This window comes from Vibrio proteolyticus NBRC 13287 (assembly GCF_000467125.1).
Taxonomy (GTDB): Bacteria; Pseudomonadota; Gammaproteobacteria; order Enterobacterales; family Vibrionaceae; genus Vibrio; species Vibrio proteolyticus.
Window position 1 is genome coordinate 1 of the sequence record NZ_BATJ01000015.1, and the last position, 57,671, is coordinate 57,671.

Sequence of the window (57,671 nt, forward strand, 5' to 3'; positions counted from 1 at the left end):
CACTCTTAAATTGTTTGTTAGTACGCTGTTCCAAAACCTTTTGGTTTGCACCAAGATATTGAAATATAGCACGAAATTTGTGGCTAAAAACGAGAAAGCTAAACTGACCACTGCCAAACTAGAACTCAATCTCAAAACGCAAATTGGCGAGAAGAAAAACACGCTAAACTGCCCTATTTTGACCAGTTTAAAATTAGCAAAGGATTCGGTCGCCGAACTTTGACAACCACACCAATATACTAAATTTGAGACTGAAGAACTGGCCACGCAAAAGAAGCCGCGCCAGAGAAATAGCCAAAACGTTAGCAACCGTAAACGGTGAAATCGACGCTAACACTCCGCACATAGTGCCACCGGAAAGAACATGAAAGGCACATTTGAGCCAGTGTAAAGCTAGGAAACGAAACTGATAAACACCGAAATTTTTACCGTTGATGCCAACCCCGTACTAACGCCCAATTAAGGTGTGAAGCACGCAACCACGACACTCAATTTAACCACCGTAATCACCAAACTTAACCCAAACTAAAAATGCCAAGCGTGCTGAATCACTCTTAAATTGATTGTTAGCCCTATGCCCAAAGGTTGCGCGCCTCTACCGCTTCGATTTTGACACCGAAACTAGAAATACTAGATAACGTGGCATTGTGATGCTCTCGAATTTGAGCCCCACTGGCGTGCTCCTTATCATGAGTTGTGTGAGCATCCGAAACCAAAGTTACGGGATAGCCTAAACCTGCAGCTCTGCGAATGGTAGTATCAACGCAAAACTCTGATGCGTAACCACACACAATTAAGCTATCTACATCAAGTTCATTCAAAACACTTTGAAGATTAGTATTCAAGAACGAGTCTGGTGTTGTTTTGCGGACGAAATGGTCACCAGTTTGTGTAATTAAGCTGGATTGCAATGCCCAACCAGCACTTTCGTATTCAATAACAGATTTAGTTTGCTCGTGCTGGACAAAGATAACTGGGACAGACTTAGCACGCGCCAATTTCGTAACCTCATTAATTTTGGTGAGTACGATTTGTGATTCAAATGGTTGAGGTTCCGGGTCGAACAGAATCGACTGAACATCAATAACTAATACTGCAGATTTCATTATTTTCCTCTGATAGGGCTAACGCCGCGTTAAGTGGTGAGCAACGCAGACCACTGAACTTAATGTATTGTGCCGTAAACACTAAATTCAAAGCAAACCGAAAGCGCCAAGCGTTGGGAATCCGTCTTAAACGCCTTGTTAGAGCACTTAACCCTTTCACTCATTAAAGAAAGACAACCCGAACAAATCAAAAATGATTTATTCTCAATCTTTTTTTTGATTTCTTCCCAATCCTTGGGTTGAATCAATCTGGATTCGATCGTAGACTAGGTGCAAATCAAAGAAGGAGGTAGTTATGTCAAACTTGGACTACTCAGTAGACAATTACAAAAACTTTATTGATCACGTTGAAAAGAACAAGATCGCAGAAGGTTCTAAGCTTGCTAACTGGAAGAGCGTCTTAAATGTGCTTTCTGTTTTAACAGCAGAAGAGGCTAAAGACATTACAAAGTTCGAAATCCAAGAACTTCTAGAGATGTTTAAAGCTCGTAAAACAGAATCAGGGAAAGAACCTTCCGCAGGAAGCCTAGGTACATATAAAAGTCGCCTGAATAGAGGTATTTCAGAGTTCAAAAAATACGTGAAGAATGCTTCTAAAAGCCAAACTAACGACATGGTTGAAAAGACCGAAACTAACCACGAGGATAAAGCTAGCGTGATGCAAGATAAGGTAGAAACATACACACTCCCCTTTCCATTACGAGCAGGAGTAATGGTTAAAATTTCTGACTTACCTACTAACTTAACAGCAGAAGAGGCTGAACGTATTGCCTCGATGGTGAAGGCTTTAGTAAACGAGAAATAAAAACAGGACTTCCTTTCGAAAGTCCTGTCGATTCGAACAATAGGAATGGTTACCTGCTATCCGAACATTGGCGTAATTAAGATAGCAAATTCCTTTCTAAAAAGCTATATCCGTAACACGGTAACCGTTACGGAGGAAGGAGTTATCATGAAAGATATCCAAACAGGTGAAGCCCCCATTGGTTACAAGTGGGTAAAATGTCGCTATCGTCGTAAGAAAAACAGTGAGGAGCTACTTGATGCAAATGACTACGGTTATAAATGCTGGTGCTTCCTCGTACGTAGTTCGACGAAATAACGCAATAACCTGAAAGATATAGCCTCTCCAAGTTCCGGAGAGGCTAATTTGTGGCAGTGCTCTAACGCTACCTATACCGCCCAATGCGGCTTTTTGCTCCACGCTACCGCCTTCTTTCGTTAACCAAAAGCATCTGCACGGTAACACATAACAATATGAAATACTGTTAGTTAGTACATTATTCGGTGATATCGGTATCGCAATTATGTCGCCAATATCCCTTTAATTCTTCGCTGCGGTTACAATGACAACAACTGGACAAATAAACAGGCAAATTCATGAAATCGCAGTTTCTCTTGTACATCAAAGACTACATGCGTTCTAGGCACTACTCAAAGCGCACTATCGAAGCATACATCATATGGATCAGCGACTTTATTCGGTATCACAATATGGCCCATCCTCGAACCCTACATGATAAAGAGGTTGAGCTATATTTGACGTACCTTTCGGCGCAGCGCAACGTTGCAGCTAAAACACAGGCCCTTGCTCTCAACGCAATTCAGTTCTTATACAGGGAGATTCTCAAAGAACCCTTGTCTTTAGAAATGAGGTTTCAGAAGTCCGGAAGAGATAAGAAACTCCCAGTAGTCCTGACTCATGCTGAAATGAAACGCTTTGTTGCTCATATCGATCCAAAATACGAACTGCAGATAAAGCTATTGTATGGCTCTGGCTTACGTTTAATGGAGTGCTTACGATTACGAATTCAAGATATAGACTTTGATTACGGCGCTCTCAGAATCTGGCAAGGGAAAGGTAATAAGAACCGCGTTGTGACACTCGCAAGGGAACTGTATCCTCAATTAGAGCATCAAATGCAGATGGCCAAAAAATACTACAACAAAGATATCAATACTCCGGGTTACGATGGCGTAGCGCTCCCGTTTGCCTTACGAGAGAAATATCCCGAAGCTCACCTTGAATTCAACTGGCATTTTTTGTTTCCGTCGCTAAAAACATCCTGCAACCATGAAACTGGTTTACTTAACCGCCACCACATGAATGAGAGTGTCATTCAGCGATGTGTGAAACGAGCAGCGAGAGATGCCAATATAAACAAAATAGTTTCATGTCATACATTGAGGCACAGCTTCGCTACACACTTACTCGAAGCTGGTGCAGATATTCGCACAGTACAAGAGCAACTTGGGCACAGTGACGTCAGAACGACTCAAATATATACGCATGTATTAGAGAGAGGAGCCAGTGGCGTATTGAGCCCACTTTCGAGGCTCTAAATGGAGCAGTAAGGCAATAAAAAAGGAGAGCCTGAGCTCTCCCTTTTCTTAAACCTAAAACTGCAAATTAAAGAGCAGCTTTTGCTTTTTCAACAAGTACTGCAAATGCAGCTTTGTCGAATACCGCGATGTCCGCAAGGATCTTACGGTCGATCTCGATAGATGCTTTCTTAAGACCGTTGATGAAACGGCTGTAAGACAGACCATTTTGACGAGAAGCAGCGTTGATACGTGCAATCCACAGTTGACGGAATTGACGTTTCTTGTTGCGACGGTCACGGTAAGCGTATTGACCAGCTTTGGTTACTGCTTGGAAAGCTACGCGGTATACGCGAGAGCGAGCACCGTAGTAACCTTTAGCTTGTTTCAGAACTTTCTTATGACGTGCACGAGCTTGTACACCACGTTTTACGCGAGGCATTATGTCTCTCCTAAACTAAACGATAATTAAACTAAAAAGAATTAAGCGTATGGCATCATACGAACAACTGCAGCAACTTCACATTTTGGAAGAATTGAGTTTGGACGTAGTTGACGCTTGTTCTTAGTAGTACGCTTAGTCAGAATATGACGTTTAGTAGCGTGCTTGTACTTAATACCACCAGCAGTTTTCTTGAAACGCTTAGCAGCACCTTTGTTGGTTTTCATCTTAGGCATGATGAATAACTCCGCATTGTAGTAGTTTAATAAACAATGTAATTAGGGCGAACAAAACCCAACCGTCTGAAACGGCTGGGTTTCAATTACTTTATGAGCCGCTAATTACTTCTTTTTAGGGGCTAACACCATGATCATCTGACGACCTTCAATACGGCTAGGAAAAGATTCTACTACAGCAAGTTCTGCAGTATCTTCTTTTAAGCGGTTTAGAACGTCGACACCGATGTCTTGGTGTGCCATCTCACGGCCACGGAAGCGAATTGTTACCTTCACTTTGTTGCCTTCTTCAAGGAAACGCGTCAGGTTGCGTAGTTTTACCTGATAGTCTCCAATATCAGTTCCAGGTCGGAATTTTACTTCTTTAATCTGGATCTGCTTTTGCTTCTTCTTCTGCTCTTTTTGAGCTTTGCTCTTCTCAAACAGGAATTTGCCATAGTCCATCACACGACAAACAGGTGGCTCGGCGTTAGGGCTAATCTCTACGAGATCCATACCAGCTTCTTCGGCTGCTGCCAGTGCTTCTTGGATTGAAACAATACCTACAGATTCACCGTCAGCGCCAGTTAAACGAACTTCACGAACGCCACGAATTTCACCGTTCAAACGGTGCTGGTTTTGTTTGGCCGGTTGTTGGCCGCGTCTTCCGCCTTTAATAGCTTATTCCTCCAGATTGAGCTTACGGCTAGAAACCTCGGTTTGGATGTACGATATCAGATCATCCACTTTAAACTTACCAAGGTCCTTACCTTTACGAGTCCGTACTGCAATTTCACCGGCTTCCATCTCTTGGTCGCCACAAACCAGCATATACGGGACACGCTTCAATGTATGTTCGCGGATTTTAAAGCCAATCTTCTCATTTCTCAAGTCTGCTTTTGCTCTAATTCCACATTTTTGTAGTTTTTGAGCAACTTCCTGAGCGTAATCAGCTTGTTTGTCCGTAATGTTCATAACGACAGCTTGCTCTGGCGCCAGCCAAGTTGGGAAGAATCCGGCATACTCTTCGATAAGAATACCGATAAAGCGCTCCAGCGATCCCAAGATAGCGCGGTGAATCATCACCGGAACCAGACGTTCGTTGTTTTCACCCACATAAGTCGCACCCAAGCGGCCCGGCAGGTTGAAGTCAAGCTGAACCGTACCACATTGCCATGCGCGATCCAGACAGTCGTACAGGGTAAATTCGATCTTTGGACCGTAGAACGCACCTTCGCCTTCCTGAATTTCGAATGGAATTTCCATCGCTTCCAGCGCTTTCTTCAGTGCTTCCTCTGACTGGTCCCAGATTTCATCCGAACCCACACGTTTTTCCGGACGAGTGGACAGTTTAACAACGATGTTGTCAAAGCCGAACGTCTGGTATGTGTCGTACACCATCTTGATGCAGTTAGTCACTTCTTCCTGGATCTGACTTTCAGTACAGAAAATATGCGCATCGTCCTGCGTGAAGCCACGTACACGCATGATGCCATGCAGTGCACCAGACGGCTCGTTACGGTGACAAGAACCGAACTCCGCCATACGTAGCGGCAAATCACGGTACGATTTCAGGCCCTGGTTGAAGATCTGCACGTGACCTGGACAGTTCATTGGCTTCAGCGCGTAATCACGGTTCTCAGAAGATGTCGTGAACATCGCTTCTGCGTATTTGTCCCAGTGACCAGAACGCTCCCACAGCACGCGATCCATGATCAGCGGGCCTTTCACTTCCTGGTAACCGTACTCAGTCAACTTTTCACGAACAAACACTTCCAGATCACGGAAAATGGACCAGCCGTTATGATGCCAGAACACCATGCCCGGTGCTTCTTGCTGCATGTGGAATAGATCCAGCTGTTTACCGATCTTGCGGTGATCACGCTTGGCCGCTTCTTCCAGGCGAGTCAGATGCGCTTTCAACGCTTTCTTATCGTGGAAAGCCGTACCATAGATCCGCTGCAGCATCTTGTTGTCACTGTTACCACGCCAGTACGCGCCGGCCACGTTCAACAATGTAAAGTGCTGACAAAAGCCCATATTTGGGACGTGCGGACCACGACACATGTCAATGTATTCTTCGTGGTGGTACAGACCTGGGCGATCGTCACGAGACACGTTTTCGTCCAGGATTTCCATTTTGTATGGTTCGCCGCGAGATTCAAAAGTATCGCGCGCTTCCTGCCAACTGACTTTCTTTTTGATAACCTGATATTTGGTTTTCGCCAGCTCTTTCATCCGCTTTTCGATCTTTTCCAGATCTTCTTGCGTCAGCGATTGTTCCAAATCGATATCGTAGTAAAAACCACTGTCGATCGTCGGGCCAATAGCCATTTTCGCTTCAGGATACAGCTGTTTCAGTGCATGCCCCAGAAGGTGAGCACATGAGTGGCGAACGATTTCCAAGCCATCGACTTCATCTTTCGCGGTAATAATTTCCAGGCTGGCGTCTTCTTCAATCAGATCACAAGCATCGACGCGATTGCCGTTCACACGACCCGCAATGGTCGCTTTAGCGAGACCCGGTCCAATCGACTGAGCGACTTCAAGAGTAGAAACTGGATTATCAAATTGACGTTGACTGCCGTCAGGAAGAGTAATATTTGGCATACTATGTCCTTTACAGTGGTGTTGCACACCAAGCAACACGTGTTGGTTTTATGCTTTAAGGAAAGTAGCGAAAAGCATTTGATTTAAAACATGAACAATGCAAGCTTTGATACAAATACAGATGCATCATGACAAGCATCCGGCCATTCTAAACGAATTGAGGAAAATAACAATCGACGTCACAGTTTTGATTTGAATATGGTTTCGGTCAGAAATTAGAAAGGCACTTCCACTTGCATCAGAACATCACCGTCATACTGGTTGTGCCAACGGTAGTCAAACCGCATGCGTGGCTTGCCTGCCTGTTTGTCTCCTAAGCCCACACTAAACTGCAACCCATGATTAATGATCCACTCCCCTGCCTGCATGTCGTGCATCCGGTCTTCGACTTCAGAGGGCAGCCAAATTCCGACACCAAAGTAGTTGGATTCCAGGCTTTGGGTAAGCAGTGGGTTGGTGTCATCGAGAGTAATCCAGTCGTTCCAGTATTCACTCTCCGCATCATATTGTGGATCTTCACTGAGCAGCGACAGTTGCTCAAGCTTCTCTGTCGCGTAATCCACGCCTTCTTGAAAGGAGAAACACACGCCCGCGGGCGAATGAAACATGACTGAGTCATTATCTGAGGCATAAGGCGGGTCAAACAGATCACACGCCAGCGTGAATCCGGGGAATAAAGCTATCCATACAACGCTCAGCTTTATAGACATAACCCACCACTAATTCATTGATAATATCTTTTTTCACGCAGTGCTTCGGCCACCGATGGCGTCGTAAGATGCTCAACCGATCTCGCCTGCGTGATCGCGTCACGAATATCCGTGCTACGAATCGCCACTTTTTGTGGGCACGACATCACAGACCAACGCTGCGTAATTTCATCTGCTTTATAAAACTTAGCAAAGTTGAACAGATTATCCGGCCCCATCACGAATGTTAATTCAGACAAGGGAAAACTTTCTTGTAAACGAGACAAGACTGCGTAGGTCGTCACACTCTCTCCCGGTTGATGCAGTGCGTCTTCAATATCTGAACGAGCAACGTTGTCCAGAGCCATATCTTCAATGAATAGATCCACCAGCTCACATCGCGCACCATAATCGAGCATCTCTTTGCCCCACGCGTGGGAGATACTCGGTATCAGCAGCACCCGGTCAAAATGGCTGAGAGACGCAATCACACTTTGATGACCCAGACTCGGCGGGTTAAAAGCGCTCCCAAACACGGCGATTTTGGTCATTTTATTACCTTGCACATTGTGAAAACTATGATCACAGTTTTCTAATTTTTCGAATTCGGTATGATACTAGCATTGAAATTAAAACATAATTTGCTTGCAGGAAGGAAACCTAATGGAACAGATGATCCGAAATGAGATGCGAGTTCTGCCATCCATCGATCCCCAGTTCGAGATTACCCGTCGAATCGAATTTATCAAACGTAAGTTGCTTGAATCTGGCTGCACATCACTGGTTTTGGGTATTAGTGGCGGCGTGGATTCAACCACGTGTGGACGTCTGGCTCAATTGGCCGTTGAACAGCTCAATGCCGAAACCGGTTCAGGCAACCATCAGTTTATTGCCGTTCGCCTTCCATACGGTGAGCAGAAAGATGAAGACGAGGCGCAATTAGCACTCTCTTTCATCAAGCCGACTCACTCTGTTTCGGTGAACATCAAAGGCGGTGTTGATGGCACGCACGCCGCTACGCATGCGGCTTTGGAAGGAACAGGACTGATTCCTTCAGATCTTGCCAAGGTGGACTTCGTCAAAGGCAACGTCAAAGCCCGTACCCGCATGGTGGCACAATATGAGATTGCGGGTTACGTTGGCGGCCTGGTGCTGGGTACCGATCACTCCGCAGAAAACATTACCGGCTTTTACACCAAGTTCGGCGATGGCGCGTGCGATTTAGCTCCTCTGTTTGGCCTGAGTAAACGTCAGGTGCGTGAAGTGGCCGGCGCGCTGGGCGCACCAGAGCTGTTAGTGAAAAAAACGCCAACGGCGGATCTTGAAGAGCTCGCACCACAAAAAGCGGACGAAGAGGCGCTGAGCCTGAGCTACGATCAAATTGATGACTTTCTGGAAGGCAAACCGGTTGACACCTATGTGGTTGAGCGTCTGGTACGCATCTACCAAGCCACTCAGCATAAACGTCAACCGATCCCGACGATTTACGATTAACCCGTCTGCTCACAGACACACAAGCCACCCGACATTGGGTGGCTTTTTGATTGGTTTGCACTGCGATGTTATGCCAAATAATCAGCCATTCCAAAATGTCCATTCAATCGAACTCAGCCCCGCAATAAATACGCCCAAAGCCACTATCGCAGCAAATAAGTTCGCGCATTTACTGAATCGGGTGGCGTTAACATCATCCAATGACGCAAATGCAATAATCGCAATGCTGGCTGGCGCCAGGTATTCCCAAAATTGTTTGGTCTTTAACTGATCCGGAACGGTATAAGCCAGAAAACCAGCCAGAGCCAGAATTAACGCAATCGTGAAGCCAGCGAACCAGGTGCCCAATCGATATGGACGCACGTCGTCCTGCCCTTCCAGACCTTGGATGGTTTTAAAGGCGCCAAACCGTCTGCCTTCGGTAAAAGAGGCTGTCTCGAAGGAACATTGACCACAACGATTCCGACCAGCAAGGTATTCAACCGCATCGGCTTTTGCACTGTGATTCGAATCCCCGCTATCCACCACACCCAATACCCGGTTGTGTTGCTTATTGTGTTTACATGTCTGCTTAATTAATTGCTTCATGGGAAGGCTGTCCGTTAGTCTGCATCTCGGATGCCGAATTGGATTTCAATCACATTGTCCGCGGAACCTGGACCGAACCATTGGTGGTAAACTTCGCGGCTCTCTCCGGTCAACTCATAGCCTTCAGCTTTGATGGCTTCGAGCAGCGGACGGTAACCATGTTCGAACAACCCCGACAACTCACCACTGTACTGACGAGTCGCACAGCGAAACGCTGGCAGTGTGTGGTACTCAGCCTGATGCGCTAATGCTTCAGGGCCGTCGCCAACGACAGGAAGACAGAACTCAATCTCGAATTCCGATTCCGTGTCGTCCGGCAGACCATACGATACAAAATGCCACGGACCGGTCACCGTTAACGCCGAACGGTCAATAATATCCAATATGGCGCTGCAGCAGTCCTGACTGACATGCCCAACTTCAGGCAGAGTCAGGTGTTTACGAATACACAGCACAGTCCCTAACGTTGTTTGTTTTACGTCCACAACAATTCCTCTTACTATTTTTTAGAGATAGGCGACAGGCAATTCATCACCCACTCATTTATTTATTTTTTGCACGGTTACTCTGCTGATCATGATCCGATAACCGATCAACTTAATTGCGTTAAACCATGTCGAAAAACCTATTGAAGACAAACGTCCTCAGCATTGCGGCAGGGAAACTCGGAAGCGGCCAACGCACTCCATCTGTAGCAACAGGCACGTACCCTGCTTATCTGGATGGGCAATATTGCCATATTCAACAGCATGAAATAGAACGGAACTGATATCACAGAGTCAATTTTTCACAAAGGCTCGATGACATCTAGTTTTTGCGGCAATTTAATGATAAAGCATTCATTAACAGTTAGTTGTCGCAGCCACTCTAGCGGCACAGAAACAAAAAAGTAGAAGCATCACTGCTTCTACTTTTCCAATCTGCTCTTCTCAGGGTCGGTCGTTACCCCGAACTTACTGAATCAAAAACTCTTCTAACGCCTGACCATTATCCAACGCTTCCTGGATGACAACTGGCGTTCTGCCCTGGCCTGTCCAGGTTTTGGTTTTGCCCTTACCATCCACATACTGATATTTGGCTGGACGAGGTTTGCGCTTGCTGCCGGCCGTGGCCTTTTTAGAAGACAGCGCCGCCACCAGATCATTCACATCCAACCCTTGTTGTGAGATTTGCTGAGCGATTTCAGCGAGCTTGGCTTCTTTTTCCTGCTGCTCTTGGCGCAGTTGTTCCTCAATTTGTCTGCGCTCATCCACTACCGTGGTAAACTTCCCTAACGCATCTTCTAATTGCGTCAGAGTCAATTCTTTTGCAAATGCTCTCAGGCTGCGAATATTAAGTAGCATTTTCTCCAATTCGTTCATGTGTTCTCCTATATAGATGATGTCCGTTCAAGAGTAGATTTAATACGTGCAAACATCGTATTTGGATTAAATAGTTGCGATCGAAAATGATTTAAATACGCTTCAATGTAAAATTTATAAAATCTTATTTCAAGTCTGCAACAGGAAAAACACACCTGTTAAATTAAGAATAAAACCTCGCTCCCAAAAGTATTTAACATATTGTTTAAAAACAGATGCTAAGCAAACTATCAACCTAAATGCTGACTTTGTTTGTACGCCTGTTTGTATTTATACATAATCTTATCGGCACGCTCGATCAGTGACTCGGGGGTATCGTTGGCTTGCAATTGTGCACAGCCATAACTGAAATGCCAGGTTGTGTTTTTTGCTTCCTTACCCAAATCGGCGTATTTCTTCTGAATACGTTCCATAATGAAATTCGCTTCGCTGACATCACAATCATCAAATACGATCAAAAACTCATCACCACCAATTCTGGCCGCCAGATCGGAACCTCTTACCGTTTGGCGAATACTGGTCGCCAGCCCCACAATCATTTCGTCCCCAGCATCATGACCGAAATGATCGTTCGTCATTTTAAGATCATTCACATCAATAAAGCTCACAGCCATTTCCGAATGACGCCTGCGACTCAATTGTATATTGCGCTGTAATTGCTCAATGATAGCGCGTCGATTATATAATTCTGTAAGCGGATCATGACTTGCTTCAAATACTAACTCGTTAAGTAAGTACTCCCGCTCCACCTGAGATATTGCCAGTTTATAGGCCAAAAATGCCAATAATGGCACCAAAAACAACCCAAGAATCACCAGCCCATAAATGAGCGAACCCTGCGACTCTGTAACATAAGCATTAGAGACAAACTGAACCAGATACACTTCTTCTGCATTAATTGCGCGGTGAACCCCGCCAGGCTTCAACTCTAACTTAACCGCGTAATACTCGCCGTCGTCAGAAACAAATTTACCAATATTTGTCTGTGTAAGTTGTCGCCATATTTCAGGGTAATCGTGAGAAAAACGCACCTCTTTGCGAGAGTCAAACATAAAACCCCACTCTTTTTCCGCTTCGCCCTCTTTCAGGTAATACCCTTCTTTATTGATCAAATAGATAGGGTTGCCTTTAAAGCGGTTGGAACGATCGATGAGTTTTAGAAGCTTTTCACCGTTATAGTTAATTACGGTAACGCCAAGTAGTGTACCGTCCTCTTGGCGAACTGGAGATGAGAACCGAATCGTAGGTTTGATTGGTTTCTCCACTTTACCGTTTTCGATATTCAAATCGAATTTCGAGGTGTATACCTCACCCGACTCTAATTCAAGGGCATCACGAAAATAATATCGGTTGGCTTTTTTTTGCAGTTTATCGTCTGGGATTAAAAACAGCGTGGTGTCTGGCAACTGATCAATCCGAACGACTTCCTGGCCATATTTGTCCAACACCCGGATTTGGCTATAGCGATCATGAAGCGCCCCCACCTGAAACATTAATGAAGTTAAATACGCTTTCGCGGTTTCATCACCTTCTTCCAGTGTCGATTTGGTCAGAACACTGCTGGAGATATAGTGTAAATCCGTACCGACAACGCCCAACTCGTTGTCTATCGCGTTTCTGATGTCTCCCAACGATTCTAAATAACTGACTTCTCTACGGTCCTCGATACTGTAGTTGGTTTTAACAAACACTAAGGTAAACACAAAAGCCAGAAATAGGCTCAGCAACCACACATAAGACAAGACTTTCGCTCGCTTTTTGCGCAAAATTCCGTCTCGATACTTAACTGCTACATTTTGCATAAACCACCTGAACTGCAGTACAACTTCTTGAGAAGTCACTTATTTATCAACTGATACTTAGGTTACCTGATTGCAGCGCTAACCGCTGAACAAAGCAGAAGAAACGTGATTTTTTCTTCAAAAATGATGTATAGGTCAAGCCGTTACATACCACCTTTTGGAGCGCCAACCGCTTAGAAGATTTTTGGCAAAATTGATATCCCCTACCTAAACTAACGTATTAAGAAGAAAGCAAAATTTAATACTTAAGTAAGGGAGGTCTCTGTGTCGATTACGCACTCTAGCATTCTGGTTGTCGATGATCAGCAGATCATCAGGCATACCTTGGCGCTATGTTTGGGTAACTTGGGGATCCAAAACATCCACGAAGCAGAAAATGGCAAGCAAGCGAAAGATTTGATCGCTTGTCATACCTTTGATGCGATTTTTTGTGATCTAGACATGCCGATTGAAGATGGCTTTGAAGTATTACGCTTTCTGGGTGAAAGTAAGTTTACTGGCGCCGTTATCATCATTAGCAGTCAGGAACAAGAGGTACTCGCGTCGACATCTAATTTGGCACGGCTTTACGACTTAAGAATTATTGGTTGTGTTGAAAAACCAATCACGTTCCAAATCGTTCAAAAAGTGATTGATACGATCAGGATGCTTCCGAACCCGAACAACAAAGCAAAGCGGTATAGAGAGCTAACGGAAGAAGAGTTGACTCACCACCTCAACAGTGACCACTTGGAGGCATACTTTCAACCCCAGTTAGATCTGCGCACAAAAAAAGTGAAAGGATTGGAAGCACTGGTTCGCATCATCGACGAAAACGACCTGTTGATTTATCCAGACAGCTTTATTCCTGCGGCTGAAAAATCTGCAACCCTAATATTGAACCTGACTCAACGAGTGATTGAGAAAGCTTTAACATCGTTCGCTAAGGAATTTCCCAACAGAAAATCACTGACTCTCGCTTTCAATATTTCCGGTAAAGTTCTGGAAAACCAAGCATTTCCTAAATGGTTAAGCCACATAGTTAATTCTCATGGTATACCACCACAACAAATTATTTGTGAACTTACCGAAACGGCGATAGCGCCGGACCCTACCACCATAGACATTCAAATGCTCAGGTTAAAAATGATGCAATTTAAGCTCTCCATCGACGACTTCGGCACCGGCTACTCCTCCATTGCCAAGCTTCACGCTATTCCATTTAATGAGCTTAAAATAGACAAAAGCTTCGTATTTGATTGCCTAACCAATGCCAAATCAGCGGCGATCGTTGAGCAAAGTATAAAAATGGCCAAAGCAATGGGAATAGAAGTGGTTGCGGAAGGCATCGAAACTAACGATGTTGAAGACTTCTTACTCAAGGCAGGGTGTGACTCCGGACAAGGGTATTTATACTCGAAGCCGGGACCGTTAGATGAAATAGCCTCTCTCATTCGAACTCCTATCCCTAATAAAGAGCGTACTGAATGAAGTTTTCCATCAAACTTCCCCTGCTTTTTTTAAGCTTAAGCCTAGTTATGTTGGGCGTTGTTACGATTGTTTCTCAGAAAGGTAAAGATATTCTCCAAGACACAACGTTAACCAATATCGAAAGAGAGGCCACTCTCCTGATTCGATTAATAGAGCGTAATTTATTCGAACGCTACCATGACGTACAAGCGTTTCGCTTAGCATTGGGGGAAGTCGATGAAGGTAGACTCGGGTTTATCTCTTCAAGCCCAGATTTTGCGTCCAGCCTAAACGATCTGGTCCGAAATTATAAAGTCTACCGACGGATCATGGTGTTTGATCTGCAAGGTAATTTACTCGCACAAAGTACGAAAAATCAATTTGGTAAGACATTACCCAATGTCCAGACGACAGCGGAAAAAGTCAAAAATAGCACTTGGTTCCAAGAGGCCGTTGATGGGAATACGCTTTCTCCAGACAAACCAGAAAGCAGTTACGTCGTTGGCCCCCGACGCTTTCTGATAGATGATAACCCCAACTCTTTTGACATGATTTTTGCTGCACTCATTCGAGACAAAAATGGGAACAATACCGGACTTTGGGTGAATGTGGTTGATTTCTCTGTTGTAGAGAACATCGTCGCTGAAACTTATGAGCTGCTTTCTAATCGAGGCTTTCTGAGCTCAGAACTTACCATCCTTGACAATCAGGGTAGGATCATCGTTGATTATGATCCCGTAGGACAGAGTAAGCCTAAATACATCCGTGATTTTTCTATAATTGGCGAGCTCAATCTGGCTAAAAATGGAGTGGAAGGCGCTCGTCTAGCGGTCGCGGGCAGAAGCGGCTCAAATATCTCCACGCACTTTCGTAAACAGATCAACCAAGTCACTGGTTATGCTCATACCAATGGCGCGTATGATTACCCGGGCCTGGGTTGGTCTGTCATGATCCGTATTGCGGTAAACGAAGCATTTTATGAATCCAATATGTTATTCCGCAGTACATTTCTGGTTTCATTGCTGCTCCTGGCTCTTATTGTCATCGTGTCCTTCTATCTCAGTAAAAAGATTGCCCGTCCTTTGCGAGAACTTTCATATGCAATCAAAAGCTTGGCCAATGGTGAAAAAGATGTCATCTTACCCAAGGTTTACGGGCAGGATGAAATCGCTGTGATGGTGTCGGAACTTGATAACCTCAAAGATATTGTCATAGAGAGAGAAAAACTAAGCCAAGAAACTGACGAACAACGATTTTTACTCGATATTCAAAGTAAAGCTATCGATTCCACCACTTCCGGTATTATTGTCAGCGAAGTGAGTAAGCCTGACTTTCCGATTGTCTTCACTAACAAGGCGTTTGAACTTCTCACCGGATACAGTCGTGAGGAGGTTTTGGGCAAAAATTGCCGCTTTCTTCAGAATGATGATCGTGACCAACCGGGATTAGACAAGATACGACTGGCGTTACAAAACAAAACATCCTGCTCCGTTGTGCTTCGTAACTACAGAAAAAATGGCACGCTCTTTTACAACAATTTGAGAATCGACCCAGTTTTCAATGAAGAAGGCATCATGACGCACTTTATCGGTATCCAAACCGACATTACCGATATCAAGCGACGTGAAGAAGAAAATACCCTAAAACTCGAACAAGAAATCGAGAGAAGAACGCAAGAAGCCAGAGAGTCGGAAACTCGCCTTCGCACTGTCTTCGATACCGCTCTGGATGGCACAGTAGTCATTGATGCCCAAGGAAAGATTTTGGACATAAACCGCTCTACCGAACTGATCTTTGGCAGAGTTCGGGATGATCTCATTGGAGAGAATGTTTCAATACTGATGCCCGACCAGTACGCAGGAGAACATGACAATTACCTTAATACGTTTTTATTTACGGGAAATAAAAAACTGATAGGGGCACCTCGGAAAGTTAAGGGGCTTCACAAGTCAGGACGCGTTTTTCCTATTGAAGTCTCCGTCGGTGAAACCAAAGTCGGTGATTCACAGGTTTTTGTTGGCATGGTGAAAGACATCACCATTCAGGAAGAGATAAAGCGGAGAGAACAAGCTCTCCAAAGTGAGCTTCGTGAGCGTGAAATCATTTATCGTGCTGCATTCAGCCAGGCTGCTGTAGGTATTTGCCGGGTTGCCTTAGACGGCAGGTTCATCGAGGTTAACGACAAAATGTGTGACATTTTTGGTTACGGTGAACAAGAACTACTAGAAATGAAGCTCAGCCATGTCACTCATCCAGATGATCAGACAAGAAGCCAAGAGATGGTGTCTGCGCTTCTTGAAGGTCAACAACGCACCTTCACCATCGACAAGCGCTACATCAACAAGGCGAATGAAACTTTCTGGGCAACACTGTCCGTCTCAGTCGTGTTCGATGAGGACACGCGTCCAAAATATTTCATTTCTGTCATTGAGGACATATCTAACAGAAAAAGAATCGAAGAAGAGTTACGTTCGGCCAAAGCAGCAAGAGACGAACTGTTGAGAGGCATGCGTCTCGCTTCAGATGCGGGCGGAATATGTAATTGGGTACTTAATACCCATACCGGCCATTTGAAGTGGGACGACAATATGTACGCCTTGTATGGCATCGAACACGGCGTAGAGCTCAATTATGAACACTGGAAACAGGCGCTACATCCAAGTGATGCAGACAAAGCCACACACGCTTTTGAACACAGCCTGAACAGTAAAGATGTATTTAACGCAGAGTTCAGAATCATCAATCAATCGACAAACCAGACGAAGTGGATCAAAGCTGCGGGTGACGTTGTACTCGATAAGGAGTCAGGCTATGAGATGGTGTTTGGTATTAACCTGGACATTACCGACGAAAAAGATGCTCAGGCAGCTTTAGAGAAGGAAACTCTAGCGGCCAGACAGGCGAACGAAGCAAAATCACGCTTTCTGGCAACAATGAGCCATGAAATACGCACACCCATGAATGGCGTGGTTGGCATGGTTGATTTGCTAAGAGAAACTGAGCTGACTAACGATCAGAGAAAAATGGTGAGCACCATACGTGACTCTTCCTTCTCATTACTGGAAATCATCAATGATATATTAGACTTTTCTAAAATCGAGTCGGGTCAGATGGAGCTCGATCTAACTGACGTCCATATTCTGCACCTAATTGAAAAAACAGCGGAAGCCCTATGGGTGAACGCCCATCAAAAACAGGTGGGGATTTACCTGTGTTTTGAAACAAACCTTCCCGAAAAGCTTAGCTTAGATCCTGTGAGAACCCGTCAGATTATCTTAAACCTGCTCGGCAATGCCATTAAGTTTACCAACAGCGAGCAGGAGATAGGATACGTAAAACTGATCATAAGTTATCGTGAACAGAATTTGATGGTGACCGTAGCCGACAATGGCGTGGGTATGAACTCCGAACAAGTCGCTCGTCTGTTCAAACCATTTACACAAGCTGACAGCTCGACAACGCGCAAATATGGAGGAACTGGCTTGGGCCTGAGCATTAGCAAGTCCTTCATAGAACTAATGAACGGTACCATCAATGTGGTCAGCGAACCCAATAAAGGCAGTCAGTTTTCAGTGGCAATACCAATAGATTCAACCGGTTCTGGACTCTTGTTTGGTCAGTATGACTTATCACCATATTTTATTGTGTTGCGCATTGACGACCAATACCTTCAACAATCCATTGAGACCATACTCTCTCACTTCAACCCCCAGAGCATTCATGTAACCTCAGACCAAACCAATGGCTTTCGCTTTTCATCGAAAACGATTGTGATTACTGATCAACACATTGATGTGTCCGGTAACGATGCCGTTCGCTACCTCGAATTGGATGACAGCCCGGCATCCGCCGATGGCTATGTGCGTCCAAACAAATTCGTTGTGGGAGTTCATCCACTAAAGCCCAGTGAACTGATGACCGGACTTGCGGTCCTGTCTGGTAACAAAAGCCCCGATTTTGAATGGTCCGATAGTTTCTACCAAGATACCGAACCTCGTGAGCATCGAGAGCATCAGGATGAGACCAGCAGTGCGGTGATTCTATGTGCCGAAGATCAACCGACCAATCAACTAGTTCTCGCTCAGCAGCTCAAAAAGTTGGGTTATAAATATGAAATGACCGAAAACGGCAAAGAAGCGTTCGAACGGTGGATGGATGGAGAGTATTCATTGGTGCTGACCGACTGCCATATGCCTGAAATGGATGGTTTTGAGCTTACATCCGAAGTCCGCCGAGTCGAAGCTGAGCTCGGTTTAGAACGTACCATCATTGTCGCGCTTACCGCCAATGCATTAGTGGGCGAAGCCGAGCATTGCTTAGAATCTGGAATGGATGACTATATAGCCAAACCCGTTGAGCTTTCTACGTTGAAGAAGGTGCTGTCACTGCGATTACGTGGAAAGGCATTGCGAGACAAGAAGAATATCAACGAGCACTCTTCAACGGATCAATTTAACGATCTTACTGTCGAAATCACTCATGATAGTAACCTCATTGACTACCAGTATCTCTCCAGCGTCATCGGCAGTGAAGATAAAGAAATGCAACGCGCTGTACTTTCAATGTTTTGGGATAGCGTTACCAATGACTTCGAAAAAATAAAAATCGCCGTTCAGAAAAATCGCCCCGAGGATATTAGGAGCTTAGCTCACGGAGCAAAGGGCTCTGCATCGTCTAGCGGGGTGTTAAAGCTAGGAGAGTTATTCCGAAATCTAGAAAACCAGCACAGTGACTCTAATTACACCAGCAAAAAAGTAGTAGAGATACAAGCCATGATGAAGCTTGTTGAAACTCAACTCAAAGCAGAAAAAATAATTTAACCTTCAACGGGAGAAAAACGTGCTCAGTGAAAACTTCATCAAACAGCTACTATTTGAACAAGCCAATCGCTAAGCTCTTCATTATTTGCATAAGAAATTAGACTTTGGCGCATGGATGAAGACGCGCAATAACGATAAAGACTGGGTTGTCCTAAAAATTGTAGTCGAAAAAATAAAGATAAAGAACGCATGAGGGAAGCATGGTGTTTGATAAAACAAGTGTATATATTTTCTATAACGACGCTGAGATGGTCGATATTATCATTCCTCTATTTGAGAACATGTTCAATGATATTTCAAAAATTAACACAAATTCAGAACACAGCAAATTTGCAGAAAAACTAACAGAAGATCATGTTAGTATTATCTACGTTTACGTTTTTGAACATGCAATAGATGCCTATCAGCTTGCCTCACTTATTCGTGAACACCATGCGTTGAAATCCCATTCTAAAACTCCACATTTTGATATATTGCTATGCGACAAATCAAGCCGACAAAAAGCCTATACTCTTTGTAGTGAAAATGAGTTTTATATATACGAAATCGTAAAACCAATATACGATGCAAACCGATTAAAATTGACAATCAAACGTTTAGCCGAGCATTTAATGGCCGATGTCCATTTACTAGAAGTAATTGGAGATAATGCCAGCCTACTCAATTCACTAAGTCAAAGTATTGATTCTATATCTCAGTGTAAAAACGATGTTGACCATATAATAGATGTAAAAAACCAGGAATTTAAAAGTCTTGTCTCACCTCTAGATAATTTATTAAAACACGTACCTACTTCAGAATGGGATAAATCCTTTACTAATATTATTAAATCTCTTCCTGAGCATATAAAAAGAGATGAATCGTTTAATTTCTCTTTAAAATCTTTTCGAGAAAACTTACAAATATATAAGGAGAGTAGTTCAGATATACTACAAACCTTTTCTAGTATGCTCGACGAAATCAGACCAAAATTAAATAATAAGAAAAAAGTTATCGTCGTGGCGGAGGATCAACCTGTTATGCAGAAAATAATAATGACGATTTTGGAACCAAGAGGATTTAAGGTTGAGCTAGCCAGCAATGGCGTTGAAGCATTAATAAAAGCAAAAGTAATGTTACCTAGCGTTATACTTTTAGATATAGACATGCCGATTATGGATGGACTCTCGACATTACAAGCCATCAAAAAATTAGACGTCATCAAAGACGTTCCGATTATTATGCTAACCAGTCATGCTGACAAAGAAGTAATTCAATCATGCATTCAGCATGGCGCTTCAGATTATGCTGTAAAACCCACTACTGCTGACTTACTGTTAAAGAAAATTGCGAAAGCGATCAGCTAATTTGGACAATGTTAAAGCATGAACGGGGTAAGATATGAACTGCCAAACAGCATAGTTATTGATTACTCAGTTTATGCCACGATTAAAAAGCGCCCCAATCGGAGCGCTTGTTTTATTTGGAGTGTTATTCCCAATCCAGGATAACTTTACCAGATTGGCCTGAACGCATAATGTCGAAGCCTTTTTGGAAATCATCAACTTTGTAATGGTGAGTGATGATTGGCGTCAGATCCAAACCAGATTGAATCAGGCTGGCCATCTTGTACCACGTCTCGAACATTTCTCTTCCGTAAATGCCCTTAATCACTAAGCCTTTGAAAATCACTTGATTCCAGTCGATGCCCATGTCCGATGGCGGAATACCCAACAATGCAATGCGACCACCGTGATTCATGGTTTTCAGCATGGAGTTAAACGCAGACGGGTTCCCCGACATTTCCAGGCCAACATCAAAACCTTCCGTCATGCCAAGCTCTTCCATGACGTCTTCCAGTTTCTGTTCAGCAACGTTCACAGCACGGGTGACACCCATCTGACGAGCCAGATTTAAGCGGTATTCATTGACATCCGTGATCACCACGTGGCGCGCGCCGACATGCTTAGCGACTGCCGCCGCCATGATACCGATCGGACCCGCACCAGTAATCAACACATCTTCACCGACCAGATCAAAAGACAATGCCGTGTGAACTGCATTTCCAAACGGGTCAAAGATAGACGCCAGATCGTCAGAAATCTCATCTGGGATCTTAAATGCGTTGAACGCTGGGATCACCAGATACTCAGAGAACGCACCGGTGCGGTTCACACCAACGCCCACAGTGTTACGACACAGGTGGGTACGACCACCACGACAGTTACGACAGTGTCCACAAGTGATGTGACCTTCGCCAGATACACGGTCGCCAATAGCAAAACCACGCACTTCTTGCCCGATACCGACGACTTCACCAACGTATTCGTGACCCACAACCATAGGTACCGGAATGGTGTTCTGTGACCATTCGTCCCAGTTGTAGATATGGACGTCGGTCCCACAAATAGCCGTTTTCTTAATCCGGATCAACAGATCATTGTGGCCAAGCTCAGGCATGTCCACTTCGTTCATCCAGATGCCTTCTTCAGGCTTTAGTTTTGACAGTGCTTTGATTTTCATTACTTGATGATCTCCATGTCACGGCCAACTTCGATAAACGCATCGATGGCTTTATCCAGCTGTTCACGTGAATGCGCGGCAGACATCTGCGTGCGGATGCGCGCCTGACCTTTTGGCACGACAGGGAAAGAGAAACCAATAACGTAGATGCCTTTCTCCAGAGCGCGTTCTGCAAACTCAGCGGCGACTTTCGCGTCACCCAGCATGATTGGAATGATGGCATGATCAGCACCAGCCAGCGTAAAACCTGCTTCCGACATACGAGTGCGGAAGTGCGTCGCGTTTTCCCACAAACGATCGCGCAGATCGCCGCTCTCTTGCAACAAGTCCAGTACGCGAATTGATGCGCTGACAATCGCCGGTGCAACAGAGTTTGAGAACAAGTACGGGCGTGAGCGCTGACGCAGCCACTCAATCACTTCTTTCTTACCCGAAGTATAGCCGCCTGACGCGCCGCCCATGGCTTTACCCAAGGTGCCCGTAATGATGTCGATGCGATCCACCACATCATGATATTCATGGGTACCCGCGCCCGTTTTGCCCATAAAGCCTACGGCGTGTGAGTCATCGACCATAGTCAGTGCACCGTATTTCTCCGCCAGATCACAGATAGCCGGCAAGTTGGCAACCACGCCATCCATCGAAAACACACCATCGGTCACAATCAGGATATTGCGGGCACCGGCGTCTTTCGCCGCAATCAACTGCTCTTCAAGTTCAGTCATGTTGTTGTTGGAATAGCGGAAACGCATCGCTTTACACAGGCGCACACCGTCAATGATGGAGGCGTGGTTCAGCGCATCGGAGATGATCGCGTCTTCTTTATCCAGAATGGTTTCAAACAACCCGGCGTTTGCGTCAAAACAAGACGTATAAAGAATGGTGTCTTCTTTGCCCAAGAAGGTCGACAGCTTCTGCTCAAGCTCTTTGTGGATGTCTTGTGTACCACAGATAAAACGAACTGACGCCATGCCAAAACCATGCTCGTCCATGCCCGCTTTCCCCGCTTCAATCAGCGCAGGGTGGTTTGCAAGACCAAGGTAGTTGTTCGCACAGAAGTTCAGTACTTCCTCACCGCTGGCGATTTTGACTGCGGCTTGCTGCTGCGACGTGATAATACGTTCAGATTTGTACAGACCTTCAGCTTTCACTTCTTCGATCTGTTGTTGGATTTGTTGGTAAAATGCAGAAGACATTTGCCATTCCTTCCTGGTTGTTCTGTTGAGTGTGATACCACTCAATCGTAGGGTCAGCCTTTGTGTGACAAGGGTCACAGACCGTAATAACTCATTACCATCTAGTGTAAGCCATGGGGTAGAAAACGATTATCCCTCGACATGGAAAAACATTAGTGAACTCAAGGCACAAATGAACTTTTTAACAGGAAATGGCGATGTCTCTCCCATCCGGGGGCGCTAAATCGAGCCCACCTTATTGGATTACATGTGGCGATTTATCAATTAAACTCAGTGCTCTAGAATGTGAAGGCAGATACTGACCCTATGTTTAACCCGAAACTGGTTACCCTGTTACCCGACTTAGCCATGTTTATTCTGGTGGTGGATGAAGGCAGCTTTACCGGCGCTGCCAAAAAGCTCGATGTCACGCCTTCTGCGTTGAGTAAATTGATCACCCGGCTGGAAAAAGCACTCTCGGTTAAACTGTTTGAACGTACAACACGCAAACTCATCATCACGCAGGCTGGTCAGAAGATTTACGACCAAGCGGTCATTATGCTCAATGCCGCGCAACAAGCGGTCGAGCTGTCGAGCGCTGACCACAGCGTGCCTTCTGGTTCACTGACCGTTGCAGCACCGGAAGCGTTTCTCAACTCCGTATTGCAGCCTTTCGTGATCCCGTTTTTGCAGCAATATCCGGAGATTGAGCTCAAGCTTAGGGTCGTTGACGGCCAGATCGACCTATTTCGCGACAATATTGATGTCGCGTTTAAACTCACGGATAAGCCAGATGAAAACCTGGTGCTGCGAGAAATCGGTAAGACTAACCTGGTCTTGTGTGCCAGCCCGAATTATCTCCAGCGACATGGCATGCCGTCTCATCCAACCGCTCTTGAGCAACATGATTGTCTCTATCTGGCGGAAACCGGACGCGATAACCTGTGGGATTTTCTCAAAGACGACGAGTTTCACACCGTTGCAGTACGCGGCCGCTACGCGGTAAATCACTCCCAGATGCGTCTGAATGGCGTCAAAAACGGACTCGGTATTGGTATTTTTCATGATTTTGTCATCGCCGGCGCCATCACCGCCGGCCAGGTCGTACCGGTGCTGCCCGACTGGACAATCAAAAGCAATTACCACGGCGCGATTGCGATGCAGTATCCCCAGACCAAGTATATGCCCGCCCGGCTGCGGGTATTTATAGACTACGCGGTTCGCGAGCTGCGCGAAAAGCTGTCGGCTCCCTCAATTCAGGAGTGATCATGTTTTCCAGAATTCATCATGTTGCGATCATCTGTTCAGACTACGTGGCGTCTAAACATTTCTATACTGAAGTATTAGGCCTGAAGGTGGTGGCTGAAAACTACCGTCAAACCCGAGACTCGTACAAACTCGATCTGGCGCTGCCTGACGGATCGCAAATAGAACTGTTTAGCTTTCCCGACGCCCCAAAGCGTCCCAGTTTTCCCGAAGCACAGGGGTTACGCCACCTGGCCTTTGAAGTTGAAGATATCGACAACGTAGTGGCTTACCTGTGCGGTCAAGGCATCGAAGTTGAGCCCGTTCGCACCGATGAGTTTACAGGTAAGCGATACACATTTTTTCAGGATCCGGACCAGCTTCCGCTGGAAATTTATCAGAGATGACAAAGCCATGAAAAAGAGTCAGCCTGAACTGACTCGTTTAGTTTAACGAAATGTCACACGCAATCGCTCTACCCGGCTAAATAGCATCCAATCCAGTAACAGCGCGACAATAATGGTGATCCCCGCCATCGGAAACGCCACCCCAATCAAAAGCAGCGTGACCAAGCCCGTCTTCCATATTCCTGACGATTGAAAGCGTGGCGGCACACCAAGCTTTTTCTGTCCGCTCGGACGACGTATCCACCACATCACCCCACCCGATACCGCCAAGAAGATGAACATCAGACAAAACAGTATATTCAGCACTTTGTTTAGCGTACTCAGATCACCCTGATGCAAAGACACGCCTGCGGCCATCAATTTGGCAAAGACGCTGTAGTCCTGCCATGTCACATCCATCAGTAAGCGGCCAGAATACTGATCAAAATGACTGGTGCGATCCAAACGCGGATCCGTTACCTGCCCGGCCATAGAGTTTGCAGCAATCGTAAAGACACCGGTTTCCGATTTTGGAAAATACACCGAGTATTGAGTGAAGCCCATGCTTTTAGCACGCGCAATCAAGTGATCGAGATCGAGGTGATAAGACGTTTCCGAGGACATCGACTCGTGCCCCATCTTACTATGATCATGAGTCACCCTGTCCTGCGATTGCGGCAAAGTAGCCTGCTCCAAATTCCACGGCATCTCTTCTTCGGTGCCATGATTCAAACTGGCGTGCGTCAGCGCAGATTCCGGCTTGTCTCCCCAGGTGTAATACGTCGGAAATGTATTCCAGGCCTGGACCAGTTTCGCCCCCCAAATCCCCGTCCACGACAAGCCAGAGATCAAGAAAAACAGCAGGACAACAGACAAGGCGCCACCCAGATTAGCGTGCAAATCCCGCATAAAAATGCGTGTGCCATTTTTCATTCGAACCTTAAGGAAGCCCGCTCTACTGGCGTTATCTCGCGGTAGCCATAAGTAGATCCCACTGACCAACAACACCATTCCCAGACTGGCTGCTACCTCAATCAGGTAATCGCCCCATTGCCCGAGTAGTAGGGTCGCGTGGATATCATTTGCAAAGCTATAGATGCTGTTGCTGCGGTCTATCGTCCCCAGCACTTCACCAGTGTAGGGGTTGACCGTCGCCAACAAGGTTTGTCCGTCTGGCGCTTGAATCGAAAAGCGATTCGCAACATCGTCGGATGCTGCCGGGATATACTGGGTCACGCTGTAGCCGGGAAACGCTGCATTAATCGCTCGCAGTTGCTTGGAAACCGGCAAGGAATGTGGCTCAGGTTCAACCTGAATGATCGATTCATAGCGCGCCAGTTCGATTTCATCATCCAGTAACATAACCAGCCCGGTAATACTCAGCATTAGCAAAAAAGGGATCACAAACAGACCCGCATAAAAGTGCCAGCGCCAGGTCATAAAATAGAGCGACTTCGCGCGTGATGCATCGCACTGATGAAACAGTGTTGAGTTACTCAACATAAATAATTTCCTTTATACACAAAAAAACATCACCACTCGACGAACGCCGGGGTGATATTGGCAGACTTTTTCAATTTATTTTGTACTGACTTATCGAAAGGAAATGGGAGGAGCGCGCGGAACTTGTCTTTCATATCGTACACTTAGAGCCAAAAAAGTGTAGCGGTCTGAAATGACATAGCTCAGTCGCGTCAGTAAAGGTGTAGTTGGAAGCTTAATTTGGTGAAAGGTTGAAAAATGACTAAACGGACACGGCTTTCCATGCTGCTGTGTCTCACGGTTGTCCTGTTCAATCTGAACCAGTTCAAAGCCATTAATCGTACACAACGTTGCCCAAACGCCTGCCTGACTCCCATGTGCATTGATGACAGGCATCAAAGTCACCAACGCCCAACTCAGAGCACTGGCAAGTAACATCGCAGTATGTTTAGAAGCAGACCGTCGCATCGCAACACCATAAAAACACGTTGTCAGCAACTATATCACCATTGATAAAAATCACATCACAAACTTATTCATTTCACTCGCACCTGCTCACAAATTCGCAACCCAGCTCACATCGAGTAATACACCACCGGGAAATGTAGAGCTTTAACTCTATTAATAAATAAAACACAAACAAAAAACATTATATTTTGGAATAAATCTCAATATTTTAATTATTTATTTTAAAACAATTAAACATTATACATCTATCAATAAATAAACCCTTTCATCAATCAATGCCAATAAATAAAAGGCTCTCATGCACATAAATAAAATCTAATTTAACAAAACAAAATAAACCCTTAGCTAATTTAGTCAAAGTAATTATTTTTCGTGTGACTTAGTTAAAATAAATTCGTAATAATTTTAGATAATTTACCAGCACTATCGATTTAGATTATTGGTAGGTAAACGTCCATTAAATATTAATCAGTCTAATTTAAAAACAAATACTGAGTTATTAAACATCCAAAAGAAATATAACCACAAAAAAGGTAAGAGAAATGAAAAAATATAATAAGACCCTATTGGTAAGTGCAATAGCATTAGGGTTAATGTCAACGTCGGGCATTGCCAACAGTTACACCTCTTCAGACAACGCAGAAACTCATGTCAATCTGGCCATCAATCCTATTTCGTATGACACCATTCTGGGTGAAAACGGCGCTTTTATCGACTTGGATACCGATGAGTTTATTCTTAACCAACAAGAGTGGTTTCAAATCCAAGTATACGCAGAAGGTGCACTGTCATTACCGATTACTGAAACCGGTATGAAATCCGCCTTGAGCATTCCTGACGACATCCCGTTTACGGATTTTCAGGCTTTACTGGATCAGTATGTGGAAGTACACGATAAGGCCTATTTCTGGAAGCAGGATTTGTATCCAGATATCGTGAAACTCTCTCTGACACTGGCGAACTATTCTGACATACAGAACAACCTGATTGACCCGATTAGCAATTCACTGAACGTCATTCTCAGTAAGGCCGCCCTGCAAGACGAGGCGTCAAAAGCAGAAGTCGAAAATCACCGTAAAATGGCGATTGGCTACATCACCGCGTTAAAAAACTTTTCTATGCAGTATCAACAACAAGTGACGGATATCGAAACAGAACTGCGCGACTTTTCCGCCGCGCTGGAAACACAACAAGCACAGCTCAATACATTAGAGAGTACTCACAGTGAGTATCTGACCGATGACGGGAGCGAACTGCAGCAACGCCTGAAAGATCTGCAAGACCGAATTAAGCAGTTGAATGCGGACTATGATCACTACACAACCGTTGCAGCCACCGCCGTCACTTACGCCTGGTTCCCTGCTGTTGCTATCCCTATCATGGGCGTATACGGCGACAAAGCGGAAAAAGCGCGTAAGCTACGCAACTCTTTGACCGAAGAAGCGGCTGACGTCGAATCAAAACTCAACTATACGCAGAAAATTTACAACACCTATCAACGTTCAACCCAAAGCATCCAGGTCATTTCAGAGAAAATTGATCATGCAATTCCGCACATCAATAAACTCAAACTGCACTGGCAAAAGCTGAATACCGATTTTGAGTCGCTACTGATTGCCTTGAATGCAGCAGAACAAGACGCATCAATCCTGGAGTCCAGTGTGTTCATGGGTGCAGCAGGGGCCATCGCTAACACCACAGTAGCGGAGAAAAACTGGAAAGATATCAGCGAGAAAGCCAAAGCTTTTGCTAATAATGCGTACATCCAAGAAATAAAGTAACACCTATAAATAAACTCACTGCCCGGGTTTTATTTCCGGGCATTAATTTATCCTGCGTATAAAAAATAATTTTAAGGAAAATTTTTATGAAATTTCTTCCTGTTTTAATTTCACTGACTCTGTCACCCTCTATTGTTTTGGCAAACGACTGGCTGGAAGTTAATAATCTTCCTGGAAACGTAAATATTCCATCCTGGACAGAAAAAGCTTATATTAATAATTCTGTGATATCCCGAACCACATCCGACTTATACGTCAATTTCAGCGATTGGATAGCCGAACAGAATTTATATGTGACTAAACCGACTCGTGTTGTTTTGTTTGCCGATACACTAAAAATTGATGAGAACTTTAATCATCTGATCGACAATCAGAACATTCTGATCTTCGCTCGCCGTGTCATTGGCCATGGCACAGCCAACTTTGTTTTAGGCAAAGAAGGGGCTGTTGCTTCCTTTACCATCATTGCTGATCACGTTGAGCCGACCATTAATATTCTGGCATTTCGAAGCAACGACACCGTCAGCGTCGATAAACTCAATGACGCAGATACACTTGGCATTTCTGTGTTAACTGCCGGAGACACTTATCGCAGCGTGGACATTACCACCAACCTCAATGAATACCTGCTACAGCACACGGCCTCTCTGGTGGATATCGAGGGTCGCATCTTTGATGCTGCGAGCGCGGTGTTTGATACCAACCCTGTTGTGGCAGGTAAAATGATTGACTGGGCAGAAAGAACCCTGCGCTTGTCAGATGATGCCCTGGAAAAAGATCCCCTACTTGCTGATTTGTATTTGCAGGCGGTTGCTTTTCAGCAGTTCATTACGCTCAGCGCGCAGTCCGACCAGTACGTGCCACGGCTTGACCGGACTTTGTATAAAGACAAATACCGCGCTTATCTGGATGCTATGGCTGCATATCAAGCCCAGTGGGATCTGGCTTCAGACCGCCAGACTAAAATTGATGACAAGCTGGACGCCGCTCAACGAGCTCTGGACAATGTCACCGATGTCTTAAACGCGCAACAGTCTATCATTGATCAGAGCGACAAAAACGTCAGCAAGCTTCATGAGAGCCTCAGTGCACTTGAAAAGCGCTACAATACACAAGAGCTGACGGCGCTGAGCGCACGAAGCAATTATGTTTATGGTGTTGAAGTGTGGAAAACGCAGCAGGAGCTAAACGCGGCCCTGCAGATTTTTCAGGCCATTGCCGAGCTCGGCAGCGCCATCAGCGGCGTGTTTACTGGCAACCTTGGGGCCGTTAACGACCTCACTGAGCAGCTATCCCAAACACCTGAAACCTTGTCTAAGGCCAAGAATCTGGTCACAAACATCAAGAACGTCACCGGCATTATTGACAACATCAGTAAATCCATCGGTGGAATCGCCAAGCTGACCAATGAAGCCAAAGGCAGTATCAAAATTCAAAAAATCGCCGGAGCCCTGGACACGTTTAATTTTGCGCTGCCAACGATTGAAGAGAGTAACCTTGCCTGGGATCTGATGCTGGCAGAAGTGCGCAGCAACCTGCGCTTTGCCGACAGTTTGGGTATCAGAGGCGCGCGACAATATCTATTGGAACTGGAGAAGCAGGTATTATTGGGGAAAGGCATCAACACCGCCCAACTCAATCTGGCTCACGAACAGGCGAAAATGCTGGATATGCTGTTAACCCAGGAAGTATCTCAAAATCAGCAAGCTCGATTGCAACAAGCTATCACGGATTACCAACAAGAATCCGGCCAGTTTGATACCATCGAGAAAGAGCTGTCACGGATGCTGACTCACTTCAAACGCCCCATGTTCATTGCACTGGCCAATTACAAGCAAGCGTATAAGTACTGGGCATTAAAAGAAAGCAGCCTCAAACCATCACTCAACAAAAGTGCGTTGGATTATCAAAGTGATCTGGCTACGATTGAATCTGAATATCTCAACGCACTTGAGCGGTTTGACCCTGCGCCACAAGACAGCCTGGCAGTCACAGATTTTATCATCGATGATCAGACGCAGTTACAGAGCCTGGCCGAACATGGTGAATTGAATGTGCAACTCGCGTTGGATAATGAAAAATTCTGTCGCTACGACCGCGTTCGCCTGTCGACTTTGCGTGTTTACCTGGAAGGCGAATCGTTGCCTTACGGTCAGGAATTCAACCTCAAGCTATCCAACTCAGGCAACTATCAGGATCGCTTCAAAGACCAGCAATTTGCGTTCAGTTCAACACCACTTAACCGTTCGTTCGATTATCGCCTGGATGACGCTCAACATAACCAGACCAGTATTATTCTCGACGGCGCGGTGGCGAATAAACTGGCGTACGCGTATTTTGAACCGACCCCATTCACGACGTGGAATGTCAAAGTGGCGGATTTCGGCCAGGCCGATACTCAATATCTGCAAAACGTAGAACGAGTTCGCTTTGAATTTCTGGGCAGCGGTATTCCCGGAGAGCGCAACTGCAATCAATAACCACTCGAGGCTTCCCATCCGGGGGAGCCTTTTCTCCTTACCTTCTGTGACCCTATTCACGCTTTATTACTGACAATTCTATTTCTAGGAAATATTCCTAGTTTTTCTAAGTCTCGCTCTCAGGTCATGCATTTCTCTCAGGCTTACACTTCTCTCCAGCGTAAACACATTTTAATTTGCCGGCCCTTTCCAGCCCGGCGACAACTTCTGAGTCTGAGGATTCCGCATGTTTAAACTACTCGAACAGGTCCGTAAACCGACCTTAGATCTGCCGGTGGAGATCCGCCGCAAAATGTGGTTCAAGCCATTTATCCAGTCTTACCTGGTGGTGTTTATCGGTTACATGACGATGTACCTGATTCGCAAAAACTTCAACGTCGCCCAAAACGACATGATCTCCACCTATGGCCTGTCGATGACAGAACTGGGTTTGATCGGTCTTGGATTCTCGATCACATACGGGATCGGTAAAACCGTTGTCTCTTATTACGCCGATGGCAAAAACACCAAACAGTTCCTGCCGTTTATGCTGATTTTGTCGGGTCTAGCTATGCTCGGTTTCAGTTTCAGCATGGGCGGTGGCAGCGCCAGTCTGTTTCTGATGGTGGCATTCTACGCGCTAAGCGGTTTCTTTCAGAGTACCGGTGGCCCATCAAGCTATTCAACCATCACCAAATGGACGCCGCGCAACAAGCGTGGTTCGTACCTCGGGCTATGGAACATGTCGCACAACGTTGGTGGCGCGGGGGCTGCAGGTGTGGCGCTGTTTGGTGCCAACGTCCTGTTTGATGGTCATGTTATCGGTATGTTTATCTTCCCGTCGATCATTGCGCTTATCGTCGGCTTTGTCGGACTGCGTTTTGGCAGCGACTCACCTGAGGCTTATGGCCTGGGCAAGGTTGAAGAGCTGTTTGATGAGCCGGTGAGCGAGGAAGACACTACAGCCGAAGAGAAACAGATGACCAAACGTGAGATCTTTGTTGAATACGTGCTAAAAAACAAAGTGATCTGGCTATTGTGTTTCGCCAACATCTTCCTGTACATCGTTCGTATCGGTATCGATCAATGGTCTACAGTTTATGCCTATCAAGAATTGGGCTTATCTAAAGAAACCGCCATCTCCGGCTTTACCTTGTTTGAAGTTGGTGCACTGGTTGGCACACTGATGTGGGGCTACCTGTCAGATCTTGCCAATGGCCGTCGCGCCTTGGTTGCTTGTGTTTCACTGGGGCTGATCATCGTATCACTGGAATTCTACCAGCACGCCGCTAATGAGTTTATGTATCTGGCTTCTCTGTTCGTACTCGGCTTCCTGGTGTTTGGTCCACAACTTCTGATCGGTGTGGCTGCGGTTGGTTTCGTGCCGAAAAAAGCCATTAGTGTGGCGGATGGCATCAAAGGAACGTTCGCTTACCTGATTGGCGACAGCTTCGCTAAGCTGGGCCTCGGTATGATCGCTGACGGTACACCAATCTTCGGTCTAACCGGTTGGAAAGGCACGTTCGCTGCGCTGGATACATCCGCGATGATCTGTATTGTTCTGCTGGCATTCGTTGCCATTGCCGAAGAGAAAAAGATCCGCCGTGCGAAGAAGCTAGAGTTGGCTGAACGTCAGGCTTAATCGCTCACCTTTCCCCAATGGCACGTCATCTGTTACTCAGTTGGCGTGCTTTTTTTATTTTCTGACCCATTTTATTGATCAATTCGGTTGCGTAATCGCCATCCCGGCGCTAAGTTATGCCGCTTTCTTGTCCAGTTTGAATCTCACTTATGATTAATGTCGCGCTTGTAGATGATCACATTGTCGTCCGGTCCGGTTTTGCCCAGTTACTCGGACTGGAAACGGATATTCACATTGTGGGTGAATTCGGCTCGGTTGCGGAAGCGCGACGGGGTTTACCCGGCTCTGGCGCCAACGTCTGTATTCTCGACATCTCAATGCCAGACGAGAGCGGGCTCGCTTTGCTGCAGGAGCTGCCATCCGGCATCGCTTGCGTGATGCTCAGCGTGCATGACTCACCAGCCATGGTTGAAAAAGCGTTGGAAGCTGGTGCACTGGGCTACCTGAGTAAACGTTGTAGTCCGGATGAGCTTATCCAGGCGGTACGCACCAGCGCCAGCGGCGGCTGCTACCTGACGCCGGATATTGCCCTGAAGCTGGCAACCCCAAAAAGCCGCCCTTCACTGGCGCAATTGACCAAACGAGAGCGTCAGGTCTGCGAAATGCTGGCATCCGGCCTGGAAGTCAAAGCCGTGGCCGCAGAACTGGGGCTAAGCCATAAAACCGTCCATGTACATCGGGCAAATGCGATGGATAAGCTAGGGGTAAAAAATAATGTCTCTCTGGCGAAACTGTTTCAGGACACCTCCTTGTAATGCGCCGTTTCCTGCTCACATCCCTAAGTGGCTGGTTGCTGATCAGTTGCAGTTGGTTCTGTTTGTGGGTGATCTCATACTACTTCGTTAACGATCCAGAGCTGGCAATTCTGTTCTTCCCATTTGCGCTACGACTCGGGATTACTCTGCATACCAGTCCACGCTTTTGGGCCTGCTCCTACATTGCCGAATGGCTGCTCACCATCGCTTTGGCGATGTTGCTTGAGCAACCGCAATGGTTAACTATTCTGGGCGCCAGTCTGCTCAGCATTCCGGTGACCTGGCTGACCAAACGCTACTATTTTGGTACTCAGTGGCGACGCTTAGTCGTCATGTCCACAGTGATCCTGTCGACCGCGTTTATCAATGTACTGGCAGTGAGTTCGCACGTCTCATCGATCTACATGGTCTGGCTGGTCAGCATTACCGGTGGCTTAATGCTGGTGCCGAGTTGTTATCTGATCTGGAATTACCTGTTCCAGAGTACCTGGATCCCGCTCACCTCAAATCTTATCTCTCGACCGATCCAATTTCAGATCCGGCCAGTAGTGCTGTTTTCTCTGCTGTTTTCGGCCAGTATCGCATTGCAAATCGGTTTGCCTGACGAACTGCGCCGTTTTGCGCCGTTTTGCCTGGCAATTCCGATCATTCTGCTCGCGGTTCGTTATGGCTGGCAAGGCGCCCTACTCGGCACGCTGCTCAATAGTATCGCGCTGATCGCCGCGCGCAGTGGCGTATCTCAACTGGAAATCACGGATCTTCTCTTGTCTCTATCTGCCCAAACTCTGACGGGAATTTTGCTCGGTATGACGGTGCAACGCCAGCGAGATTTAAACCAGCAACTGCGTAACGAGCTATCACGCAATCAGAGCCTGTCACGGCAGCTAGTAAAGGCGGAAGAATCCGTACGTAAAGAAGTGGCGCGTGAACTGCATGACGAAATCGGTCAGAACATTACTGCGATCCGCACTCAAGCAAGTATCATCAAACGTGTTGAAACCAATCAGATGGGCGTCAATTGCGCGGATACGATTGAGTCGTTGTCATTGAATGTTTATGACACCACCAAAGGCCTGCTCACCCGTTTGCGCCCAAAAACGCTGGATGACCTCAACCTGGTCGAAGCCATAGAGCAACTGGTCCGAGAAATGGAGTTTGAGCACATAGGCACAGATGTGACCATAGAGTGGCAAGGAGAATCAGACTCCCTGAATGATGCCACCAGCGTCACCCTCTATCGGCTGTGCCAGGAAGCGCTGAATAATGCCCAGAAGTACGCTCATGCCAGTCACATTCGCATTATGGTTTGTCTGAGCGAGCTGGTTGTCCTCGATATCAAGGACAATGGTATCGGATTTAAACCTCAGGATTCAATGAAAGGTCTCGGCTTAAGGGGTATGCAAGAACGAGTTCAGGCTCTTGGTGGCCAGTTTAGTCTTGTCAGCCATACCACAGAAAGTGCACAACCCAATGGCACACATATTCGTGTGCAAATACCAAGAATATGAGGCCAGGAATGTTCGGACTTTTACGCGCAATGCCGACCTACACAGCGACACTGAATGAAGCTCAGACTCGTGAAAAATACCAGTACTGGCGGCTACACATCATGCTCGGAATGTACTTGGGTTATGCGGGGTTTTATCTAACGCGTAAAACGTTTAATTACGCCATGCCAGCCATGATCGCCGACTTAGGGTTGGATAAAGGTGACATCGGCATCATCGGTACTCTGTTTTATGTCACGTACGGGCTGTCTAAATTTCTCTCCGGCATCATTTCGGACCGCTCCAATCCAAGATACTTCATGGGGTTGGGGTTAATCGCCACTGGCATCATCAACATTCTGTTTGGCCTGTCGAGCTCAATTGCTGCATTTATCTGCCTGTGGGTGATGAACGCCTGGTTTCAAGGTTGGGGCTGGCCACCTTGCTCCAAATTACTCACGACCTGGTATTCGCGTTCGGAGCGGGGATTCCGTTGGGCAATATGGAATACCGCACATAACGTTGGTGGCGCCATGATTCCGTTGCTGGTGGGATACCTCACCTTGCACTACAGTTGGCGACAAGGGTTTATCGTCCCCGGTGTGATCGGTGTATTAATTGGGCTCCTGCTCTGCTGGCGCTTGCGGGATAAGCCGACTTCCATGGGCTTGCCAACCGTAGGACAGTGGCGTAAAGACCCGCTAGAGCTGGCTCAGGAAAATGAAGGTCAGGGCCTCAAACCGGCGGAGATCCTTAAAGCTTATGTGTTTAATAACAAATACATTTGGCTGTTGGCTTTCAGTTATGTCCTGGTCTACATCGTGCGCACGGCAATCAACGATTGGGGTAATCTTTACCTGACAGAACAACACGGCTACAGCCTGATCAATGCGAATGCGGCATTGTCTCTGTTTGAAGTCGGGGGATTTATTGGTTCTTTGGTCGCGGGATGGGGATCCGACCGTCTGTTTGGAGGTAACCGTGGCCCGATGAACCTGATTTTCGCTATGGGTATTTTTCTTTCGGTCGCTGCGTTGTGGCTAATGCCACTGACCAATTTCGTATTTCAGTCCGCTGGCTTTTTTACCATCGGATTCTTCGTATTCGGCCCGCAGATGCTGATTGGCATGGCAGCGGCAGAATGCTCACACAAAGATTCGGCAGGAGCTGCTACGGGTTTTGTTGGTTTATTTGCCTATATGGGTGCGGCTCTGGCTGGTTACCCACTCGCATTGATCATGGAGTATTACCATTGGACAGGATTCTTTGTCACCATATCCGTTTGTGCCGCGGTGATCGGCTTACTACTGTTGCCTTTTTTGCAGGCGCAATTCCCACAGGAGTCACGCCTGAGTAACAGCACAAACCTTTAGCCAAACAGCTTGCTCCAAATGCTTGGATTACGTTTATCGTGGTATTCAACTCGCAGATCGTCAACCTGACGCAGCGCTTCTTTCGCTTGCTCAAGCTCACCGGCTTGAAGATGTGCTTTAACGCCATCTAACGCCACAGTTAGCTTAGTAAACCCTTCTTTATAAAGGTCTTGCTTCTCAGGTGGGTAAACACCCAGTTTGGCCTGATTTACCAACTGAGTCAGGTTCGCAACCGGCGCTTCCATCTCTTCAATATTCTGTGCTTCAGCCGCATGTTTAAACTCAACACGCATCTCTTTCATGGTCGCTTTCAGGTCAGATCCTGATGCGTAAACACTGGTTGCAGCGACTAACGCCAGCAGCGGAATTAACTTTTTCATTGTAAAACTTTAATTGTTATTTGAAGGTGGCGAAAGTGTAACGAAACCAACCATTTCAGCACAAGCAGAACTTGTATCAAGGTGTAATTCATCATGTAAGAAGACACTACCTTACAAAAACCATAATTAAATAATCGTTATTAGACTTGCAACACAGATCTTCTAAGTTAGTGCGAAGTCACATTAAAGCATTCTTTTTACCTACTCTTTTGGTGAGATTTATACGTGCTTTATTGTATATCATAACTCCCTTGGCTTATTTGGGAGCGTATTATGGGTGTCACCGTTTGTGCAAATGGATTAAGCGTTGTCCATCAAGGCTCTGGAGGAGAGGCGAACGCCACTTTACCGGATGTCTGTTTAACCACCGTCGGTAAACCCGTGGTTCCTATCCCTTATGGCAACAACGCCAAATCTGCCGATCTAGCGGATGGCACAACAACGGTTTCAATGGATGGAGGAAACAGCATTGCCATTAAAGGAAGTAAGTTTTCCAAAAGCACTGGCGATGCAGGAGGCGATAAAAAAGGGGTTGCATCCGGCACTATCGAGTCCGAAGCCGAATTTATTTCCGCCTCTCCAACAGTGAGTATCGAAGGCATAGGAGTCTGCCGGCTGTCTGATCAGATGACCATGAATAAAGCCAATACCATGTGTCTTGGTGGTGTTCAGAATCCGTCCGTCTCTGTGACCGAAGATCAGGAAGGTACCTACACTCTCGACCTCGTTTGTCGATACCCTAATGGGCAACCCTATGCCAACGCACCTTTCGAACTTCGTGAATCTGGCGGTGGCCAAATTGGTTCCGGCGTGCTTAATGCGCGAGGCCTTGGTACGGTGAGCGAGTTACCATTAAAAGAATGCATACTCGTGCTCAAAGAGAGTAGCGACGCTTATAAGGCCAACTCCACGTTATCTAAAAATACGCCAACAGAAACTTACCCCGACACACATAACTTTTGCACTTATGTTGCAGGTCAAAGATCGCCCTTCTGGGAAGATAAAGTCGGCGTCTCTAATGACTGGGGTGTTTTACTGTCTCCCTCATACAGTGACGATGACTTCAAGGCCATGGTGTACGAACAAAGCCGAATTCTCTCTCCTCACGTCGTGAGCAGAAATCACTCCAATGACTTTTCTGCCGCTTTTGTTTCCGCCCTGTTCCATATTCAGGAAGATCGAGAGTCATTGGATAAATACCAACCTTTGTTAGAACTGCTTTTTGAACAGGTTCACCCAAATGGAGATATTTTGCGTATTCTTTATCAGGCCAACCTACTTGAACCGCCGGCAGAATTACTCGCCAAATTACGTTTGCTGGGAACCGGCAACACCATTGAATATCTTCAGCAAGTACTATGGACACAGATAAGCCAACAACTCAGTGGGTACATCAATGATTTGATTGCGGCACTCGATACCCGATTAGATTTCATCCAAACACAGGCTGCCGCACGCTCACTCACCGTTGTTGAAGAGGGGGTACAAGGTTATAGAACCGGTATGAGCTTGATGTCCAGCGCTCTACCAGACATTTTAACCAACATACTGTCTCGAACTAACGAGACACTTTTATCCGTTTCCGCCATGGCATCGGGCAGTATCGTCAACACCACCGGAGAGTCGGGTTTCACCACAAATGCAGGTAAAATTCATGCCGTGGTTTATACCAAAGCCATTAATTTGAACCGCCCTCCATTTATCGTCTTTGAAGACATATTTTCAGATTAAGGTACCTCATGGACGCAGTTTTCCCGATCACGCAAAGAAATGGTGAGCCGTATCATACGCTCAGTGATTTCACCAGACTCTTCGACCAAGTAAAAAGCGGCCGTTATCTCCTCGGTCAAGGCTATGGGTGGCACAGTGGCGTTCATTTGACGTCAAAAATGGTGCCGTGGGGAAAAGGGTTAAGACCGATACAAGCGATGCTGGATGGACGAATTGTTGCTTACCGAATACACCCAGACTACCAGACAACAACATATAAAGACCAAAAACTCAGGTACAGCAACAACTTTGTATTACTGGAGCATGAAATAAGCGATCCCGACCAAAAAGACGAAGAGATCTTTAAGCTTTACTCTCTCTACATGCACTTAGCGCCACCTTCCGATATTGGTGCCAACGCTTCCCTGACAACACGTTATAAGCTCTTGGATGACGGGAGAAATGTCCGTACATTTAAGTTTGATTCCGAACCAAAGAAAAGTAAGCTAGAGCACAAGGTGTCAATGTCAAAGGGCACCGTATTGGAATACTTATATGCCGAAGAGAAAGCGACCAATACATATGCTATCGGCAACGAAATTTATCATATGATCAAATGTAGAGTCATTAAACTTGGTGAATCTCCATCATCTGCTGAACGAAAGATGAAAGGAAAAATAGTCTGGTTCGCTTCAGGTAAAAAAAGTAAATTCAATATATTGGAAGACCCTTCAGTGATGGTTCCTGAAGCAGTTTCCGAACCAGAATGGATGTCTGAAAGTGCAGCGAGAAAGCGTGATGGCAGTGTAGTTGCTCTGCCTCTACCCATGCTACCAGTGGATATGGACGCAGGCCATATTAAAGTAAAAGCCGGAGATGAACTGGGCTACATGGGACTACACGAATACAGCAATGACGTGGCGGCAACCAAAAAAGAAGATAATCGTATTCATATTGAGTTGTTTTCCGTAGCCAAACCTCCTGCATTTTTCTTAAAAATGATTTCCCCTAAAAACGCTGACAAAAGTCCACTCATTACTATTGACGGCAGCGGGAGTGATGGTGCTCTTAAACTCTCCAATCCCTTCTTTAAAAAACTGCTTGAGGAGATGGGTAAAGAAGATCAAACAGATTTCTCAAATTTTCAACCCAGAGATGCAAAAATCTACTTAGAAAACAAGCGAAAGCATTTCGAGAAAGTAATTGTTAAACATCCATCAGACTGGTACACAGACATCTCTCATAACATGTACGCCCAAATTCATGAGATCGCCTTAAGTGTCATGGACGAAAAATACGCATCGAGCTTTGTTTCACATAAAGAGTATCAAATATCACCTTGGCGTCGGGAGTTTATCCAGCATCACGATATATTTTCTCAACATGAAAAGCTAAGAGCAGATAAGTTTTCCTGGCTTCAGGATGTGCAAAATCATATCCAGCTGCCAGACGACATGAATCTGTGGCATTATTGGCCTTTTTTGACACTTCTGGTCGACGGATGTGGATGCATTTTAACTAGAAAATCTCTAAATAAAATCGCTGTATTTGCTAGTAGTAAAAACATAGACAGACACTATGACAGTTTAATATCAACAATGCGTGATTTCGAGATCAATACATGTCTAAGAGCAAGTCATTTTTTAGCTCAGATCATTCATGAATCCGGAAGCTTTAAATATACAGAAGAGAGTGGGGTATCCAATTCTGCATATGGTGGATTTAAGGGGCGTGGACTAATCCAAATCACACTAAAAGATAATTACTATAAATATGGAAAGTATGAAAATACTGATTTCATATCCACTCTAAATAATAAAATCAAACTAGCCAACCCTCCTTATTCAGCCAGATCCGCAGGCTGGTATTGGTCAATACAAGCCAAATTGAATTCTCATGCAGACAATAATGACTTTATTTATTTAACATATTCTATTAATGGCGGGTATAATGGATATAATGATAGGTTAAAGTGGCTAGTTAAAAGTCTCGAAGAACTGTACTCAAAATGTCCCTCTAATGAAATCAAGAGTGCAGATTATAAATTTGAAGAAAGTAAAGCATACAACATAAGGAAAGCAAGCTTTGGATGGGGGCTTTGGCATGACCCAGGGTTGAGTAAAAAAGGATGCACAAAAAACAAAGATAAGGCACTGTTCGGCTATAAGAGACTTCTAGTTCTTTCAGGAAGCAGTTTGTCAGGAAATAAGAAATGGTACGGCTATCAAAAACAAAAAATAATAGAATTTGTAAAGAATAGAATTTCAGAATTAGAAGGATAATTTATATGAAAATTAACATAAAAAAATCACTTATATTAATTTGTTTCTTGTTTATTCCCAGCCATGCCTCAGCAAAATATTCCATCAGTGGCGTTTATAGTTTATTAGAACCAATTGACTGCACCATAAATATAAAAATATCAAAAGACAAATTTCTAGCCAATATAAACTCAAAGAAGATACTAGGAAATGTAGTATTAAATAATGAAAAAAATAATAAATATATAACTTTTAAAGGACTTAAGGGTAGTGTACCAAATGTAGATATAGAAGCAGAATATGAAGACGCTATGTTATACATTCAAAATTACGGTAACGCAATGAATGAATATACCCGATTCGAGGAATGTAGCGAAAAGTACTTGATTTTAAAAAAAGAAAGTCCTGAAGATTAGAAATATTTTTTTGATAGAGACAAATAATCTAATAAATGATTTAAAACTACTTACAGTAAATTGAGTACTTTCATTTTTCACTGAACTATCAACATCCCCACACTCTTGTAGGGATGTTGGTTTTATAACTCTTGATACTCGGCGATGGGCTCTCGTCCGCGTACAGCCAGGAAGTCGAGGAATTGCTGGACGCTATGCGTAACGACTTTGTCGGTACTCACACCGACACGATCAAGCAACTCACTGACCAGAGTCAGGTTACCAACATCTTGGCAAAAGTGTGCATCACTGCCAGTGGTAAAATACACGCCTAGCTCTTTACCGATTTGTGCAATCTCATAGCAGCGGTCGACACTGCCTACCCGGCTGTTGCCTTTTAGCGTGGTGTTGTTGATCTCAATCGCAACGTGATGTTCCGCCGCACAAGCCAGTACGCGATGAAAATCAAAATCGAAATTAGGATTCCCTAAGTGACCCAACGCGTCTACTCGACCACCTTTGATTGCATTGATCAATGCTTGAGTATGTGTTGCCACGTCCGATGGACGAAACACCGGTTCATGAAAACTGCTGATAACCCAATCGAGATTCTTATCGACACTAGGGTGGATATCAATCTCTCCAGCTGTATTCAGGATATTAGATTCGACCCCTCGGATCACAGCCACGCCATCTAAGAAACGGGGCAGAATACGCTGGTTGGAAAAGAACCAATAATGGGGTGCTCCCGGCATTGATTCTGAGTGGTCGGTGGTACAGAACATCGCCAAACCATTTTGTTTGGCCAGTTTGGCGTTCTCAATCAAAGTACTGTATGCGTGCCCACTGGCGTACGTATGTGTGTGGGTATCCACCACAAGTTCCATAACAACTCCCTACTCGTTTGCGTTTATTTCGTGACCAGTTTAACACTTACGTCGAGATAGGTCTTGTGTTGGTTTACAAGTTGGTAAGAACCCGACGGCTCAGCGTTCATCCTTGGGGGTGTCCATCACCACCATGGTTGTGATCGAATTGATATGCGGGTATTCACCCAACACATCTGCGTGAAAGCGTTTGTAGGCATTCAGGTCGCGCGTCTCTACACGGATCAGGTACTCATTCGCACCGGTAATATTGTGAATTTCCGTCACCTCTTTGGCAAAACGCAGATGCTCCTCAAAGCCGACCTGAGATTGTTTGCTGTGATTGGCTAATCCAACAGAAACATATGCAATAAAACCGATACCGAGCTTTGTCCCATCAAATACGGCTCGGTAACCTTTTATCACCCCGCTTTTTTCCAGCTCTTGTACCCGACGTAATGTAGCAGACGGTGACAATCCGACCCGTTCGGCCAGCTCAACATTGGCAATTCGTCCATCCAACTTCAGTTCACGCAATATTCTTTCGTCTATTCTGTCCATAACCATTAAAAGTTGCAGTTCAATCCGTATTTCATCAAATAAAAACACACAATTGCGCTGCATGCCAAGTAGTATTTTGGGTTGTCGGCCGCCACTTCTTTCATCAACTTTGAGTGATTTTTCTATGGAATTTCAACAACTGGGTGCTTTAGCCCTGTTTGCGTTCGTCGCTACGTTTACCCCAGGCCCCAATAACATCATGCTGATGACATCGGGTGCCAACATCGGCCTGCTGCGCACTATCCCACATATGATAGGCATCATTATTGGCTTTGCGGTGATGCTGTTAACGGTCGGCCTCGGCCTCAGCCAAGTCTTTAATACGTTTCCATTACTGCATGACATCTTAAAAGTCGCCAGTCTGGCATATTTGCTGTATCTGGCAGCGATGATTGCGGTTAGTAAGCCCAAAAGCGCCACTCAGGACTACCGTCCGATGACGTTGCTTTCGGCGGCCGCTTTTCAGTGGGTAAACCCTAAAGCCTGGTCAATGGCATTGTCGGCAATCAGTTTGTTTTACACCAATGCGTCGGTCAGTGGCCTGCTGTTTATTTCTGTCGTATTTGCTGTTGTTACCGCGCCGTCAGTGCTTATCTGGACATTAGCGGGCACACAATTACAGAAATGGCTGACCAGTCCAAAACGTACCCGAGTGTTCAACGTCACCATGGCTTTGATGCTGGTTGGTTCGACCATTCCGATGATTTAACCCCCTAGCTGCTGAACCAGAAAATCTGTCAGTAAACGGACTTTGGCTGAGAGGTTACGATTGTTGGGATACAGTGCCCAAATACCTTCGCGTTCATCACGGTATGCCATGAGCACTTCGATCAGTTCGCCGGACTCAAGATCCTCCTGGATGTAATAGTCCGGCAATTGAATCAAACCCAAACCGCGCTTGGCTGCATCACGAAGCGCAAAGCCGCTGTTACACTTTACCCGCCCCGTCACCCGAAACGAGCGTGCTTTCCCCTGATCGCGAAAACGCCAGTATTCATTGGTCCCAACCAGACACTGATGCTGAGCGAGCTCCGATAAAGTATGTGGTTCACCAAATCGATCAAGATACGAATGACTGGCACACACATGTAACTGACGGGTGGCCAGACGACGAGCGATAAAGCTGGAGTCTTCCAGACGTCCCAAACGAATGGCAACATCAATTCCCGATTCAATCAAATCCAGTTTCTGATTCGTTAAGATAAGTTCGAGATCAACCTGAGGATGCAACTCAAGAAACTGATTAAGAAGCGGTGCCAGATGCAGCTCACCATAGGTGACCGGGGCGGTGACTTTGAGCAGTCCCTTCGGCGTGGACTGCATCTGCGTGACGGCCAACTCAGCCAGTTCCAACCCCTCAACCAGATGTTTGCACTGATGAAAATACAGCTGACCAGCTTCGGTCATGGTGACTTTTCGTGTCGTGCGATTCAGCAGTTTGACCGCCAGACGCTCCTCAAGAGCGGACACTCGTCGACTGATCTGAGCAACCGACGTGTTCAGTTTTTTCGCCGCTCCTGTGAAGCTGTGTGTTTGCGCGACTGCGACAAACTCACTCACGCCTTCCCAACTAGCCATTGAATCTTTCACCTCTTAATTATTACAAATACGTAAAAATCATTTTCAATTTACACCAATTATCTTCCTTTTTGAAACGTCTATACTCTTGGGTATTCCAACTTCATGACGCTGTAGCCTCCCATCTTCAGCGCTATGATTAGCCCCTACTGATTAAATAAAAAGGAAACTCGAATGGCTCTTGAACTCAAACCCGGCCAAACCTCGATTAAGTCTAAAGCAGCTGTTGCATGGGCTGCTGGCGAACCTCTGAAAATGGAAGAGGTCGACGTACAACTGCCAAAGGCAGGTGAAGTACTGGTGCGCATCATTGCAACCGGTGTGTGTCATACCGATGCGTTTACCCTGTCTGGCGATGATCCAGAAGGGATCTTCCCGGCAATTCTTGGTCATGAAGGAGGCGGTATCGTCGAAATGGTTGGCGAGGGCGTTACCAGCGTGTCGGTCGGCGATCACGTGATCCCACTTTACACCGCGGAATGTGGCGAGTGTAAGTTTTGTAAATCCGGTAAAACGAATCTGTGTCAGGCAGTACGTGAAACTCAAGGTAAAGGTCTGATGCCAGATGGCACATCACGCTTTTCCATTAACGGCGAAACCATCTATCACTACATGGGGTGTTCTACATTCTCGGAGTACACCGTATTGCCCGAAATTTCACTGGCAAAAGTGAACAAAACCGCTCCACTTGAGGAGGTGTGCCTGCTCGGCTGTGGTGTCACAACGGGTATGGGAGCCGTACTCAACACCGCCAAAGTGGAACAAGGTGCCACCGTGGCAATCTTCGGTCTGGGCGGAATTGGTCTGTCAGCCATCATTGGTGCACGTATGGCGGGTGCTTCACGCATCATCGGTATCGACATCAATGAAAGCAAATTTGATTTAGCCAAACAGTTGGGCGCCACAGACGTGATCAACCCACAGACATTTGACAAGCCGATCCAGGAAGTGATCGTTGAAATAACGGATGGTGGCGTGGATTATTCGTTCGAGTGTATCGGTAACGTCAATGTGATGCGTCAGGCGCTGGAGTGCTGTCATAAGGGCTGGGGGGAATCCGTCATTATTGGCGTGGCTGGCGCCGGTCAGGAGATCTCAACACGTCCGTTCCAGCTGGTCACCGGACGTGTATGGCGCGGTAGTGCCTTTGGTGGAGTAAAAGGACGCTCTGAGTTGCCTGAGATTGTCGAGCGTTACCTGGCGGGTGAGTTTGGCTTGCAAGAGTTCATCACCCACACTATGGGGCTGGAAGACATTAACCAAGCTTTTGAGCTGATGTATGAAGGCAAAAGTATCCGTAGCGTTATCCATATGGACAAATAAGCGCACCACCCACGTGCCGCCTCGTCAGGCGGCACCGTTTTACCAGAAAGGGGATACCAATGACGCTAGAAAATATCAGTCAGGCGAAAGTTTTCGGTGGCTGGCACAAACAGTATTCATTTGAGTCCAATACGCTCAAAGGCCGCACTCGCTTCGCGATTTTCCTCCCGCCCAACGCCACGCAGGCAAATCCGGTTCCGGTCTTGTACTGGTTGTCTGGCCTTACCTGTACCGACGAAAATTTCATGCAAAAAGCCGGCGCGTTCCATATGGCCGCAGAGCTGGGAGTTGCGATTGTCGCCCCCGACACCAGCCCGCGGGGTGACAAGGTCGCCGATGACGACAATTACGATCTGGGCCAAGGGGCGGGTTTCTATCTTAACGCGACGGAGATGCCTTGGGCGAAGCACTACCAGATGTATGACTTTATTACCCAGGAATTGCCTGCGATCATAGAGCAAAATTTCCCAGTTACCGATGTGAAATCCATTTCAGGACACAGTATGGGCGGACATGGCGCGCTTACCATTGGCCTGAAAAATCCGCATCAATACCGCAGTATTTCTGCGTTCAGTCCAATCAGTAACCCAATGGCCTGCCCATGGGGACAAAAGGCGTTCAGTCACTATCTGGGCAGTGACTCCGAAAGCTGGAAGGAGTACGACGCCAGCGAACTGCTCCGCCAGACCAAATCACCGTTGCCTATTTTGGTAGACCAGGGTGACGCCGATGGATTTCTGGTTGAGCAACTCAAACCGCAGAGTCTGATTGACGCCGCTGCAGTACATCACTCCGCGTTGAAGTTACGTATGCAGCCTGGCTATGACCATAGCTATTATTTCATCTCGACCTTTATTGGTGATCATCTCAACTTTCACGCGCGCTACCTGTTTGCGGAATAAACGAAAACGAGCCAAATGGCTCGTTTTTCTTATCAGTCGTGCTTTTTAAACCGTGACTCCAAACTCCATAACAATCGTTTCAGTTTCGACCAGAAATGGAACAACAGAATGATCCCAAGCAGCATAATGGCGACCGACAGTAAGATGTCACTCAGATTCATCCCAAATAAAAGCCCCCCTTCACGATCCGGATAAAGCCATTCATGCAGCAACGGATGGAGCAGTAAAAAACTCCAGCAAAGCCAAGTCAGCGTATTGATCAACGAGTCCCGCACTTTTATACGAAAACGGCGTTTTTCTTTGTTATTGATGATGTAGAGCCGGTTTTGGTTGTGAAAATGAAGCTTTCGCTCTTTGTCACTCATCTGCGTCCTATCCATCGCGGAAACTCTCCCCCCGATCCGGGCTGTCCCATACGGCTTTCTGACCGCGTTTACGTAAAATCGCTTTCGGTACTGCCACGACCACCGTCACGACATTCAGCATCCAATACACCAGCGGATACCAGATGCACCATAAGAAATTGCGAAACAAATTGGAGTCGTAATTCCGGTCAATCATGATGCTGACCGAGAACTGCAGCAGACACACGAAGATCAATGCCAGTCCGGACCATTCAAAGGTCAACAAATCCATCGCTTTGACATTTTCATCAATGGAATAGGCATCAAACAAGTGCAATGCCGTCGTCGTCACCACCGAGTAACTCCATAAAACACTGATCATGTATTCAAACAACAGCGGCCAAAAATGCGTTTGGCCACGATAGAGGGCCGGTAAGCCATATCGCAAAAACACTTCCGCCCCCCCCTGCGCCCAGCGTAGGCGCTGTTTGTACAGGCCACGCAGCGTTTCTGGCATCAACACCCAGCAACGCGCCAACGGTTCATAATGGATCAGCCAGTTTCGCATTTGCAGCTTCCAGCTAACGTCGATATCTTCGGTGATCATATCGGTGCTCCAACCACCAATATCGACAATGGCCTGCTTGCGGAATGCCACAATCACCCCTGAGACGGTAAACACGGTGCCGTAAATGCGTTGCGCGCGTTTGATCAGACCTATGATCGACGAGAACTCACCTGTCTGTAGTTTGCCGATAATGGTGGAGCGCGTTCGTACCCGGGGGTTGCCCGTGACGGCCCCCAGCTTGCGACTATGGAGGAAACGCTGAACCATCCAACGCGCAGCCTGAGGATCCAGCAATGCATCACCGTCAATGCAAAGTAAAAACTCACCGCTGGTGTGCTCAAGGCCGTGATTGAGTGCCGACGCCTTTCCGCCATTGTCCTGATGTACCACGACGAGACGTGGATCAGACAGCGCTAATTCGTCGAGCCGCGCTGCCGTGTCATCTTTACTGCCGTCATTGATTGCCACCACCTCAAAGTTGGGGTAATCAAGTCTCAGCGCCTGACCAATGGTTTCATTGACGTTAGCGCCTTCGTTATAACATGGCACCATCACTGACACTTTGGGGTAGTGAGGCAACTGCAACGGCCCTTGTTTCGCGACCTTAAGCTGCGCCCGCTCCCAGTGAAAGTAGTAATACACACCGCCACAGGTCCAGACCAAAGCCATAATGCACGGATAGAGATAGACAAAATAACTCAGCCACAACAGGAACTGGTGATAGTTGTCCATACCAGCACTCATTTCGCCCCCTCCATCTTGCCCGAGTTGGAGAATACCGGACGCAACACCTTGAGATCCGGCTGTGCGCTAATGAAATCATCCGGATAGTACCCGTAGTGTTGAATGCCTTCTTGCGCGATGATTTTCATCTGCTGTGCCAGCTCTTCTGACGACAGCGGTTTACCAGTGCGCCAGTTGCGGGCCTGAAGCTCAAACACCAGCTTGTCGGCCGGAACACTTTGCAATGACAGCTTTGCAATATTGCGCAGCCAGGCCATCGGCTGCTCTGCCTGTTCCATATAGGGCATCGCCATTACTGCGGTGTAATCGTACGCCTGGCCAAACGCAGACATACTTTGCGCAAACCACGCTTCACTGGCTGGGTTAAGCACTGCTTCTGCGTAGATATTGCGCGCCAGCATCATAGGGGAACCGCTGCCAGACGCGTACTGACGGGCGTTTTCTGCTAAATCCAGCGTAAAATCAATCAGGTATTGTGTCTTGTGCTGAGTCCAACTGGCCATTTGCTCGCCATCCTCTCGGATTGCAGTCACATTAGGGTTTAACCCCCAACGGCGATACTGTTGCAAAGCGGCCGGAGACGCATCTTCGAAATCCGTCAGGAAAGCATCATCATGGAACAAGATGCCAGCAAACTTGCCGTATGCCCCCAGTTCACGGTATATCTGCCGAATCGCATTACGATTTTTCACTGAGAAAGGCGATAAACGCAGATAACGCCCTTTATCTGGCGCACCGAAGCGCACATCGGTGACGTACTGGTAATTTGGTCCCAGATCAAAGCCAAGTACTGGCATCCAGGCAAACACTTTGACGCCAGCACGGGTTTTCAACTGCCAGGCGACCCGGTTAAACAGATCCGCTCTGACTGGCAGATAACTGTTCTGAAAGTAGAGTGCATCCGCCACGCCGTCACCATCCGGATCCGCAAATGCCTGCAAGTAGACCGTATTAATCCCCGCCCCTTTGATCCGCTCAATCAGGATATCCAGATTGCGATTCATCTCGGCCGGATCGTCTGAATAGACGTAATCAAGATCCACATGCACAATGCGTTCGGAGCCTTCAAATTGGGGCTCTCCGGAGAGAATTTCATCCAGTCGGTCCAGGTTAATCTCTTGCTCGATCAGATAACGTTTCACATTGCGGCCAGACTCATGCACCGAATTCACACCTTCATCCAATGACAAGGCGTATGTCATACCGACTTTATCCGCCACTTCCAGCGCCGCCAGATTGTACGCACCATACGGCCAGACCATGATTCGGGGTGGACGGATACCGTGTTTCACCATTTGGTCCCGGCTCTGCTCGAAGTCGCTCAGCAAACGCTGTTTGTACTGGGTCAGAGTTTCGTAGCGGCCTTGCTTGGGATCATAAGCTGGTGAGGTCACTGCCGGCTCTTCATTCCCGAATGAGTTAGCGTAAATACCGTAATGCGAATTGTAGGTATGCGAAGCAATCTCAATCAGTCCGGAGTCCTGCATCTCTTTGATCTGTTCCCAGTTGAGAAAGCGCTTTTGTGAGATCATCAGCTTGCCATACGGCACCATGCTATTCGCAGAAGGTTCCAGCCAGTGACCGACTATCGCCATCACCGCCGGGAAGTTGTACAACTTGAGAAGCGGATACACGGTGTAGTAGAAGCTGGCGTAGCCATCATCAAAAGTCAGCAGTACAGCTTTGTCAGGTAACGGGGCTTTACCAGTTTGAGCATCAATGATTTGTTGGAAGCTGACCGGGTGATATCCCTGTTGTTTAAGCCAGTTAAAGTGCTCCACCAATCGGTCGCGGGTCAGCGTGTCCGGAAAAATCTTGGCATCCGGCGTTAAGCGTAGATCAATGAAATCGTGATAACACAACGCAACGTACGATAAGTCATCCCTTGGCGCACTGCGCAAAGGACGGGGCACCAGTTGGTTGAAGTGATGAATAGTACGGGTATTGTCCAGTTCACTCACTGTCATGTTTGCAATCGATGGTGTGATGCTGGAATCGGCCGCCTTAGTACTGGCAACAGACAGTACGGCGATGATCAGAATGATGATTTGTGACATATTCATGGTGCAAAACTCACAACAAAATTAACGAACAGGTAGTCGTTATACTCCCCGTCTCCATCATAAAAGGCTTTACTGCGTCCGGCGCCGTAGGCGAAGGTAGCCCGATGGGATACCTGCCAGGACTGCTGATAATTGACGTCCCAGTTCCACTCACTGCCATAACTCTGTTGCCAGTAAGGCCCCGTCGACAGCACCAGTTGATGATCTAGGCTCAATTGATCCGCCAGACGCTGATGGTAGATTTGCGTCAGGCTCAGCGACGCATAACGATCTTCAAGCGGGTTGAAATACTCGGCCTGCGGGATATCCTCGTTGCGTGACTGACCGAGGTACAACGCACTGCGCAGACGGTAGACGTCATTGCGATACAGCTCCCCATCCAACCAGGTCAGCGCGGTATAACGTTGGTTGTCATCGGTAAAATCGGCGTAAGCGAAAGAGGCGCCCCACAACAATGCATCGGACCAGCGATAACGCACACTGCCGATGACATCATCCACGTAAGTGTCGTTTTTGAGTGCGCGTAACGGAGTGTCGGCCGAGTTGTTGCGGTAACTGAGCGAAAAAGACCAGTGATCAGAGCCACGATAGTCACCTTTAAGCCAGAAATAGCTTTTCTCATTCAGCTTCGCGCCCTGACCAAGCTCTGTTGTCAATGTCAATGGATAGCTCACCCATTCGCCACCCAGCCCAAAGTACCGGGCATAAAGATCACGTTGGTCAAACATACCGAAGCTCTGTTGGTCATGTACAAACAGGCGCGCCCCTCCGAGTGCCCGTTGACTGTACAAATAGGCATCGTAACGCCAATCTTTGGAGGCGTTGATGGTGGCACCATCAGAGCGACCATGGCGAAACTCCCCCTGAATATATGCCGCTTCTTTTTGGTCAATAACTCGATTAATTTGCCGCGTCTCCATACGTGGATATCGCTGATTGACCGCGTCACGCTGTTCTGAGACTTGATCCCAGGCACCACGCTCGGCGTTCGCCATTAACGTCGCCTTATCGACCAAAGCATGGTTTTCCTCCGCCAGCAGGGCTCGGGCCTGTTGATAATACGCAATGGCCTTGTCCTGATTGCCGCGCCAGTTCTCAAAATCGCCCATCGTCAGGATGAGGTAAGGGTTGCCGGGTGCTTGCGCATACAGCTGGTCAAGCAGCTTCTCCGATGTCTGCATATCACCACGAGCCGCGTAATGCATCGCGTTCAGCAGTTGCAGGTTCTGATAGTTGTCGTTGGTCAACCGGACGCTGCCGGTGTAGTCCCAGCGGGTAGCAGGTGTTGAAGCAATGGCTTGCTTCAGGACAGCGTTCGCGGCATCAAACTGTTCGCTGTCCATATAGCTGTTGTACAGCTTGGTTTTTAGTTCTGAGTCGGATGGTGCTTTTTCGTAAGCCATCGCATACACCTTTGATGCCGCTTCAGGCCTGTCCGTCGCCAACCAGTAGTCAGCCAGAGTTAAGCGTGCATAATTCGGCAAATCCGGTAACGGCTCCATGTATCGCGCCACAGGCTCTGCCTGCTGATAATCTTCGAGTGCAACCAAGGCCGTCAGCAGATCGTAAGTTACCGGTCGATAGAGCGGGTGCAGCGGTGGGATTTGTTCACGCAGGCGCTGCAAACTCTGAGCACTTCGACTTAAAGCCTGGTCAGACTGAGCCCGTCGGCCGTTTTTCAGTTGCGTTGTCGCCGCATAGTAGTCAAACCACAACTGATCCACCGGGCCAAACCAATCGGGATGAGAATTCAGCAAATCTGATACGGCGGGAGCAGCACCCAATCTGAGCGCCGCCTTATAAAATGCGATGCCGACCTCGCGATTGTCAGGTTCAGCCTGATACCAGCGCTGGAGCGCAAATACTTCGCCGACCTGATCATCCAACGCCCGTGCGATGTACACTTGGGTCTGATAAAAATGGCCATCATGTACGAAGTGACGCTGGTAATAATTAAAGGCACGGCGTGACTCCGTTAAATCGTTGCGCTCTGCACTGACCAAAGCCAGCCCCAACCACCCCTCACGGTTGGCGGGTTCGATCTGAGTGAGTTGCGAATAAAACGTCTGAGCACGCTGCAACTCCCCTTGATTACGGAACGCCTTCGCCAGTATCTCCAGCGATTGCGGACTGAGTGAGTTTGCGGAACAGGAACCACAAGCACTGAGCGCAAACTGAAGCTGGCCATCCCAGGAGTCAATCGCAATCAAATCATTCAGTACTTTATGATCTAAAGTTTGACGATAAAGGGATGACAATCCCTCTAATGCATTATTGACATCTCCATTCCTAGCCTTAAAAACATAGTTTTCCCTGAGTTGATTTATATCGGTATTGGCATAACAGGTGCTGGCTGCCAAACCAACAATTAGAGTTAAAGCTCTCATTTGTTCCATCTCTTAAAAAAGATCGACAGCAAGCCACCAATATCATTTATTTGATTCATGGCTTTTTTTTATAGTTTTAAATTATAATTTTTCGTAGGACTTAAGATTAAATCCCTGTGGAGACAATCCCTAGTTGATTAATATAAGTAAAACTTATACTCATCATTTTTATCTAAACTTCATCTGCAATTTCCAGGTTAATAATGGAATTAAATTTGGTAATTTTTTCCACTAACCATGTCACCGCAGGGCTCAATTGCGAGCCAGAAAGATAAATGATTGACGATGGCCAATAGCCAGCATTTTTTTCCAAAAAAGGGAGTTCGATTTTTTCTAAATTTCCGTTTTTGAGATCATGCTCCAAAACAAAATCCGGCAAACAACTGATGCCAATACTTTCCCGGCACAACGATAGGTTGGTGTGAATGTCCTCCACATGCCAGATTTGCAGTGCAGACTTCACATGCTGAAGAGGCCATGCTTCCATCGCAACAGGCAGCAAGACGCGCTGCTCACAAAAATCATGATAATTTAATATGTTAGAACCATTGTTGTGTTGTTCAATGTAGTGTCTTGTCGCGACCCAACTGACGTCTATGCCAAACGCAGACACGTATTCGAAGTTAAGTCGGTTCTCGTTTTCAAACATCCCCAAGGCAATATCCAGATTTTTACTCTGGATCTCCTGAGCCAGACGAACGCTGTTTTGTTGCATGATCATCAGCTCAATATTAGGTAAAGAAGCCGTTAGTTCTTTGATGGTCTGGATAATCCGGTGGTCGCAAAATAGTGGATCTATCCCAAGGCGAATCTTAACGTCCGTTGAGTTATAAACCGCCACTGATCTTTCTAAAAAAGTTTGGTATTGCGACATCATTATTTTCGCATTTTTTAAAAAGTTCTCTCCTTTTTCAGTCAGTTTTGGGTACTTACCTGACCTATCAAACAATTGTACCCCAAGATCGACTTCCAGTGTTTGTATCGACAAGCTAATAGCGGCTTGAGTTTTATTCAAAACTCTCGCAGCCGCACTAAAGGAACCATATTCCACTGCAGCGATAAATGCGCTGACCGTTTCCATTCTTATATTCATTTTATTTATTATAACCTGGTTATTAATATTACTAAGCCATAGGTAAAATTAATTTAGAGACGTTTATACCTCCTGCCGGTTTATTGCTCATTTATATAACTTATAAATTAATCGTGTACAACTATTAGCCATTCCAATAGATGACATAAATATTTTTAATTAACCAATATTGGGTAGCTGGAATATAGGAAAAAATGATGAACAATCAGAAACTAATCTAATTTTCCAATTGAGACGTGTTATCAAATGGCAACATCTGCTCCATAAATATTCACAAGTCTTACATATGAAGCAACATATTCTCAACTTTGAAAAACTATCGAGTATTTTATTAACTGTGTGTTTTTTGCACAAATTTGAAATAATTTATAGAGTTCAATAGTTAAGGGAGCATTCTTATCGCCAATCTCAGCTTCGATACACACCGCTCACCAAACAGTGTGGGCCACTGGCTGATATCCAATCGCATACCGTAGGCTTACTGACGTGGTAACACACTGATCTTCATCATTAAACGACAACCTGCATACCCACATGCGCTTTTTATCATTCACTCACGTATTTGACCAGAAACTGCTCTGCCTCTGATTGAGTTGGATAAGGTGAAAAATGACGGCAATTTGGGTAGAATTACGGCCCTATTTTTGCCCAACAGCCAACACCGTGAACATGCCTTCTCCCGAACAGTGCTTTACCCGTTTCCAGAGCGATGTCTCCAGCATCGATCTGCCCGAACGCTTTACATTTCCTTTTTATTACCAACCTCATCCACTGTGTCTGTTAGCTGCCGGGCAGTTACAGCAACATTTGTTGACGCAAACCGACTGGCAACACAACTTCGGTTTAACGGAAACACAGGGGGCCGTCGGTAAAATGTTCGGCGTGCTGGTGGTGAAGTGCCCGGATGGTGGGTTGGGCTACCTATCGGCCTTTTCCGGTAAAATCGCTGATCAAAACTTACTCCCCGGTTTCGTACCGCCAGTGTTCGACATGCTGTCAAGAGATGGCTTCTTTCGCACAGAACTGGCCGACATTACCGCCGTGAGCGAACAATACCAGCTTGCTGCCAGCAATCCTGAAATCAGCCGCTTAGAGCAAGAATTGGCAACACAACAGCAAATGGCCGCCCAGGCGATTGAGGCGCAGCGCCAGATTGCTATCGCAGCCCGGGCCGAACGAAAGCGCCAGCGTCACGATGCAGAGGTTACTCTCAAAGATCCAGAGCTTTCAGATTTTCTGGCCAATCTGGGCAAAGAAAGTGTGGCTGAAAAGAACGTCATGAAGTATCTCAAACTGGAGTGGGACGAGAAGCTGGCTGGCATAAATGAGCGCCTGAACGCCCTTAAAACGAAGGTTGAAGCACTCAAAACTCAACGCGCTCAGCTGTCCAATACGTTACAGAACAAGTTGTTCGAGCAATATCGCTTTCTCAATATTGAAGGGAAAGAGAAAAGTCTTAACGCCATTTTTGCTCAGACCAACACACCTGTCCCCCCGGCTGGAGCTGGTGAGTGCGCGGCACCTAAGCTGTTGCACTACGCATTCAAACATGGTTTTACGCCGATAGCGATGGCCGAGTTCTGGTGGGGCCAGTCACCCAAATCAGAAGTGCGCCAACACAAAAGTTTTTATCCTTCCTGCCACAGTAAATGTCATCCGATCCTCGGCCATATGCTGCAAGGCATGCCGGTTGATGACAATCCACTCGAAGAAAACTGGGCAGAAGATCTGGAACTGGAGATCGTGTATCAGGACGAGGCGATGGTGGTGATCAATAAACCATCGGGTATGCTTTCGGTTCCGGGCAAAACCATTTCCGACTCCGCATACACACGTTTGCAAGCGATGTTCCCTGATGCTGAGGGCCCTCTGGTAATCCACCGACTCGACATGGCGACCTCAGGGCTGCTGGTGTTTGCCCTTACCCGTCGAGCCAACAAAAGCTTGCAAAAACAGTTCATCAGTCGGGAGATTGAAAAGCGCTACATAGCGCTGATCGAAGGCGTTCCGATTGAAGACGAAGGGGATATTGCACTCCCCATGCGAGGGGATCCGGATGACCGGCCCCGTCAACTGGTCTGTTTTGAGCATGGAAAACCCGCACACACCCATTGGCAAAAAATAGACGTTACAAACGGCCGGACCAAACTTTATCTCTATCCAAAAACCGGGCGAACCCATCAATTGCGCGTTCACTGCGCTCATCACCTTGGCCTGAACATGCCGATGGTCGGTGATGGTCTGTATGGGGAACGCGCTGAGCGGCTCCATTTACATGCAGAATCACTGGCGTTCGATCATCCTTACAGTAAAGAACGGATGCATTTTCGGGTCGACGCACCATTCTGAACTGAACAAAAAAACGGACGCTAAAAAAGCATCCGTTTTTTATAACCGCATCGTCATCACCGCTGCTACTGCTGACTAAACCGAGTTGCTTCAAAACGATTTAGTAATCGGTGAACAGCGTAAGTGACGAGTAATGTCACCACAATCGCAAACAAGATGCTGCTTACCCGGTACAACGCACTGAAAATCAGGTCGCCATCTGGTGACAAATACTGGCCAAACAAAATGCCCAACGTCGTCAAGCCACCAAAACCCGCCCCGGATCCGCTTGATTCTTTAACATGCATATAGCTGAAGATCATCGCCCCGATCCATAACAGCGGCACAACAAACAACAAGGTATCTGACCAGTCATACAGCACCAACTGACCGACGATCCCAAACGTCACACCAAGCAGCGTTCCCATCGCCCGTTTACGTGCATAGCCCAGAGCGCCATTCCAGTGCATGGGAAACAGCAATAGCAGTGTGGTCGCCTGAGCAGACATTGAATCGTTTAGATCAAAAATCTGAAACACCAGAAACGACATGGTGGCAATACTGGCGCCCATCAGTGCTTCATGACGCATCCGGTGATTCTTTTTCGGTTCAGTTGGGCGCGCTGGTGGCTGACGCGGCTCTGCATCCGGGATCAGAAAGGTCACCAGGTACGCAACGATAACTGACAATATATTGGCTTGTAGGTTACTGAAAATCAGATCGTTCAGATCGGTCGTCGGATAGCTGGCAAAATGCAGCATGATACTCAGACTCAAGATGCTGTTGGCCCCAAACAGAAACAGGCTGCCTTTGGACATGCAGGCGAATTTATACAGAAACAAACCAAAGACGATCAGCGTCATCATGCCAGGGTGACCACCAAACAGCCCCCCCAGAATGCCAACTTCCAGACCACAAACAGCCGCCGAAAACACCAGTTGAAGAGCGGCATGCCGGCTCATCACCGGCACCATCCCCAGCAGAAGCATCGGTGTTACGGTAAAAAACACACCGTAGTTCCAGCCAAACATTTTGCACAAGGTGAAACCAATCGTCGCCCCGGTGGCAATGCGTAAACACTGTCTGAGATCATTTTCAGACATGGGGTGGTCCCATAATTTCATACCACCTCCCAATTAATAAATGTAATGCAAGGTGCTCAGGAAATGAATCTGTAAGCGGGCAAACCAACTCGACAACGGGTTATCCGGCAACAACTGCACGGTTGCACGCGCTCCGGCCGGGAACTCATGTTCAGGCGCTTGCTCAATCGCCAGATGCAGTCGCATGCGCTGTGCATCGCGAACCCAGCGATTGGACTCTGTTGGCGTCGCCAGACGGCCATCTGCATCAAACTGCCCCGAGCTGACCCCCGCATCCAAACTGGTAATACGCGCTTCAAATACTTCACCAGGCAAGCTGTCAAAGGCGATCAATGCACGGCTGTCTCGGCTGAAATGACGCAAACTCTTTTCACGAAAATCAGCGATCACGTCCACGTCGTCAGATACCAGTGCCACCAGCGGAGTACCGGCTGCAGCGTATGCGCCAGATTCCAATTGCAGGTTGGTCACCACACCATCGTGTTCCGCCACCACCTGGGTGTATGACAGGTTCAGTTCTGCTTGTTTCAGCTGGTTTTTCGCTGTACGAACATTGACGTTGCGGTCTCCCAGCTCACCCCGGCTGACTTGCAACTCTTTGAGGCGTGCCTGAGCGGCCAGCAAATTGGCACGCGCAGCAGTCGCTGCACTTTGGGCATCGTCCCGCTGCTGCTGCGAGGTACCGTTACGATGAAACAGCGTGTTCAACCGCTTGGCTTCGCGCACTTTCTGTTCGGCAACAATCTTACTGGCTTCCACATCGGCCGTGGCGGCGACGATAGACGCATCCAACTGATCGTTATTCTGGATGACACGTTCAAGGTTGAGCTGAGCTTTCTCTACCGCCAGCTTATAAGGCTGCGGGTCAATCTGGAAAAGGGGGTCCCCCTTTTTAATGTCCTGGTTATTTGCCACATAAAGATGAGTGATTTGTCCACTGACACGCGGTGCTACTTTGGTAACAACGCGAGTCGCCATGGCTTGCGGAGTCAAAGGCATTGCTAAATCAGCAACAAGAAAATAGGCAAAGACAAGGACAAACGCGACGCAGGAATACTTGATCCAGCGAGCGAATTTCTGATCTGGAGTCATAGACGTTTACTTCTCTTTTTCTGGATTTCTGACTTATTCGCTAAGTGAATCGAGCGCGTTGTGGGCAATCTGCTCCAGGATTAAGCTGAATTTTTTCAACTCATCGTCGTTGAGTTCCGCCAGCAGGGTACGACGAACCTGAATAATTCGCGCCTCCAACTGGGTAATCAAGACCTTGCCTTCATCCGTCAAACTGACAATGCGCGCTCGCTTGTCGTGATCACAACAGTGCCGGGTGATGAGGGATTGCTCTTCGAGTAATTTGAGGGTACGCATCAACGAAGCCAGCTCAATCTCCAAACCTTCAGCCAGATGCTTCT

The 57,671-nt window shown here is 46.6% G+C and carries 49 protein-coding genes and 1 pseudogene (1 of these 50 running past the window's edge); 23 read left to right on the forward strand and 27 right to left on the reverse strand.

From position 1 onward, the window contains the following. The coding region (locus tag VPR01S_RS22950; RefSeq protein WP_040902949.1) for a hypothetical protein at positions 1-223 on the forward strand (223 nt) is incomplete at its 5' end. Positions 224-572: 349 nt separating this feature from the next. On the opposite strand, the gene VPR01S_RS16260 is transcribed toward VPR01S_RS22950, so the two are convergent. After that, entirely contained in the window at positions 573-1,106 is a 534-nt protein-coding gene (locus tag VPR01S_RS16260) for a cysteine hydrolase family protein (protein WP_021706455.1), read from the reverse strand. A gap of 295 nt (positions 1,107-1,401) precedes the next feature. On the opposite strand from VPR01S_RS16260, the gene VPR01S_RS16265 reads away from it, so the two are divergent. The 3 genes from VPR01S_RS16265 to VPR01S_RS16275 all read left to right on the forward strand — a co-directional run bounded on the left by VPR01S_RS16265 (position 1,402) and on the right by VPR01S_RS16275 (position 3,449). Next, a complete protein-coding gene (locus VPR01S_RS16265; protein WP_021706456.1) occupies positions 1,402-1,911 on the forward strand; it encodes a hypothetical protein in 510 nt (169 codons plus the stop codon). Positions 1,912-2,058: 147 nt separating this feature from the next. Next, on the forward strand, positions 2,059-2,208 hold the full coding sequence (locus VPR01S_RS22885) for a hypothetical protein (protein WP_169727791.1): 150 nt from the start codon (positions 2,059-2,061) through the stop codon (positions 2,206-2,208). A 278-nt stretch (positions 2,209-2,486) separates the two neighbouring features. Continuing rightward, positions 2,487-3,449 (forward strand): integron integrase, encoded by a 963-nt coding sequence (locus VPR01S_RS16275; RefSeq protein ID WP_021706457.1) that lies wholly within the window; start codon positions 2,487-2,489, stop codon positions 3,447-3,449. 67 nt (positions 3,450-3,516) lie between these two features. On the opposite strand, the gene rplT is transcribed toward VPR01S_RS16275, so the two are convergent. The 6 genes from rplT to VPR01S_RS16305 all read right to left on the reverse strand — a co-directional run bounded on the left by rplT (position 3,517) and on the right by VPR01S_RS16305 (position 7,935). Further along, positions 3,517-3,870 (reverse strand): 50S ribosomal protein L20, encoded by a 354-nt coding sequence (gene rplT / locus VPR01S_RS16280; RefSeq protein ID WP_004401084.1) that lies wholly within the window; start codon positions 3,868-3,870, stop codon positions 3,517-3,519. A gap of 41 nt (positions 3,871-3,911) precedes the next feature. Then, entirely contained in the window at positions 3,912-4,106 is a 195-nt protein-coding gene (rpmI, locus tag VPR01S_RS16285; RefSeq protein WP_021706458.1) for a 50S ribosomal protein L35, read from the reverse strand. Between the two features lie 105 nt (positions 4,107-4,211). Then, complete coding sequence (gene infC, locus VPR01S_RS16290; RefSeq protein WP_081693195.1) at positions 4,212-4,763, reverse strand: translation initiation factor IF-3; 552 nt, start codon at positions 4,761-4,763, stop codon at positions 4,212-4,214. Positions 4,764-4,766: 3 nt separating this feature from the next. Continuing rightward, the gene (thrS, locus tag VPR01S_RS16295) at positions 4,767-6,695 is read right to left on the reverse strand and encodes a threonine--tRNA ligase (protein WP_021706460.1); all 1,929 of its coding nucleotides are present in this window, start codon (positions 6,693-6,695) and stop codon (positions 4,767-4,769) included. Positions 6,696-6,910: 215 nt separating this feature from the next. Further along, positions 6,911-7,405: a hypothetical protein gene (locus tag VPR01S_RS16300; RefSeq protein WP_040902952.1), complete on the reverse strand. Its 495-nt coding sequence runs from the start codon at positions 7,403-7,405 to the stop codon at positions 6,911-6,913. Between the two features lie 14 nt (positions 7,406-7,419). Further along, positions 7,420-7,935 (reverse strand): nicotinate-nicotinamide nucleotide adenylyltransferase, encoded by a 516-nt coding sequence (locus VPR01S_RS16305; protein ID WP_021706462.1) that lies wholly within the window; start codon positions 7,933-7,935, stop codon positions 7,420-7,422. Between the two features lie 112 nt (positions 7,936-8,047). Between VPR01S_RS16305 and nadE the strand changes: the two genes are divergently transcribed. Continuing rightward, positions 8,048-8,878 carry an NAD(+) synthase gene (nadE, locus tag VPR01S_RS16310; protein WP_021706463.1) on the forward strand — a complete coding sequence of 277 codons (831 nt, stop codon included), beginning with the start codon at positions 8,048-8,050 and terminating at the stop codon, positions 8,876-8,878. 81 nt (positions 8,879-8,959) lie between these two features. Here nadE and VPR01S_RS16315 read toward each other — a convergent pair whose 3' ends face one another. From VPR01S_RS16315 to VPR01S_RS16330, 4 genes are all read right to left on the reverse strand, one after another. After that, entirely contained in the window at positions 8,960-9,466 is a 507-nt protein-coding gene (locus VPR01S_RS16315) for a hypothetical protein (RefSeq protein ID WP_021706464.1), read from the reverse strand. Positions 9,467-9,480: 14 nt separating this feature from the next. After that, the gene (locus tag VPR01S_RS16320) at positions 9,481-9,951 is read right to left on the reverse strand and encodes a GyrI-like domain-containing protein (RefSeq protein ID WP_021706465.1); all 471 of its coding nucleotides are present in this window, start codon (positions 9,949-9,951) and stop codon (positions 9,481-9,483) included. A gap of 468 nt (positions 9,952-10,419) precedes the next feature. After that, entirely contained in the window at positions 10,420-10,827 is a 408-nt protein-coding gene (locus VPR01S_RS16325; RefSeq protein ID WP_021706466.1) for an H-NS family histone-like protein, read from the reverse strand. A gap of 230 nt (positions 10,828-11,057) precedes the next feature. Continuing rightward, positions 11,058-12,629, reverse strand: a complete 1,572-nt coding sequence (locus tag VPR01S_RS16330) for a sensor domain-containing diguanylate cyclase (protein ID WP_021706467.1) — start codon at positions 12,627-12,629, stop codon at positions 11,058-11,060. 264 nt (positions 12,630-12,893) lie between these two features. Here VPR01S_RS16330 and VPR01S_RS16335 point away from each other — a divergent pair, with 264 nt between their 5' ends. The 3 genes from VPR01S_RS16335 to VPR01S_RS22015 all read left to right on the forward strand — a co-directional run bounded on the left by VPR01S_RS16335 (position 12,894) and on the right by VPR01S_RS22015 (position 20,244). Next, positions 12,894-14,099 (forward strand): EAL domain-containing response regulator, encoded by a 1,206-nt coding sequence (locus tag VPR01S_RS16335; protein ID WP_021706468.1) that lies wholly within the window; start codon positions 12,894-12,896, stop codon positions 14,097-14,099. Then, on the forward strand, positions 14,096-18,898 hold the full coding sequence (locus tag VPR01S_RS16340; protein ID WP_021706469.1) for a PAS domain S-box protein: 4,803 nt from the start codon (positions 14,096-14,098) through the stop codon (positions 18,896-18,898). The genes VPR01S_RS16335 and VPR01S_RS16340 overlap by 4 nt, the downstream gene beginning before the upstream one ends. A gap of 200 nt (positions 18,899-19,098) precedes the next feature. Beyond that, entirely contained in the window at positions 19,099-20,244 is a 1,146-nt protein-coding gene (locus VPR01S_RS22015) for a response regulator (protein WP_021706470.1), read from the forward strand. A 124-nt stretch (positions 20,245-20,368) separates the two neighbouring features. Here the strand turns inward: VPR01S_RS22015 and tdh are convergent, their stop codons facing one another. Then, a complete protein-coding gene (gene tdh, locus VPR01S_RS16350) occupies positions 20,369-21,400 on the reverse strand; it encodes an L-threonine 3-dehydrogenase (RefSeq protein WP_021706471.1) in 1,032 nt (343 codons plus the stop codon). Further along, positions 21,400-22,596, reverse strand: a complete 1,197-nt coding sequence (locus VPR01S_RS16355) for a glycine C-acetyltransferase (RefSeq protein ID WP_021706472.1) — start codon at positions 22,594-22,596, stop codon at positions 21,400-21,402. The genes tdh and VPR01S_RS16355 overlap by 1 nt, the downstream gene beginning before the upstream one ends. A gap of 306 nt (positions 22,597-22,902) precedes the next feature. Here VPR01S_RS16355 and VPR01S_RS16360 point away from each other — a divergent pair, with 306 nt between their 5' ends. Both VPR01S_RS16360 and gloA2 read left to right on the forward strand, forming a co-directional pair. Beyond that, a complete protein-coding gene (locus VPR01S_RS16360; protein WP_021706473.1) occupies positions 22,903-23,841 on the forward strand; it encodes a LysR family transcriptional regulator in 939 nt (312 codons plus the stop codon). 2 nt (positions 23,842-23,843) lie between these two features. After that, a complete protein-coding gene (gloA2, locus tag VPR01S_RS16365; protein WP_021706474.1) occupies positions 23,844-24,227 on the forward strand; it encodes an SMU1112c/YaeR family gloxylase I-like metalloprotein in 384 nt (127 codons plus the stop codon). Positions 24,228-24,269: 42 nt separating this feature from the next. Here the strand turns inward: gloA2 and VPR01S_RS16370 are convergent, their stop codons facing one another. Further along, complete coding sequence (locus tag VPR01S_RS16370) at positions 24,270-25,709, reverse strand: PepSY-associated TM helix domain-containing protein (RefSeq protein ID WP_021706475.1); 1,440 nt, start codon at positions 25,707-25,709, stop codon at positions 24,270-24,272. Between the two features lie 90 nt (positions 25,710-25,799). Then, entirely contained in the window at positions 25,800-26,156 is a 357-nt protein-coding gene (locus tag VPR01S_RS23085) for a hypothetical protein (protein ID WP_081693196.1), read from the reverse strand. Positions 26,157-26,698: 542 nt separating this feature from the next. Between VPR01S_RS23085 and VPR01S_RS16375 the strand changes: the two genes are divergently transcribed. From VPR01S_RS16375 to VPR01S_RS16400, 6 genes are all read left to right on the forward strand, one after another. Then, positions 26,699-27,937 carry an alpha-xenorhabdolysin family binary toxin subunit A gene (locus VPR01S_RS16375; protein WP_021706476.1) on the forward strand — a complete coding sequence of 413 codons (1,239 nt, stop codon included), beginning with the start codon at positions 26,699-26,701 and terminating at the stop codon, positions 27,935-27,937. Positions 27,938-28,023: 86 nt separating this feature from the next. Beyond that, the gene (locus VPR01S_RS16380) at positions 28,024-30,417 is read left to right on the forward strand and encodes a hypothetical protein (protein ID WP_021706477.1); all 2,394 of its coding nucleotides are present in this window, start codon (positions 28,024-28,026) and stop codon (positions 30,415-30,417) included. A gap of 226 nt (positions 30,418-30,643) precedes the next feature. Then, entirely contained in the window at positions 30,644-32,038 is a 1,395-nt protein-coding gene (gene uhpT, locus VPR01S_RS16385) for a hexose-6-phosphate:phosphate antiporter UhpT (RefSeq protein ID WP_021706478.1), read from the forward strand. A 149-nt stretch (positions 32,039-32,187) separates the two neighbouring features. Then, on the forward strand, positions 32,188-32,793 hold the full coding sequence (gene uhpA, locus VPR01S_RS16390; protein ID WP_021706479.1) for a response regulator transcription factor UhpA: 606 nt from the start codon (positions 32,188-32,190) through the stop codon (positions 32,791-32,793). Beyond that, complete coding sequence (gene uhpB / locus VPR01S_RS16395; protein ID WP_021706480.1) at positions 32,793-34,301, forward strand: signal transduction histidine-protein kinase/phosphatase UhpB; 1,509 nt, start codon at positions 32,793-32,795, stop codon at positions 34,299-34,301. The genes uhpA and uhpB overlap by 1 nt, the downstream gene beginning before the upstream one ends. Before the next feature lie 8 nt (positions 34,302-34,309). Next, positions 34,310-35,653 carry an MFS transporter gene (locus VPR01S_RS16400; RefSeq protein WP_021706481.1) on the forward strand — a complete coding sequence of 448 codons (1,344 nt, stop codon included), beginning with the start codon at positions 34,310-34,312 and terminating at the stop codon, positions 35,651-35,653. Here the strand turns inward: VPR01S_RS16400 and VPR01S_RS16405 are convergent. Further along, positions 35,650-36,033, reverse strand: a complete 384-nt coding sequence (locus tag VPR01S_RS16405; protein WP_021706482.1) for a cytochrome b562 — start codon at positions 36,031-36,033, stop codon at positions 35,650-35,652. The two genes, VPR01S_RS16400 and VPR01S_RS16405, sit on opposite strands and share 4 nt — an antisense overlap. A gap of 273 nt (positions 36,034-36,306) precedes the next feature. Between VPR01S_RS16405 and VPR01S_RS23250 the strand changes: the two are divergent. From VPR01S_RS23250 to VPR01S_RS16420, 3 genes and pseudogenes are all read left to right on the forward strand, one after another. Beyond that, positions 36,307-36,781: pseudogene (locus tag VPR01S_RS23250) on the forward strand (DUF4150 domain-containing protein); the annotation flags it as partial. A gap of 991 nt (positions 36,782-37,772) precedes the next feature. Then, the gene (locus VPR01S_RS16415; RefSeq protein WP_081693197.1) at positions 37,773-40,025 is read left to right on the forward strand and encodes a glycoside hydrolase family 19 protein; all 2,253 of its coding nucleotides are present in this window, start codon (positions 37,773-37,775) and stop codon (positions 40,023-40,025) included. Between the two features lie 5 nt (positions 40,026-40,030). Continuing rightward, the gene (locus VPR01S_RS16420) at positions 40,031-40,420 is read left to right on the forward strand and encodes a hypothetical protein (RefSeq protein ID WP_021706485.1); all 390 of its coding nucleotides are present in this window, start codon (positions 40,031-40,033) and stop codon (positions 40,418-40,420) included. 122 nt (positions 40,421-40,542) lie between these two features. On the opposite strand, the gene VPR01S_RS16425 is transcribed toward VPR01S_RS16420, so the two are convergent. Beyond that, positions 40,543-41,286: a phosphatase gene (locus tag VPR01S_RS16425; RefSeq protein ID WP_021706486.1), complete on the reverse strand. Its 744-nt coding sequence runs from the start codon at positions 41,284-41,286 to the stop codon at positions 40,543-40,545. Positions 41,287-41,385: 99 nt separating this feature from the next. After that, entirely contained in the window at positions 41,386-41,826 is a 441-nt protein-coding gene (locus VPR01S_RS16430) for an Lrp/AsnC family transcriptional regulator (RefSeq protein WP_040902975.1), read from the reverse strand. A 124-nt stretch (positions 41,827-41,950) separates the two neighbouring features. On the opposite strand from VPR01S_RS16430, the gene VPR01S_RS16435 reads away from it, so the two are divergent. Beyond that, positions 41,951-42,535 (forward strand): LysE family translocator, encoded by a 585-nt coding sequence (locus tag VPR01S_RS16435; protein WP_021706488.1) that lies wholly within the window; start codon positions 41,951-41,953, stop codon positions 42,533-42,535. On the opposite strand, the gene VPR01S_RS16440 is transcribed toward VPR01S_RS16435, so the two are convergent. Next, positions 42,532-43,404 (reverse strand): LysR family transcriptional regulator, encoded by an 873-nt coding sequence (locus tag VPR01S_RS16440; protein WP_021706489.1) that lies wholly within the window; start codon positions 43,402-43,404, stop codon positions 42,532-42,534. The two genes, VPR01S_RS16435 and VPR01S_RS16440, sit on opposite strands and share 4 nt — an antisense overlap. A gap of 174 nt (positions 43,405-43,578) precedes the next feature. Here VPR01S_RS16440 and VPR01S_RS16445 point away from each other — a divergent pair, with 174 nt between their 5' ends. Together VPR01S_RS16445 and fghA are read left to right on the forward strand one after the other, a co-directional pair. After that, on the forward strand, positions 43,579-44,727 hold the full coding sequence (locus VPR01S_RS16445; protein ID WP_021706490.1) for an S-(hydroxymethyl)glutathione dehydrogenase/class III alcohol dehydrogenase: 1,149 nt from the start codon (positions 43,579-43,581) through the stop codon (positions 44,725-44,727). A gap of 59 nt (positions 44,728-44,786) precedes the next feature. Beyond that, positions 44,787-45,629 (forward strand): S-formylglutathione hydrolase, encoded by an 843-nt coding sequence (gene fghA, locus VPR01S_RS16450; RefSeq protein ID WP_021706491.1) that lies wholly within the window; start codon positions 44,787-44,789, stop codon positions 45,627-45,629. A gap of 32 nt (positions 45,630-45,661) precedes the next feature. On the opposite strand, the gene VPR01S_RS16455 is transcribed toward fghA, so the two are convergent. From VPR01S_RS16455 to VPR01S_RS16475, 5 genes are all read right to left on the reverse strand, one after another. Further along, positions 45,662-46,009 carry a hypothetical protein gene (locus tag VPR01S_RS16455; RefSeq protein WP_156008744.1) on the reverse strand — a complete coding sequence of 116 codons (348 nt, stop codon included), beginning with the start codon at positions 46,007-46,009 and terminating at the stop codon, positions 45,662-45,664. Further along, positions 46,002-47,285: a poly-beta-1,6-N-acetyl-D-glucosamine synthase gene (pgaC, locus tag VPR01S_RS16460; RefSeq protein WP_021706493.1), complete on the reverse strand. Its 1,284-nt coding sequence runs from the start codon at positions 47,283-47,285 to the stop codon at positions 46,002-46,004. Before pgaC ends, VPR01S_RS16455 begins: the two co-directional genes overlap by 8 nt. Beyond that, complete coding sequence (gene pgaB, locus VPR01S_RS16465; protein ID WP_021706494.1) at positions 47,282-49,348, reverse strand: poly-beta-1,6-N-acetyl-D-glucosamine N-deacetylase PgaB; 2,067 nt, start codon at positions 49,346-49,348, stop codon at positions 47,282-47,284. The genes pgaC and pgaB overlap by 4 nt, the downstream gene beginning before the upstream one ends. Further along, on the reverse strand, positions 49,345-51,744 hold the full coding sequence (pgaA, locus tag VPR01S_RS16470) for a poly-beta-1,6 N-acetyl-D-glucosamine export porin PgaA (protein ID WP_081693198.1): 2,400 nt from the start codon (positions 51,742-51,744) through the stop codon (positions 49,345-49,347). The genes pgaB and pgaA overlap by 4 nt, the downstream gene beginning before the upstream one ends. A 163-nt stretch (positions 51,745-51,907) precedes the next feature. Beyond that, positions 51,908-52,816 carry a LysR family transcriptional regulator gene (locus VPR01S_RS16475; protein ID WP_021706496.1) on the reverse strand — a complete coding sequence of 303 codons (909 nt, stop codon included), beginning with the start codon at positions 52,814-52,816 and terminating at the stop codon, positions 51,908-51,910. 681 nt (positions 52,817-53,497) lie between these two features. Between VPR01S_RS16475 and VPR01S_RS16480 the strand changes: the two genes are divergently transcribed. Then, entirely contained in the window at positions 53,498-55,177 is a 1,680-nt protein-coding gene (locus tag VPR01S_RS16480) for an RluA family pseudouridine synthase (RefSeq protein ID WP_021706497.1), read from the forward strand. A 65-nt stretch (positions 55,178-55,242) separates the two neighbouring features. On the opposite strand, the gene VPR01S_RS16485 is transcribed toward VPR01S_RS16480, so the two are convergent. The 3 genes in view from VPR01S_RS16485 to VPR01S_RS16495 are tightly spaced (at most 33 nt apart) and all read right to left on the reverse strand, a layout consistent with a single transcriptional unit that may run on beyond the window. Further along, entirely contained in the window at positions 55,243-56,280 is a 1,038-nt protein-coding gene (locus VPR01S_RS16485) for a DUF2955 domain-containing protein (RefSeq protein WP_021706498.1), read from the reverse strand. A 12-nt stretch (positions 56,281-56,292) separates the two neighbouring features. After that, on the reverse strand, positions 56,293-57,351 hold the full coding sequence (locus VPR01S_RS16490) for an HlyD family secretion protein (protein ID WP_021706499.1): 1,059 nt from the start codon (positions 57,349-57,351) through the stop codon (positions 56,293-56,295). A gap of 33 nt (positions 57,352-57,384) precedes the next feature. After that, positions 57,385-57,671, reverse strand: partial view of a MarR family transcriptional regulator gene (locus VPR01S_RS16495; protein ID WP_021706500.1) — the 3' portion only. Its footprint extends 169 nt past the window's final position; 287 of the gene's 456 nt are visible here — the last part of the coding sequence; its start codon lies beyond the right edge, outside the window; it ends in the stop codon at positions 57,385-57,387.

Coding starts and splice junctions, on each gene's coding strand:
- VPR01S_RS16260 (WP_021706455.1), bottom strand. CDS start 1,106: ATGAAATCTGCAGTATTAGTTATTGATGTTCAGTCGATTCTGTTCGAC.
- VPR01S_RS16265 (WP_021706456.1), top strand. CDS start 1,402: ATGTCAAACTTGGACTACTCAGTAGACAATTACAAAAACTTTATTGAT.
- VPR01S_RS22885 (WP_169727791.1), top strand. CDS start 2,059: ATGAAAGATATCCAAACAGGTGAAGCCCCCATTGGTTACAAGTGGGTA.
- VPR01S_RS16275 (WP_021706457.1), top strand. CDS start 2,487: ATGAAATCGCAGTTTCTCTTGTACATCAAAGACTACATGCGTTCTAGG.
- rplT (WP_004401084.1), bottom strand. CDS start 3,870: ATGCCTCGCGTAAAACGTGGTGTACAAGCTCGTGCACGTCATAAGAAA.
- rpmI (WP_021706458.1), bottom strand. CDS start 4,106: ATGCCTAAGATGAAAACCAACAAAGGTGCTGCTAAGCGTTTCAAGAAA.
- thrS (WP_021706460.1), bottom strand. CDS start 6,695: ATGCCAAATATTACTCTTCCTGACGGCAGTCAACGTCAATTTGATAAT.
- VPR01S_RS16300 (WP_040902952.1), bottom strand. CDS start 7,405: ATGTCTATAAAGCTGAGCGTTGTATGGATAGCTTTATTCCCCGGATTC.
- VPR01S_RS16305 (WP_021706462.1), bottom strand. CDS start 7,935: ATGACCAAAATCGCCGTGTTTGGGAGCGCTTTTAACCCGCCGAGTCTG.
- nadE (WP_021706463.1), top strand. CDS start 8,048: ATGGAACAGATGATCCGAAATGAGATGCGAGTTCTGCCATCCATCGAT.
- VPR01S_RS16315 (WP_021706464.1), bottom strand. CDS start 9,466: ATGAAGCAATTAATTAAGCAGACATGTAAACACAATAAGCAACACAAC.
- VPR01S_RS16325 (WP_021706466.1), bottom strand. CDS start 10,827: ATGAACGAATTGGAGAAAATGCTACTTAATATTCGCAGCCTGAGAGCA.
- VPR01S_RS16330 (WP_021706467.1), bottom strand. CDS start 12,629: ATGCAAAATGTAGCAGTTAAGTATCGAGACGGAATTTTGCGCAAAAAG.
- VPR01S_RS16340 (WP_021706469.1), top strand. CDS start 14,096: ATGAAGTTTTCCATCAAACTTCCCCTGCTTTTTTTAAGCTTAAGCCTA.
- VPR01S_RS22015 (WP_021706470.1), top strand. CDS start 19,099: ATGGTGTTTGATAAAACAAGTGTATATATTTTCTATAACGACGCTGAG.
- tdh (WP_021706471.1), bottom strand. CDS start 21,400: ATGAAAATCAAAGCACTGTCAAAACTAAAGCCTGAAGAAGGCATCTGG.
- VPR01S_RS16355 (WP_021706472.1), bottom strand. CDS start 22,596: ATGTCTTCTGCATTTTACCAACAAATCCAACAACAGATCGAAGAAGTG.
- VPR01S_RS16360 (WP_021706473.1), top strand. CDS start 22,903: ATGTTTAACCCGAAACTGGTTACCCTGTTACCCGACTTAGCCATGTTT.
- gloA2 (WP_021706474.1), top strand. CDS start 23,844: ATGTTTTCCAGAATTCATCATGTTGCGATCATCTGTTCAGACTACGTG.
- VPR01S_RS16370 (WP_021706475.1), bottom strand. CDS start 25,709: ATGTTGAGTAACTCAACACTGTTTCATCAGTGCGATGCATCACGCGCG.
- VPR01S_RS23085 (WP_081693196.1), bottom strand. CDS start 26,156: ATGCGACGGTCTGCTTCTAAACATACTGCGATGTTACTTGCCAGTGCT.
- VPR01S_RS16375 (WP_021706476.1), top strand. CDS start 26,699: ATGAAAAAATATAATAAGACCCTATTGGTAAGTGCAATAGCATTAGGG.
- VPR01S_RS16380 (WP_021706477.1), top strand. CDS start 28,024: ATGAAATTTCTTCCTGTTTTAATTTCACTGACTCTGTCACCCTCTATT.
- uhpT (WP_021706478.1), top strand. CDS start 30,644: ATGTTTAAACTACTCGAACAGGTCCGTAAACCGACCTTAGATCTGCCG.
- uhpA (WP_021706479.1), top strand. CDS start 32,188: ATGATTAATGTCGCGCTTGTAGATGATCACATTGTCGTCCGGTCCGGT.
- uhpB (WP_021706480.1), top strand. CDS start 32,793: ATGCGCCGTTTCCTGCTCACATCCCTAAGTGGCTGGTTGCTGATCAGT.
- VPR01S_RS16400 (WP_021706481.1), top strand. CDS start 34,310: ATGTTCGGACTTTTACGCGCAATGCCGACCTACACAGCGACACTGAAT.
- VPR01S_RS16405 (WP_021706482.1), bottom strand. CDS start 36,033: ATGAAAAAGTTAATTCCGCTGCTGGCGTTAGTCGCTGCAACCAGTGTT.
- VPR01S_RS16415 (WP_081693197.1), top strand. CDS start 37,773: ATGGACGCAGTTTTCCCGATCACGCAAAGAAATGGTGAGCCGTATCAT.
- VPR01S_RS16420 (WP_021706485.1), top strand. CDS start 40,031: ATGAAAATTAACATAAAAAAATCACTTATATTAATTTGTTTCTTGTTT.
- VPR01S_RS16425 (WP_021706486.1), bottom strand. CDS start 41,286: ATGGAACTTGTGGTGGATACCCACACACATACGTACGCCAGTGGGCAC.
- VPR01S_RS16430 (WP_040902975.1), bottom strand. CDS start 41,826: ATGGACAGAATAGACGAAAGAATATTGCGTGAACTGAAGTTGGATGGA.
- VPR01S_RS16435 (WP_021706488.1), top strand. CDS start 41,951: ATGGAATTTCAACAACTGGGTGCTTTAGCCCTGTTTGCGTTCGTCGCT.
- VPR01S_RS16440 (WP_021706489.1), bottom strand. CDS start 43,404: ATGGCTAGTTGGGAAGGCGTGAGTGAGTTTGTCGCAGTCGCGCAAACA.
- VPR01S_RS16445 (WP_021706490.1), top strand. CDS start 43,579: ATGGCTCTTGAACTCAAACCCGGCCAAACCTCGATTAAGTCTAAAGCA.
- fghA (WP_021706491.1), top strand. CDS start 44,787: ATGACGCTAGAAAATATCAGTCAGGCGAAAGTTTTCGGTGGCTGGCAC.
- VPR01S_RS16455 (WP_156008744.1), bottom strand. CDS start 46,009: ATGGATAGGACGCAGATGAGTGACAAAGAGCGAAAGCTTCATTTTCAC.
- pgaC (WP_021706493.1), bottom strand. CDS start 47,285: ATGAGTGCTGGTATGGACAACTATCACCAGTTCCTGTTGTGGCTGAGT.
- pgaB (WP_021706494.1), bottom strand. CDS start 49,348: ATGAATATGTCACAAATCATCATTCTGATCATCGCCGTACTGTCTGTT.
- pgaA (WP_081693198.1), bottom strand. CDS start 51,744: ATGGAACAAATGAGAGCTTTAACTCTAATTGTTGGTTTGGCAGCCAGC.
- VPR01S_RS16475 (WP_021706496.1), bottom strand. CDS start 52,816: ATGGAAACGGTCAGCGCATTTATCGCTGCAGTGGAATATGGTTCCTTT.
- VPR01S_RS16480 (WP_021706497.1), top strand. CDS start 53,498: ATGCCTTCTCCCGAACAGTGCTTTACCCGTTTCCAGAGCGATGTCTCC.
- VPR01S_RS16485 (WP_021706498.1), bottom strand. CDS start 56,280: ATGAAATTATGGGACCACCCCATGTCTGAAAATGATCTCAGACAGTGT.
- VPR01S_RS16490 (WP_021706499.1), bottom strand. CDS start 57,351: ATGACTCCAGATCAGAAATTCGCTCGCTGGATCAAGTATTCCTGCGTC.